The following is a 57671-nucleotide window of genomic DNA, read 5'->3' as shown; positions in this document are numbered from 1 at the left end:
AGTGATCCAAGAAATGCTAATAAATATGGGAACCACAGTTCTGCGATATTATCATCGGAAAGGAAATCAGACAAACTCAGAACGGTCCCGCCTAAACTTACCGGAATAAATAACAGGAATGAGTAACGAAGTGCCGTTTCCTGATGAATACCTCTGGCCATCGCCGCGACAATAGTCGCCCCGCTTCGGCTAATCCCGGGAATCAGCGCTACCGCCTGTGCAAAACCGATAATGACAGCATCCTTCATGGTCATCCCGTTTTCCCCGCGTTTTCCGCGAAGGTTACGAATTAAAAATAGGGCAATCCCTGTAACCATCAGCGTGATTGCAACGGTTTGAGGGCTTGATAAACGTGAGATGTCATCATCGAAAAGAACACCGATCAAACCGGCAGGAATCGTACCGACAATAAGGAAAATAATAAAGTTGAACTCTGTTTTATCTTCCGGATTTTTTGTTTTGATATACCCGAGGCCTCTTACAATCAGTCTTGCAATGTCATTGCGGTAAATAATCAATACAGCAATTAAGGAAGCTGAATTGACCAGCAATTCAAAAGTAAATGAGTTTCCCTCGATCTCAACACCAAGAAAATACTGAGCGAGTAGAAGATGTCCACTCGAAGAAATCGGAATCGGTTCTGTTAACCCTTGAAACAGACCTAAAAATAGAAATTTTAAGATGATCCACAACTGTTCAATATCCATAAAATCCTCCACATTCTTTCGTCACATGGTATTTATTTAACCACCGAAAACACCTGATGTAAAGCGAATCTTCTTTACAATTTAATGAAAAACATGCTACGATACAGTAAAGGTCAAAAAAGGTCAAAGGAGTGTCGGGATGAAACTTGAACAGATGACATACAGCGTTCAGGAAGCGTTTGTCGGTGCAAAAGAAATAGCTGAAAACCGTCGTCATTCTTCTGTTGAAATAGAGCATGTTTTAACTGCAATGCTGAACAACAATGATTTTGCCAATCAGATTTTAGAAAAATCGGGGCTGGATACTGCAGAATTCAATCTTTTTCTTCAACAAAGAATTGATTCATTCTCGACGATCCATGCAGATCAGTACAACCCTGTTATCTCAAATGATATTGCGAAATGGCTGAAGCACTCAGAAGAGTTTATGAAAGGATTTCAGGATGAATTCCTTTCTATAGAACATCTGTTACTGGGTCTAATGAAACTTTCGAGCCAGCCAGCCGTATCTTATTTATCAAAACAAAACGTTAAAGAGACAGAACTTAAAACGGTTATAGATGAAATAAGAGGAGGGAGACGCGTGACAACACAAAATCCTGAGCTTCAATACGAAGCGCTTACCAAATATGGACGGGATCTGGTGGAAGAAGTGAAGAAAGGGAAAATGGATCCGGTCATCGGACGGGATGCTGAAATCAGACATGTCATCCGGATCCTTTCGAGAAAAACAAAAAACAACCCGGTTTTAATCGGAGAGCCTGGTGTTGGAAAGACAGCGATTGTCGAAGGGCTTGCTCAGCGGATCGTCAGAAAAGATGTTCCGGAAGGCTTAAAAGACAAGATTGTATTTGAACTTGATATGAGCGCGCTGGTTGCCGGTGCCAAGTTCCGCGGCGAATTCGAAGAAAGACTGAAAGCGGTCCTTGCTGAGGTAAAGAAAAGTAATGGTCAAATCATCTTATTTATCGATGAACTTCACACCATCGTTGGTGCCGGAAAAACAGAAGGTGCAATGGACGCTGGAAATATGCTGAAGCCAATGCTAGCAAGAGGTGAAATTCACTGTATCGGTGCCACAACGTTAAATGAGCACCGTCAGTATATTGAAAAGGACCCTGCACTTGAAAGAAGATTTCAGCAGGTGCTTGTCCAGGAGCCGGATGAAGAGGATACAATCTCTATTTTAAGAGGATTGAAAGAGCGTTTTGAACTTCATCATGGTGTGACGATTCACGACAGAGCACTTGTAGCTGCTGCGAAATTATCAGAGCGTTACATTACAGACCGTTTTCTTCCGGATAAAGCGATCGATCTGATTGATGAAGCATGTGCCATGATCCGTACAGAAATCGACTCCATGCCACAGGAACTGGATGAAGCATTACGCCGGATCATGCAGCTTGAAATTGAGGAAGCGGCACTTGATAAAGAAGAGGATCTGGCAAGTATGGAAAGACTCAATATTCTCAGACGCGAACTCGCTGATTTACGGGAAAAAGCGGACGGTATGAGAACGAGATGGGAGCGGGAGAAACAGTCACTCCTTGTCATTCAGCAGAAAAAAGAAGAGCTTGATAAACTTCGCCGCGAGCTTGAAGATGCTGAAAACAACTATGATTTATCAAAAGCTGCGGAATTAAAGCATGGACACATTCCGGAGCTGATGAAAGAAATTAAACAGCTTGAAGAAGAGAACGAAAATACCCGTGATGAAAACCGCCTGCTGCGTGAAGAAGTATTAGAAGAGGAAATCGCTTCAATCATAGCGAGATGGACAGGTATACCTGTAAACAGACTAATGGAAGCGGAGCGGCAGAAGCTTCTCAGACTCGAAGATACATTGTCAGAGCGCGTGATCGGTCAGAAAGAAGCCGTAACGGCAGTCAGTGAAGCCGTTCTCAGGGCGAGAGCAGGAATTAAAGACCCGAATCGTCCAATCGGTTCATTTATTTTCCTTGGACCAACCGGTGTCGGAAAGACAGAGCTCGCCAAGACACTTGCCTTTACTCTTTTTGACAGTGAAGACCAGATGATCAGAATTGATATGTCAGAGTACATGGAAAAACATGCGGTAGCCAGACTCATCGGTGCGCCTCCCGGTTACATCGGATATGAAGAGGGCGGACAGCTCACTGAAGCGGTAAGACGCAAGCCATACTCCGTCATTTTGCTTGATGAGATAGAAAAAGCGCACCCGGAAGTGTTCAACATCCTGCTTCAAATGCTCGATGACGGTAGAATTACCGATTCTAAAGGAAGAACCGTAGACTTCAAAAACACCATTATCATCATGACGTCCAATATCGGTTCAAACCATTTACTTGATCAGGCACTTCCTCCTGAACAGGCAAAAGAGAGAGTCATGGGAGAACTTCATCGTCATTTCAGACCGGAGCTATTAAACCGTTTAGATGACATCGTGCTGTTTAGTCCATTAACAGAAAAGCATATGAAGGGAATTGTTCAGAAGATCATCAGTGAGCTTCAGCACAGACTTAACGATCAGCATATCAAGCTGTCCCTGACAGATGACACCATCTCATTTATCGCGAAAACCGCGTATAACCCTGCATTTGGCGCACGCCCTTTAAAGCGTTTCATTCAAAAAGAGATCGAAACACTATTGGCGAAAGAACTGCTTCAGGGAACCATTCACCCTCACAGTGAAGTCACGATTGACCGTATGGATGACAGATTTGTCTTTAACAGCCAAAGAACGTAAAAAAAAGCATGATCCCAATGACCGGGATCATGCTTTTTAATGGTGTTCTGAAGGCTGTGGTTTTGGAATAACCGCACCAAGCGCAAAAATAAGTACTGTAACAATGACAGAAATAATCATCGCCGTTGTGAACTCATAAGGTGTCGAGTTCATGGATCCAACTACATAAGCAGTCATATTAACAAGTAAAGCAGTCCAGAAAAAAGTCATAAAATATGCCAACCGATTCACCCCGTTTCAAACAATACATCGCTTACATTTTACCATAGTGTAGCGCAAAAGAAATGTCGAATCCATGAAATGTTCATAAATTTGCGGTAAGATGATACCGTTGAGTATTTCAAATTGAAGGAGAGAATAACATGGCACAGGACAAAACAATGGAATTTATGCAAATCGCAATGAAATATCTGCCTGAAGCAAAAGCAAAAATGGAGGAAGCGGGCATCGAAGTATCAATCGAAGCGCTTCAGCCATTCATGTCCATCTTCGCAAAAGCAATGAACGACGCCTACGAGCTTGGCAAACAGGACGCATCCAATCAATAACCCCCACAAACAGGACCAATGCCCACCAGCGTTGGTCCTTGTTTTATTTGTAATAAAATCTTATTAAAAACCGGACAGGACTCATCCTTCGCTTTCTTTTGTCTAGCTGCGGCGGGCAGGGACTAGCAAACTTCCCGACCCCTCGTCCGATAAGTCAACATCAGCTCACTGCGTTCGCTGTGTTTCCTTTATCTCCGTCGGGGTCAGTCCAGTTTGTACGTCCCTAAACGCCCACCTCCACTTTTCCAAGGTCGCGCGGTGAGCCAGCTAGTGCTCCGCACTACGCTGTCTCACCTGTCGCTTCTCTGCCGCAGGAGTCTACGGATGAGTCCTGTCCTCTTGTTATAAATGCTGTAATCGTATTTTTAATGAAGAATTGATGCGAAACTTTGATCATTGAAACAGTCGAAATAGCAAAATCCAAATTCTATTTAGTATTATCCGATTTTCGCAGGAATCCATTTAGATAAGGAGCAAAACTCCTCTGAAATGTTTTATGCGTTCACTCTAAATCTACATAGAATCGATAAAGTAATACCTAAGGACAGGAAGCCCCCGAAGACTCCTGTGGCGGAAAGGGACAGGTGAAACCGACTGTGCGAAGCGCAGGCGGGTTCACCGCCCGGCCACGGAAAGCGCAGGGGGCTTCCTGTCCGTCTGTTTTAAATATTTTACATGGATCATAAAACAACTCCACGACTCTCCAGTTGAAAAAAGTAAAAACATCCGATAAAATTAGTACCAAGTCATAATAATTGATCATATAATTTTACCAGCATGAAAATAGACCACAGAAAGAAGGAAGATATATGCGTGCAGGAGTATGGGGGATCGGCAGATATTTACCAGAGCAGATCGTAACCAATGCAGACCTTGAAAAAAGAATGGATACATCAGATGAATGGATCCGCACCCGCACTGGAATTGAAGAGAGAAGAGTCGCAGGTGACGATATTGATACTTCTGACATGGCATTAAGGGCAGCGGAAAAAGCGCTAGAGGATGCAGGAGTGAAGGCTGAAGAGCTCGATATGATCCTTGTTGCAACCGTGACGCCGGATCGTCCGTTTCCATCAGTAGCCACAATCATTCAGCATAAACTGGGTGCTGTAAAGGCTTCAGCGATGGATTTATCTGCAGCATGTGCGGGCTTTATGTACGGCATGGTGACAGCCAAACAGTTTATTGAAAATGCCGGATATCAGAGAGTTTTGGTTGTAGGGGTTGAAAAGCTCTCAAAAATCACAAACTGGGAAGACCGGAATACGGCGGTGCTGTTTGGTGACGGCGCAGGTGCCATGGTACTTGGACCTGTTGATGATTCTAAAGGGATTTTATCTTTTGAACTTGGTGCTGACGGTTCAGGCGGATCACACCTTTACCAGGCTGATGACGGAATTTTCATGAATGGCCGGGAAGTATTTAAGTTTGCGGTTCGTCAGATGGGTGAATCAAGTATCAATGTATTGGAGAAAGCCGGGATGACGAAAGAGGACGTGGATTATCTGATTCCGCATCAGGCTAATATCCGGATTATGGAAGCGTCAAGACAAAGACTTGAGCTTCCGATTGAAAAAATGTCAATGACGGTTAATAAATACGGAAATACATCTGCCGCCTCGATTCCGATCTCATTAGTAGAAGATCTGGAAAGCGGAAAAGTGAAGGATGGAGACTTACTGGTCATGGTTGGATTTGGCGGTGGCCTTACTTGGGGCGCGATTGCCATGCGCTGGGGTAAATAAAACATACAGGTAACGGGGAGATGACAGTATGACAAAGCGACGAGTAGTAGTAACAGGTCTTGGAATGGTTTCGCCTGTTGGGAATGATGTGGAAACTTCATGGAATAATATCGTAAATGGTCAATCAGGGATTGGAGAGCTGACAAGGCTTAATCAGGAGGAGTTTCCTGCAAGAGCGGTTGCTGAACTGAAAGACTTTAATATTGAAGATTATATGGAGAAAAAAGATGCGCGTAAAATGGACCGGTTTACGCAGTATGCAGTTGTTGCCTCTGAAATGGCTGTAAAAGATTCAGGGCTTGATATCAGTAAAAATGCAGAACGTGTCGGTGTCTGGATCGGCTCAGGAATCGGTGGTATGGAGACGTTTGAAAAGCAGTTTGAAACATTCCAAAAAAGAGGATATAAGCGTGTAAGTCCATTTTTTGTCCCGATGATGATCCCGGATATGGCAGCTGGACAGGTTTCGATTTCTCTTGGTGCAAAAGGGATGAACTCATGTACCGTTACTGCCTGTGCGAGTGGAACCAATTCAATTGGTGACGCGTTCAAGGTCATTCAACGCGGTGATGCAGATGCCATGATCACCGGTGGGACGGAAGCGCCTATTTCACAAATGGCGATGGCAGGGTTTGTTGCCAATACAGCTCTCACATTGAATGAGGATATTGCAAAGGCAAGCCGTCCTTTTGATAAAAACCGCGATGGATTTGTGATGGGAGAAGGTGCAGGAATTCTGGTTCTTGAAGAACTCGAGCATGCTTTAGCGAGAAATGCGACAATCTACGCTGAGATTGTGGGTTACGGTTCAACAGGAGATGCGTATCATATTACAGCGCCGGCTCCTGGTGGTGAAGGCGGAGTACGTGCGATGAAACAGTCTCTTGAGGATGCCGGTCTTGATCCATCAACAGTCGGTTACATTAATGCACATGGAACAAGTACACCTTATAATGATAAATACGAGACGATGGCGATTAAAGAAGTATTTGGTGAACATGCTTATAAACTTGCTGTCAGTTCGACAAAATCCATGACGGGACACCTGCTCGGCGCAGCTGGTGGAGTAGAAGCGATCTTTACCGTATTATCCCTTAAAGATCAGGTGCTTCCTCCAACGATTAACCTTGAAACACCGGATCCTGAATGTGATCTTGATTATGTTGCAAATCAATCAAGGAAATCAGATTTAGAGGTTGCGATGAGTAATTCGTTGGGATTTGGCGGTCATAATGCAACCATAGTATTCAAAACGTATAAAGCTTAATCATGAGTCTATAGACGCGATACCTATGCAGGGTGTGCAGCCGCACACCCTGTTATTTTTTATCCAAATGAATGAATATTCATGCACCTTATTGTAATATAATTCATTTTACCCACTTGTATAACGTAAATATAAAAAAATTGTAAATTTACTTGTCGAAAATAACAATTTCAGAAAGAATTTGAGATTTTTTTATCAGAGAGAATCCTTGTGTATCAAGGGATTGCGAGTAAATGAAAAGAAAAAATTAAAGAAATTAGAAAAAACAAGTTGAAAATGTAATCTATTTGTAATAGTATTTTATACAAATAATATAAATTGATTGAAAATAAGAAATATTAGAGGTGTTCAAATGGTTAGACAATCATCAGGACAAAATGACACACCGCTTCTCGAAATAAATGAACTCCAGACGGGATTTAAAATCGGAAAAGATTACTATAATGCCGTTGAGAAAGTTTCATTTAAAGTAGATCGCCGCAAAATTGTCGGAATAGTCGGAGAATCCGGATGTGGAAAAAGTGTAATGTCGTTGTCCGTTATGCAACTCCTGCCGAAAGGGATCGGAAAAGTACGCGGAGGAGAAATTAAATTTGAGGGAAGGAACCTGGAAAAGCTTTCTGAACGGGAAATGAACAAAATTCGCGGAAAAGAAATCTCAATGATTTTCCAGGAGCCAATGACAGCCCTTAACCCTGTATTTACAATCGGGTATCAGCTTGAAGAAGTCCTGCTGAACCATGAGAATATTAATAAAAAAGAAGCAAGACAAAAGAGTATTGCTCTTTTAAAGAGTGTTGGTATTCCAAGACCTGAGAAAATCGTTGAAGAATATCCTCACCAGCTTTCAGGAGGAATGAGACAGCGTATCATGATCGCAATGGCGATTGCCTGTCAACCGAAGCTTCTGATTGCCGATGAGCCGACCACAGCACTCGATGTGACTGTACAGGCCCAAATCCTTGAGCTTTTGAAGGATATTCAGGAAGTTAATGATATGTCCATCATCATGATTACACACGATTTAGGCGTCGTCGCTGAAATTTGTGACGAGGTCATTGTTATGTATGCAGGTAAAATTGTCGAGCGAACTGATGTGGAAGAGCTGTTTGAAAGCCCTAAACATCCTTATACGCAGCTGTTGATGGGTGCTATTCCAAAAATGGATGAGAAAGTTGAAACGCTCGCAACAATTGATGGTCTTGTTCCATCCATTCAGAAAATGCCTCAGGTTGGCTGCCGATTTGCAAACCGCTGCCCGCAGGCAATGCCTGAATGCTTTACAGTGACACCTGAGCTTGCTGAGGATGCTCCACAGCACGAAGTGGCATGTCTCCTTTATGAGAACAGCAAGCCGAAAGAAAGGGTGGGAGACAGATGACGATGACACAATCAAGAGAAACAGCCGTTGACCAGCCAAAGACTGAAAAAGAGGTCCTTCTGGATATTCAGAATCTAAAAACCTATTACCCTGTAAAAGGAGGATTCTTTAAGCGGACTGTCGGTTATGTAAAGGCTGTTGATGATATCAATATTAAGCTGAAAAAAGGTGAAACGTTTGGGCTTGTAGGAGAGTCTGGCTGTGGTAAATCCACAACGGGCCGTACGATCCTCAGACTGCTGACACCTACTGACGGAAAAATTCTGTTTGACGGTAAAGATATTACGAACATTAAAGGCTCAGCATTAAGAAAAGCACGTCAGGATTTCCAGATGGTGTTTCAGGATCCTTATGCTTCACTTAATCCAACTCAGAGTGTTGGAGATATTATCTCTGAACCGATTCGTAATTTCAGAAAAGTCAGTAAAAAAGAACTGAAAAGTGAAGTACTTGAGCTGCTTCGCAGAGTAGGTTTGCCACCTGAAGCGTATGACAAATACGCGCATGAATTTTCAGGCGGTCAGCGTCAGCGTATCGGTATTGCGCGAGCGCTTGCACTTAAACCGAAGCTGATCATTGCAGATGAGCCGGTCTCCGCACTGGACGTATCTGTACAATCTCAGGTTTTAAATCTTTTAAAAGAGCTGCAGAACGAATTCGATCTCACATACTTATTTATTGCCCATGATTTAAGTGTTGTTAAACATATGAGTGATCGAATTGGTGTGATGTACTTAGGAAACATGGTGGAAGTTGCGACAAATGACAGTCTGTATGCTGAACCATTGCATCCATATACTCAGGCCTTGATCTCTGCCATTCCTGAAACGGATCCGAAGAAACGAAAAGAAAGAATCGTTCTACAGGGGGATGTACCATCACCTCAAAATCCACCATCAGGCTGCCCGTTCCATACGCGCTGTCCAATGGCGAAAGAGGAATGTTCGCAGATCAAGCCTACTTTAAAGGAGGTGAAACCTGGTCATCACGTAGCTTGCATTCTTTATTAACAAACAAACATTTTTGGGGGGAACAGAATGAAAAAGAAGTCCTTATTGCTAATGCTTGCAATGCTGTTAATTCTATCAGCATTCCTTGCAGCATGTAGCTCAGACAATGCAGCAGAGCCTGCAGAAAACGGTAACGATACAGAAGATACAGACACTGATACAGAAGGTACTTCTGGTGAAGCACAAGCCGGCGGTACACTAACATACGGATTTGAAACTGCACCTGAAGGTCTTTTCAACCCGGCATTTTACGGAATCGCAACAGATGCAGAAGTACTTTCATTATTTGATGAAGCATTATTTACTTACGATGAAAACCTTCAGCCTGAGCCTGGTATTGCTAGCTGGGAAACTGAAGATAACAAAGTATTTACATTCACTTTCCAGGAAGGTGTAATGTGGCACGATGGTGTTGAATTAACAGTTAATGACTGGGTATTCGCACTTGAAACAATTGCAAACCCAGATTATGACGGATCTCGTTACGCAAATGTACAGACAATTGAAGGAGCAGAAGCTTTCCGTAACGGAGAAGCTGATACAATTGCTGGACTTAATGTAATCGATGATTACACAATCGAAATCACTTTTGACCAGGCTCGTGTTAACAACCTTGTTAACGTTTGGTCTTATCCAATGTCACGTGCACAGTTCGAAGGCATTCCAGTTGCAGAAATGTCTGCATCTGAGCAGGTTCGTACGAAGCCGGTTGGTCTTGGACCATTCAAGGTTGAAAACGTAATTCCTGGTGAAGCTGTAGAAATGGTGAAGTTCGAAGACTACTGGAGAGGCGAGCCTAAGCTGGACGGAATCAATATCCGAGTTCTTGACAGCTCTACAATTGTAGGAGCACTAGGACAGGGAGATATCGATATGGTTTACCTTGCTCCTGTTAATGCACCTGAAGTTGAAGAACTTGATAATGTAGAAGTTGTCCGTTACCCGGGTCTTTCTTACTACTATATTGGATTCAAACTTGGTACATTTAACAACGAAACAAAAGAAATCACAGAAGATAAAGATAAGTACGCTGATCTGAACCTGCGTAAGGCAATGGCACACGCGATTGACCGTCAGGCTTGGGTAGACGCTTTCTTCTTCGGTTATGGTAAGCCGATTGATGGACCAGTTCCATCTAACCACTGGATCGCAGCAGACTCTGCTGATCTTGAAACATATGATTACGATCCAGAAAGAGCAAAAGAGCTTCTTGAAGAAGCTGGTTATGTTGATGTAGATGGTGACGGATTTGTTGAAGATCCAAACGGAGAGCCTTTCGTAGCGAAGTTCTCTCACTATGCAACTGGTAACCCGACATTTGAAACACGTGCTCAGGCAATCGTTCAGTACTGGCAGGAAGTTGGTATTAATGCTGAGCTTGAAATGACTGAAGTTAACCTTTACTACGAAATGATCGAAAAAGATGATCCTGCAATGGAAACATTCTTCGGCGGTTGGGGAACTGGAGCAGATCCGGATCCAACAGCTCTTTGGGGATCTGACCAGCTTTGGAACTACCCACGTTTCAAGAACGAAGAGTCTGACAAGCTTCTTGCTGACGCTCTAAACGTTGATATTGTTGGTACTGATGAGCAGGCACGTAAAGATCTTTATGTTCAGTGGCAGCAACTTGTAGCTTCTGAAGTACCAATGATCTTTATCGCTGAGCTTGATGAAATCGTAGCACTTAACGAGCGTGTAGAAAACGTTACATTCGATGTATCTGGCTACAACAGCCCACACGAGTGGTCGATCGCTCAATAAGACTTAATCTAGTAATGCTTGATAAGGAGAGTATCTATGTTAAAGTATACAATTCGCCGTTTACTCGGCATGATTCCAATGCTTCTCCTTATCTCCTTTGTAGTGTTTCTCCTGGCGAAAGCAATGCCGGGAGATTCACTTAGCGGGGAGATTGATCCACTGAATACAGATCCTCAATACATTGAAGAAATGCGTGAAAAGCTGGGGTATAATGATCCTCTCCCAGTACAGTATTTCAACTGGGTAAGTGGATTCCTACAAGGCGACTTTGGAAAATCAACACGATATAAAGTACCTGTCTCAACGCTTATTGCGGAGAGATTGCCAAATACTATATTCCTGGGTGTTACATCACTTGTCATTACGTATGTTCTGGCTTTTGCAATGGGGATTTTTGCGGGACGCAGACCTTATACAATAGGTGATAATATTATTGGAGGTCTGAATTATCTTGGACTTGCGATTCCATCATTTATTGCCGGGGTATTTGCGATTTATTTCTTCTCATTTAATCTTGGCTGGATTCCTTATGCTGGATCTGTCGAGGTTGGTCTTGAACGTGGGACCTTTGAATATTATGTAAGCCGTGTACATCACGTGTTAATGCCGGCAATCGTTCTGGGGCTGTTGGGTACAGCGAGTTACACTCAATTCCTGCGAAACGATATTATTGAGAATAGCCGGAAAGACTTTGTCCGAACTGCACGTGCGAAAGGAACGCCAACTTCAAAGATTTATAACGTTCATATTATGAGAAACTCAATTATTCCGCTTATCACCTTCTTAGGCTTTGATATTGCGACATTAATAAGTGGTGCGATCATTACCGAAACGATTTTCACTTATCCTGGAATTGGACAATTGTTCCTGGAATCGGTAGGTAATCGTGATTACCCGACATTAATGGTTATTACAATGATGCTATCAACACTGACATTAGTAGGTAATCTTGTTGCTGATATTTTGTATGGTGTTGTTGATCCAAGAATACGTCTGGATTGATGGAGGAGGAATGTAAATGGTGAACGTAACAGCAGATACAGGAAAGTCACAGGAAAAAACCATTAATATGTCTCCTTGGGCCATTGCCAGACGTAAGTTTCTTCGGAACAAACTGGCTATGATCAGCAGTTTCTTCCTGTTGACTGTTATTATTATTTCGTTTTTAGCCCCGTATATTACGACGGCCGACATCTCAAAGGTAAACATCAGCCAGATGTCACTTGAGCCGAGCGGCGAACACTGGCTGGGAACAGACAAATCAGGCCGTGATATTTTCACCCGTATTTTGTACGGAGGACGGGTATCACTTCTCGTTGGAATGTCGTGTACAGCGCTTGTAATCCTTTTTGGAACAATCGTTGGGGCAATTGCAGGTTTTTATGGCGGATTTGTTGACTCAGCATTAATGAGATTTACAGACTTCGTTCTAAACTTCCCATTCCTTGTGTTCGTAATCGTTATCGGTGCGATCTTCCAGGGACAGATCGACGGTTTAACCATTTTGATTGCCGTCATCAGTTTGCTCAGCTGGGGTGGGGTTGCCCGTATTGTACGGAGTAAAATCCTTGCTGAGAAAGAAAATGAATATATTCTTGCAGCGATTTCAATCGGCTGTAAGCCATCAAAAGTGATTATTAAGCATCTTTTACCGAATGTGCTTTCTACAATCATTGTACAGGCAACGATTCTATTTGCAGGTCTGATTGTCGCTGAGTCGGGATTAAGTTACCTTGGATACGGTGTACCTCAAACGATTCCAAGCTGGGGGAACATGCTGTCTGCTTCGCAGGAGTCAGATGTGTTAGCCAACAAGCCTTGGATCTGGATGCCTCCGGCGATCATCCTGACAATAACGATTCTTTCGATTAACTTCATTGGTGAAGGATTGAAGGATGCGTTTAATCCTAAATCGAATCGATAATATTTTCTCTTGAAAAAGCTGAGACTTTGTCTCGGCTTTTTTGTATATAGAAGCCGGAGCTGGGACATCCTGCGCTTTCCGCGGCCGCGCGGTGAGCCAGGTGTGCTGCGCACATCTGTCTCACCTGTCGCTTCTCTGCCGCAGGAGTCTCCGGATGTCCCAGCTCCTTTGAATGCTTCAAAAATATATTAGATTTAATTAATATTCCATGGCAGGACTAGCAAACTTCCCGTCCTCTCTTTCGATAAGTCAACATCAGCTCACTCGCCAGCAGTAGTTTTCAGATCTTTCTGCTATATTATAAATATAAATCCAATTTGAATTGATATTAAAAGATAAAAATTTCCCGGGGAATTTTAAGTATTATTGCATAGATTGTATTGAGGTGGGGAGGATGCTAAGGGTTATTTTATATTTGATTGGTTTTTGGCTGTTGTGCTTTGGTACGGTACATAGTGCGGTATTTTTGAATTTGATTCCATCGGGGTATACGGAAGAGGAATATGTTACTTATATGTTTTCTCATACTGAGACATATTTTATTCCGGTGGGGTTATTGCTGATTCATTTGTCCACGATTAAAAGAAAAAGCCTGGAGTGATTTCCAGGCTTTTGTTGTGGTTATTTTCTCTTGCGACCGAGTCCCATGGCGTTTTCCATTTTCTTCAGCATTCTCGTAGCTTCAGCATTCGCCTTTTCTGCACCTTTATCAAGGATACGGTCAAGTTCTTCAGAGTTCATTAACTCATTGTAACGATCCTGAATGGGTTTAATGCAGTTGACGACAACTTCTGCTAAATCAGATTTGAAGTCTCCGTATCCTTTCCCTTCATACATTTCTTCAATTTCACTAATGGATTTACCTGATAAAATCGAATAAATAGATAGCAGGTTAGATACGCCTGGTTTGTTTTCTTTATCAAATTTCACGATACCTTCTGAGTCAGTTACAGCACTTTTAATCTTTTTTGTGATTTGTGAAGGCTCATCCAGCATGGAAATGAATGATTTGTTATTTGGATCTGATTTACTCATCTTTTTAAGCGGGTCCTGTAATGACATGATACGGGCCCCTGTTTTCGGGATACGGACTTCAGGAATCGTGAAGATATCATTAAACTTTTTATTGAAACGCTCAGCAAGGTCTCTCGTCAGTTCTAGGTGCTGTTTTTGATCCTCACCAACAGGCACAAGATCCGTTTTGTAAAGCAGGATATCTGCAGCCATTAATGGCGGATACGTGAGAAGGCCAGCTGATACGCCTTCTTTACCATCCGATTTATCTTTGAACTGAGTCATCCGTTCGAGTTCCCCGATATAGGAAACACACTGTAGCATCCATCCTGCCTGAGCGTGTGCAGGAACCTCCGACTGAATAAAGAGAGTTACTTTTTCAGGATCGAGTCCGCTTGCAATGTACATCGCTGCCAGGCTTTTTGTATTTTTTCTGAGCTCTAAACGCTCTTGAGGGACGGTAATTGCATGCTGGTCTACTACACAAAAATAGCAGTTATAATCATGCTGTAAATCGACAAATTGGCTCATTGCTCCAATATAATTTCCAAGGGTGATCGTACCACTGGGTTGAATACCTGAAAAAATTGTTTTCATCGTTATCCTCCTGTTTTAGACAATATAAAAAACCATCCATCCCAACCTATAAAAATAGGAAGGGACGAATGGTTGTTCCGCGGTGCCACCCTTGATTGCAGCGTCATGCTGCCACTTCATTTCCTCATAACGCTGAGGCGCGCCTAAGGCTAATTCCCGACAAGGGGTTCACCGCGGAGCTCAAAAGTCCATTCGCTGTTTCCATGCATCTGCTTTCACCAGCCGCAGACTCTCTTAAGCATTTTCACAGGTACTATTCTTCATCACTGCCGTTACTTTATTTCTTATTATTATAATAGAAGAAGAATTCAATTATCAACTCGATTTCATTTAAATTTAATTTTCATCATTCAAATGAAGGATAACTGATATGAGAAAAATAGGCTGGACTGCCTGTTTTGTGTCAAAAACGAAATTATTGCAAAATAAGCTAAACTGCCGTTTCATTTGGCTTTAATCATTGTTAAAATTAAATAGTACATAAAATCAGATTAGTAGGAGAGATAAGTCGTGTCATTGAAAAAACTAACAGCTGCTGCCGGAATTGCGTTATTGGCCGTATCTTCATTCCAGTCAGCCGTTCAGGCAGAAGATAAAGCAGATCATCAAACAGATCACCAGATCAGGGAGATGTTCCAGACATCCAAAGTATTACCAGAATCAATGCCAAGGTTTATCTATGACTCGGGTTTATCATTTGAGTATCCAGACGCAGTCAGAGGAATTTACGTCACAGGTCACTCTGCAGGAGGAGAGCGCTTCAACTCCCTGCTGGAATTGATGAATACGACAGATTTGAACGCTATGGTGATTGATGTAAAAGAGGATCATGGTTACCTTACTTACGTTCCTGAAGAGGATTCACCGTATTACGATATTGGACAGCCATACATAAAAGATATGAGGGGAGTACTTGAAACCCTCGAAGAGAATAATGTTTATCCAATTGCCAGAGTAGTCGTATTTAAAGACTCTGTGCTTGCACAAAAAAGACCTGATCTGTCTTTTCAGGATAACGGGGAAATTTGGGCGAACGGACGTGGTGAATCGTTTGTAAACCCATTTGAGAAAGAAGTCTGGGATTATAATGTTGAGATTGCCATTGAGGCAGCTAAAATGGGCTTTCAGGAAATCCAGTTTGATTACGTCCGTTTTCCAGAAGGATTTGAGAACCGTGATGACGAGCTTGTTTACGGAACCGGTCAATATGGAGACGATGAAGGAGACAACGTATCAAAGCGAGTTGATGCTGTTTCAGACTTTGTAGCGTATGCTTCAAAACAGCTTGAACCTTATGATGTAGATGTGTCTGTTGATATTTTTGGTTATTCTGCAACTTTACCTGAGGCACCTGGTATCGGTCAAAACTTTACACGCATTTCAGAAAGCGTGGACGTTATTTCTTCCATGATCTATCCAAGTCATTGGACTTCATATTTTGGGATTGAAAAACCTGATTTAGAACCATACAATCTTATTGCTGAATATTCAAAAGTTGAAAACGCCAAGCTGGCTGAACTTAAAGATCCACCAGTATCAAGGCCGTGGCTGCAGGACTTTACGGCCTCTTATCTTGGATCTGGTAATTATCTGGTTTACGGTGCAGCTGAGGTAAGAGCGCAGATTCAGGCGCTTTATGACAATGGGATCAATGAATTCTTATTATGGAATGCCGGCAACAGTTATACTGAAGGTGTGAATTATTTACCTTGATAATAAGTAAACGGGACATAACGCTGATCAGCGGCGTTATGTCCCGTTTTTTTTAGATACAAATAAAAAGATAAGCTTTTAAATATTTTTCATAATCTGGTTTAAAACTTTTCGTAAAGGGTATTTATAAGATGTTAAAGATGACCCCACGACTTTACCCTCAAACCGTTTAAACCCAACAGATAATATCCATGGAAAGGGAGAATGCCCATGCACTGGTATGAAAAATTAAAAGACTATTTTCCGGTTGAAGAAATGAAATCACAAAAACATATGGAAATACTTTTGAAAGATAAGGGCGATATTTATCACAAAGATGAAGGTCCAAAGCATGTGATGATGTACGTGGAGACAGATGAATTTATTTTTATTGATTATTTGTTTGTATCAAGTGAAGCACGAGGCGAAGGACTTGGTGCACAATTAATTCAAAAGCTTAAGGATAAAGGCAAGCCGATCATCCTTGAAGTAGAGCCTGTTGATTACGAAGATACAGATACGGAAAAAAGGTTACGCTTTTATAAAAGAGCCGGCTTTGAACACGCTGTTTCTATTGGATATAACAGACGTTCACTTGCTACAAATGAAGTTAATGCAATGGAGATTCTTTACTGGGCACCTAACGGGGAATCAGAGGATATTATTTATGAATCCATGAAAAAAACATATGAGTCGATCCATACTTACAAAGATGAAGAGTTATATGGTGAACAATATGAACCGGTTGAAAAAGTGCTGAAGAATGACCGTGAGGATGGAAAAGACGTTCTGGAAGGAATATAATATTTTCAATCATTACGTGTAATTGAGAATAGATCATCCTGATTGAAAATTTGTGTTTAAAAAAAAGTATTTCGGGAATATTAGATGTATGCAAGATCATATAAGAACAAACAGCTTTATATCACTTTTATGACAATTTCGTTAACCCCCTGTTCAACTATTGTACACTTGTGTATAATAAAATTAAGATATCTTAGTTAAAACAATTTTAATTTAGGTATCAGAGAATTAAAATGATTTTAAATTTCTTTCATTGAGGGAGTGTGAATGGTTCATGGTAACTTTGTTCACTTCACCTAGCTGTACATCGTGCAGGAAAGCAAAAGCCTGGTTAGAAGAGCATGAGATTCCATATACAGAGCGTAATATTTTTTCTGAACCATTAAGCATTGATGAAATCAAAGAAGTATTGAGAATGACAGAGGATGGAACAGACGAAATCATCTCAACGCGTTCTAAAATTTTTCAAAAGCTTAATGTGGATTTAGAATCTCTACCGCTGCAGGATCTGTTTGAATTAATTCAGGCAAATCCAGGGCTGCTTCGCAGACCGATTATTATGGACGAAAAGCGTCTTCAGGTTGGATATAATGAAGATGAAATCCGTCGATTCCTGCCACGGAAAGTTAGAACTTTCCAGCTTCTTGAAGCTCAAAAAATGGTTAATTAATGATTGATACTGAGACTTGTCCCGTTTTTTTGCCGGACAAGTCTTTTTCATTGTTTATTACTTTATTATTTTTATGATTTTAAAAAGCTTGTCCCCTGGTCTTACTGTTTTCGTTGCCGGCTGCTGTATAAGGATGGAGCGTACACGGTGAATTCAGAATGCTTGAAATTAACCGCTAAATAGTCTACACTCAAGTGACAATCATTAAAAAGATTAGACGTTTATAATTTCCCTTTGAGGCGTAATTATCATACAATAACAGTATAGAAAGATCACCCTATTCTCACAAGTAATGGAAGGTATTATCACCTATGACTTAGGGGGGAGATTCCCTTCATCCAACACATAGGAAGGGAGAGTTGAAAGATGGAAATAGAACGCATTAACGATCATACCGTAAAGTTTTACATTTCGTATGGCGATATTGAAGATAGAGGGTTCGACCGTGAAGAAATCTGGTACAACCGGGACAAAAGTGAAGAGCTCTTCTGGGAAATGATGGATGAAGTTCATCAGGAAGAGGACTTTGCTGTTGAAGGTCCGCTTTGGATTCAGGTTCAGGCACTTGAAAAAGGTCTAGAGATCCTTGTTACAAAAGCGCAGGTAACAAAAGATGGAGAGAAATTTGAGCTGCCAATGCCGGATGATAAAAATCAGAGTGGATCGATTACCAATCAAATTGAGGACTATCTAGGTGATCATTTTGATATGGATGATGATTCTTCACCTGATCAGGAAATGAACATTACCCTGAGATTCAAGGATTTTGAAGATGTTATTTCACTATCCAAACGTTTTGACCATGAAGACTTACATTCAAAGCTTTTTGTATATGAAGAGATTTATTACCTGTTTGTCGAATTTCCTGAGGAATATTTTGATGAAGGCGATCTTGAAAACATTTCAAGCATCCTTCTGGAATATGGCCAGGAAACACAGCTCACGATTCACCGACTTGAAGAATATGGTAAGGTTGTCATGAGTGACAATGTCTTTAAAAATGTACAACAGTATTTTGCATAAATAATTTTGTCTGCACGGCTTTATTGAATTCAGTAAGGCTGTGCAGATTTTTTTGAGGTGAAAAAATGCTGACTGCACTAAATGAGAAAAACGAACTTGTTTCCCTGTTCCAATTTAACTCGAGAGATCAACTGACTAAAATCCACGCTAATTCCTCTTTCATCTGCTCTTCATGTAAAGCCCCTGTTATCCTGAAAATAGGAAGAATTAAAATTCCTCATTTTGCTCATCATGCCAAAAAAAACTGTTCATCTGCTTCAGAAGGAGAAACAGACAACCACTTAAATGGAAAAAAATCTTTGTATAGCTGGTTACATAGTCTTGGATTGAACCCTGAGCTGGAAAAGGTATATGAGGAAATCGGCAGGAGAGCGGATATTGGTGTGAAATCGGGTAATCTGGAATATGCGATTGAATATCAATGTTCAGCAATCGCTCCTTACATCAAGTCTGAGCGTACAAAGGATTACCGCTCATTAAACATTATCCCGTTTTGGATTCTTTCGTATGAGACCCTGCAACTTTCCGAAAGCAGGATTGTTAAACTGACCGAGTTCCATCAGCAGTTTCTACGATATTCAGAAGCCCTCAAGCAGTATTTTCTTCTTTTATATTCCTCTGAAATGACAACGTTTATGATCATTTATCTCATTGCCCCACTTTCAAAATATTCATTTATTGTGAGGCTAGAGCGATTGCCTCAAGAATGTGTTCCGTTCCCTCACATCCCAGTGAAGTTCAGCAGCCTGGATGCTGAACTTTTCTCCTCATATCTAATCCACCGTGAAAAGTGGATTATTAACCGCTATAAATATAATGTCGGCATAAAAGATCAATTTCTCAGAATGCTGTATGAAGGCAAAGAAACAATCTTGCTTAATCCCCCATGGAATGGTCTTCCTATGCGTTCAAACCTCAATTTCACCACATATGCCTGTGAGTGGCAGACTTATCTATATTTATACATGAAAAAGGGAGGGATTATGACTGAGAAGAAACTAATTATCTATATGGAGAAGCTCATAAAACAAGGGGTTATTGCCCTAAGAAGGAATCAAGCTGATACCAGCTGTCGTTTTGTAGCTGAATCCGTAAATGAATGGCTCGAAATGATGGAAGCTTGCCATATCGTAATAAAAATAGGGGACCAATATTCTTTAAACCCTGACCATATTGTTTTCAAAATTGATTGTGTTGAGAATAGAAATAAAGTCGTCGAACATTTTATGAATAATTATATGCATAAAATCATAGAATTATATAATGCCAGATAGTTGCAAGAAGCATTAAAAAAAGAGAAAATAAAGAAAGTTCTAGAAAATGATAGGGGGACGAAATAAATGGCAGAACAGGCAGTACAAACATTGAAGGAACGACGTGAGGTACCCGTAGAATTAACTTGGGATTTAGAAGCTATTTTTTCCACAGATGAAAAATGGGACGAGGAATACAAGGCAGTTCTTGAAGATTCAAAAAAAGCTCATGATTTAAAAGGCACGCTATCAAAAGGTGCGGATTCTTTTTATCAGGCGCTGGATTTCCAGAGTCAGATCATGCAGAGACTTGAAAGACTTTATACATATTCTCATATGCGGTTTGATCAGGAAACAACCAACTCGTTTTATCAGGGTATGGATGACCGTGCTAAAAACCTGGTTTCACAGGTAAGCAGCTCATTCGCCTTTTTAGTACCGGAAATTCTTTCGATTGAGGAAGAAAAAATTAATCAGTTTATTGAAGAGAAGGAAGAATTGCAGTCTTACAAGCATTCGATTGAAGTGATCAATGCACAGCGTCCGCACGTGTTATCAGCCGAAATGGAAGGTCTGCTTGCAGAAGCGTCAGAGGTTCTGAATGCTTCTTCAAACACGTTTGGTACACTGAACAATGCAGATTTGACATTTCCAACGATTAAAAACGAAAAAGGTGAAGAAGTCGAGGTGACACATGGGCGCTTTGTGAATTTCCTCGAAAGCAGTGACCCGCGTGTCAGAAGAGATGCGTTTAAAGCTGTTTATGAAACGTATGGGAAGTATCGCAATACTTTTGCTTCAACACTTGGCGGTCAGGTGAAAAAAGACAATTTCTCTGCGCGGGTAAGAAATTATGATTCTGCGCGTCATGCTGCTTTATCTGTGAACAGTATTCCTGAGGACGTGTATGAGAACCTTGTTAATACTGTAAATAAAAACCTTCCACTGCTGCATCGCTACGTGAAGCTGCGTAAAAAGGTGCTTGGTTTGAACGAACTTCATATGTACGATCTGTATACGCCACTTGTGAAGGATGTAGACATGAAGGTCCCTTATGAAGAGGCAAAACAAATGATGGTTGAAGGCCTCAAACCGCTCGGAGAGGAATATCAGGCCATTGTTAATGAAGGACTTGAAAACCGTTGGGTCGATGTCGAAGAAAACAAAGGCAAACGCAGCGGTGCATATTCATCCGGTGCTTTTGGAACAAACCCTTATATTCTTATGAACTGGCAGGATAATGTGAATAATCTCTTCACATTGGCTCATGAATTTGGACACAGTGTGCACAGCTATTATTCAAGAAATAATCAGCCATATCATGACAGCGGTTATTCAATTTTCGTTGCAGAGGTTGCCTCAACTTGTAATGAAGCACTTTTAAATGACTATCTGTTGAATACGATCACGGATGAGAAGAAGCGCTTATATATTTTAAACCATTTCCTTGAAGGATTTAGAGGGACAGTTTTCCGCCAGACGATGTTCGCTGAATTCGAGCATATTATTCACCAAAAGGCTCAAAATGGTGAAGCACTTACAGCTGAATCGCTTACTGAGGAATACTACCAGCTGAATAAAAAGTATTTCGGTGAAGATGTGATTGTAGACGAGGAAATCGGGCTGGAATGGGCGAGAATTCCACACTTCTACTATAACTATTACGTTTATCAATATGCGACAGGCTACAGTGCTGCAACAGCATTAAGCAAAAAAATTCTGCAGGAAGGGCAGCCTGCAGTAGAGCAGTACATTAACGAATTTCTAAAGGCCGGCAGCTCTGATTATCCAATCGAAGTATTAAAGAAAGCCGGTGTAGATATGACTACGGCGGAACCGATTGAAGCTGCATGTAAAGTGTTTGAAGAAAAACTGAAGGAAATGGAAGAGCTCCTGTCTTAAATTTCTATTATCTCCGGGAATTTGAATGTTATAAGGATCGTTTGATGTTTTAGACTCTCAACAGATTTCAAAAGAAGCCGGTTCGATCCGGCTTCTTTTTTGTACCCAAAATCAACTTATTAATCAACTTATTGTCTTCTCGAAAAAACTCCTGAACGTTTAAATATTCTGCCATAGTGGAATGTCCAGATGAAAAAAAGAATAGATAAAAATAAAAAAACTGATGAAATAAAAACACTGTAGATCTCGAGCAGTGCAAGAAGGTGAAAAATAAAAGCAACAGGAATCACAAAAATACACAAAATCAGACGAATCCATTTCATCGCAGTTCCTCCCAATTCAATGTATGAAAAGGAAAACAAATTTATTCAGCTAAATGACTTGTCACACTTGTAAATACATGATAAGCTAGACGTGTGAAATTGATCACATGCAAACATATACCCCTTTGTTTGACCGTGAAAAATTTCTCCCATCCCCTTTGTTCGTAATGAAAAGCCTTCATCTGTTGATGAAGGCTTTTCGCTTTATTTCATGATTATTTAATTTAGAAATCGTGCCAGGCCATTCCTTCGCTTTCCATTGTCTAGCTTTGGCGGGCAGGGACTAGCAAACTTCCCGTCCTCTCGTTCGATAAGTCAACATCGGTTCACTTCGTTCACCGTGTTTCCTTTATCTTCGTCGAGGCCGGTCCAGTTTGTACGTCCCTAAACGCCAGCCTCCGCTTTTCTATGGCCACGCGGTGAGCCAGCTGTGCTCCGCACATCTGTCTCACCTGTCGCTCCTCTGCCGTAGGAGTCTACGGAATGAACTGGCACTTTTTAAAAAAACATTTATATCTTTTCCCTTTTAATCATGATGTTTTAAATGTGAAATGTAAATTGAATCTTATAATGGAATCGCAGATGAATTTCAATACTCCAGCTTTTAATTGTATTAATAAAGATAACGCCAAAATGTTCCTTGTTTTGCTTCGATTTTTTCTATTTTGTTTTTGAACATCAGTTTCTTTAAGGATTTTTCAGCTTCAGCGGTTGTAAGTCCATAAACTTCGGCCACTTCCGGAGTTGCTGCGAGCCGGTAGCGTTTAATAAAATCCTCAATTGAAGGGAGTTCTTTTTTCTCCACTTTTCTTTCAAGCATTTCCTCAACAATTTGCGCATAAATCTCATAAGGGTACAGACCGTCTACTTTAATTCCTTCATCCTCGATATTTTCATTAAAGAATACAAGTGTCGGTGTACTTTCAACGTCCATTTCACCGGCAATTTTAACGTCACATTGAAAGGCTTTTGATGCCGTTGCAGAATTGATATCATGTATAAATTCTTCTGTATCCAGCTGCGCTTTTTCTGCACACTCTATCAGAACGTCAAATGTTGAGATGTTCTGTTTTTCCATAAACAGTTGTTCCTGAACCGCTCTGAGAAAGCGGCTGCCTGCTTTTTTTCCTTGAAGTTCTGCTGCTTTAACAGCAATGGAGGCGATAAATGGAGACTCTACAGGATTTTCAATCCATAATGAGCCATCACATGGCATATCGGAATATTCTGCTGTTGATTTCCATGCATTTGCTAATTCTTTTCGCTTTTTTGATGTGCAGCAGTTAAGAGTGGAAAGGTCACTGCTTAAAATATATTTGATCCGGATATACGGTTCGTATTCGATCATCAGCTTTTTCAGTTTCGGTTCCAATGCCCAACATTTGGAGCAGAGCGGATCAGTGAATAGATAGATCTCCAGTGGCTTTTGGTCCTGGGTATACCAATTGGCCTCAGTCCATTTTTTTGCAGTCAATCCAAATCACCCTCATCAGCTGGAAACGTATTCACCATGTGGTTGGCAGTTAACGTAAGCCTGGAGAATAGAAAGTCTCTGAATTCTCCTTCCACACCTGTCTCATTCATTGCTTCATCCATACAGGTGAGCCAGGCTTTCGCACGTTCCGGCGTAATTTCATGTGGCAGATGTCTTGCTCTCAGCATTGGATGTCCGTGCTCTTCTGTGTAATAGGCTGGTCCGCCTAGATATTGAGTTAGAAATTGCTTTTGTTTTCGAATGGTTTCAGTCAGATCATCCGGGAAAATAGGAATAAGCAGCGGATGGTTCCCGACTTTTTCGTAAAAAGCATGTACAAGCTCAGTCAGCTTCGCTTCCCCGATCATCTCGTATGGTGTTTCTGTCTGTTCAGCCATGATACATAACCCCTTTACGCTCGATTTCTTGTCGATTGTAAGTATATTGTAGCAACCGGGGATTGTTTTCTCAAATAACTCGCTTTGGGAGAATCAGACAGGTGTGTATATATAAGAAGTTTTTGGAGTAGTTGATGCTTAATATAAACAGAAGAATCGGGCCGGTGTCATCCTTCGCTTTCCATTGTCTAGCTAATGCGGGCAGGGACTAGCAAACTTCCCGTCCCCTCGTCCGATAAGTCAACATCAGCTCACTGCGTTCGCTGTGTTTCCTTTATCTCCGTCGGGGCCAGTCCAGTTTGTACGTCCCTTAACGCCCGCTTCCGCTTTTCTAAGGCCAGGCGGTGAACCCGCCTGTGCTTCGCACATTCGGTTTCACCTGACCCTTTCCGCCATAGGAGTCTACGGATCACACCGCCCCTAGAATTGTAGTTAACCGTCTTACAAATGAGATAAAAAAGTTCTTAAATAAAGAAAAAAAGATATTTTTTGGTTGTGAGTATATTTTTGGTGGTGTCCTTGCCCATAATTTTTTCTGCCAAAGTAGCCTACGGTTGACACCAGCCCTTTGTAGAAGACAGCAGGCTTTTAATTGTACAGTTAAGAAATTAAAAAACCTTGCTGCATGTTTGGCAAGGTTTTTTGGTGTTTGTTTGTGATTTTACTTGAATGTAAATTATGCCAGGTAGGAATCCATTACTTTTCTTACATAGTTGGTTGTTTCTTTGAATGGCGGGATGCCATTGTATTTGTCAACGTTTCCTGGTCCTGCGTTGTAGGCGGCCAGGGCAAGTTTTGGATCCTGGTTGTAGCGGTTCAGCATGTCGCGCAGGTATTTAACGCCGCCTGTGACGTTTTCCTGCGGGTCAAAAATGTTTTTGACACCGAGCCATTTGGCTGTTCCGGGCATCAGCTGCATTAAGCCGGATGCACCTGCGTGGCTGACAGCGGTCGGGTTGAAGTTGGATTCATGTTTGATGACGGATCTGACCAATTTTTCAGGGACGCCGTAACGTGCGGAAGCCTCAGCAATAATCCGGTCGATTGAGTTTCCTGACTTAGGTATGTCACTTACAGGCGTTTCTACTGCTGGAGGCTGTAATAAAGAAGCCTGTGAAATCAGCGGCATCATGGATTCTTTCTGCTCAAGCAGGCCTGCTACGGAACCGAGCTGGTTTGGATTCATTTCAGCCTGCTGAATGAGCTGGCTGAATGAGCCTAAGCCGAAATCCATCGTATCCGATTGGGAAGACTGCTGGGAGCCAAGCGTCCGCATTGCCTGAAGCTGCAGCATTTTGTTAAGGGATTGAATGTCCATTTATAGCATCTCCTTCAGATGACAGGGGGTTCCTGTCGTCGTTGTGGATTATCGTCCTGATTGAATAAGGCGAACTTTTTCCTTATAAAACCTCTTTATTTTACTATCGGTTTCACGGACAGGAATTTCATAGGAAGATAGTAATGACATGAATTTCTTTTCCCCGTCCTGCCTGTCACTGACTTCATATTCAACTTCAAAATCTTCTTTATTTAAATAAAAGCTGTGGTCAAGCACGAGCAGACCACCTTCGTATTCAGTTTCAATCCGTTCAGTGGTGAGGCTTCCGAAATGAATAATATCACTTACAGGGATATTAAGAAGCTCAAGCAGGTCTGATATTTCGCCGCTCTTCAGTCCCCCGCCATTCATCATATCTTCTGAATCAAGTGAGGTAATGACCTGGTGGGTTTCAAGTACTCCTTCTTCAACCGGCTGTTTTAAGGTCAGCACTGCTCTTTTGTCTTTTTCCCTGATTCTCAGTGCGGCTCCAGCTTGTTTTAAATGAAAAAGAGGAGTATCGAAATAATGGTTGACCTGCTTAACAGGAGATGTATGCCCGTATGTATTCAGCAGTCGCTGATATTCATCTTCTGTCAGGAGATTCTTAAATTCAATTTCAAGTTCTTGTGACATTGTTATACGCTCCCTTTTAATGATATCTTCAATTATGGATGGTTTTGTGAGAAACTGCAATGCCGGGATGAAAACCCTGAGCCGGCTGTGCTAAAATAAATAAGCAGGAAGGAGTCATGTCATTATGATAAAAAAAGTATGGCTTACAAGCCTTGAGTTAAAAGAAAATGAATGTATTCTTACGGGAGAATCAAATGATACATTTGATGCGCTGTCACCAGCAGGGAAAATGATCGTTGATTCAGATGAAAGGGCCTTTGTTTACCTGGCTGATGAAGAAAATTCAGCTCATTATACATATCTATACATCCCCGATTTTCTATGGACGGATCTCAAACGTTCCCTCAGTGTCCATCCGGTATACGTTTCTCTTCAAGGGCAAAAGCTTGAATTAAAGGATCTTGAGGAAGAAATTGAGTATTTAATTTCCAATATTGAGGGTAACAGTAACTATGGAGAAGAAATGGTCAAACAGGTTGAGGACATTTTTCTTGAAAAGAAAGTGGAGGAATAATTCTGCAGCATACAAATTGAAGAGGTGATGCGGATGAAGAATTGGGAGGCTTTTTTAGAACCATACAAACAGGCCGTTGATGAACTTAAGATCAAATTAAAAGGGATGAGAAACCAGTTTCAACTGGAGCAAACCCATTCTCCAATAGAGTTTGTGACAGGAAGAGTAAAGCCTGTAGCAAGTATTAAAGATAAAGCCCGTGAGAAGAATATCAGAATGGACCGCATTGCGGAAGAGATGCAGGATATTGCCGGCGTCAGAATGATGTGTCAGTTCGTTGATGATATTGAACGTGTTGTGAAGCTGCTCAGGCTGAGAAAAGATTTTGTCATTGTGGAAGAAAAAGATTATATTTCAAACAAAAAAATAAGCGGATACCGTTCCTATCATGTGGTGATTGAATATCCGGTTCAGACCATTAATGGTGAAAAGAAGATTCTTGCAGAGATTCAGATCAGAACGCTTGCGATGAATTTCTGGGCAACGATAGAACATTCACTGAATTATAAGTATCAGGGACAATTCCCGGAAGATATTCAGAACCGTCTTCAGCGCGCAGCGGAAGCCGCTTTCCGTCTTGATGAGGAAATGTCTGAGATCAGAGAGGAAATTCAGGAGGCTCAGGCGTTTTTTCAGAAAAAGAAGGATGACAGCAATGAAAAATCCATTCGAAAACATGATCAGAATCGCTGGAGAGAAGGGGGGCGCTATATATGAAATTTGCCATTACATCAAAAGGGGATGCCAAATCCAATGCCCTGATGCATAAAATGAGGACATATTTAAAAGATTTTAACCTCGAATATGATGAAAATGAACCTGAGATTGTTATTTCTGTCGGTGGAGACGGAACCCTTTTGTATGCTTTTCACCGTTACAGCTCCCGACTTTCCAAAACAGCCTTTGTTGGGGTTCATACGGGTCATCTCGGGTTTTATGCGGACTGGGTACCTGATGATATTGAAAAGCTTGTGATTGCGATCGCCAAAACGCCTTATCAGATTATTGAGTATCCACTTCTGGAAGCGATTATCCGTTATAAGAGCGGTGGACGTGAAACGCGCTATCTGGCATTAAACGAGTCAACCGTTAAAAGTGTGGATGGAACACTGGTAATGGATGTTGAAATTCGCGGCCAGCATTTTGAGGTGTTCCGTGGCGACGGTTTGTGTCTTTCCACGCCGTCCGGTTCAACGGCCTACAACAAAGCGCTCGGCGGGGCGATTATTCACCCTTCTTTACCGTCCATTCAGCTTGCAGAGATGGCTTCGATTAATAACAGGGTGTTCAGAACCGTCGGATCTCCGCTCATTATGCCTGCCCATCATACGTGTATGCTGAAGCCTGTGAACCGTTCTGATTTCATGATTACCATTGATCATCTTACCCTGGTACATAAAGATGTGAAGTCGATTCAGTATCGCGTTGCTGATGAAAAAATCAGATTTGCAAGGTTCCGTCCGTTTCCATTCTGGAAGCGGGTGCACGATTCATTTATCGATGGATAAGCAGTTTTCGCTCGAATGGACGGTTCATCAGCAGGAAGATCAACTGCTGCTGAGAGATTTTCTGGGGGGAAAAGGCGTTTCAAAAAGAGCACTCACCTCAATCAAATATGATGGCGGCCTGATTACAGTCAATCAAAACGAGGTTACGGTCCGTTATGTACTGAAGCAGGATGACCATGTGAAAATCTGGTTTCCTGTAGAGCAGATCAGTGAACAGCTTAAACCGGAAGAGGTTCCGCTGGATATTGTGTATGAGGATGACTATGTCCTTGTAATCAATAAACCGCCTGTCATGAATACAATCCCTTCGAGGGAGCATCCATCAGGATCGGTTGCCAATCTGCTTGCCGGATACTACCTGAAAAACGGTATTCATTCCGGCATTCATATTGTCACGAGGCTGGATCGTGATACTTCAGGAGCCATGCTCATCGCCAAGCATTCGCATATCCATCATCTTTTGAGTGAAATGCAGAAGCAAAAGAAAATTAATAGAATGTATGAAGCGATTGCAGAAGGTGAGATCACCCAAATGTCCGGTACCATTGATTTACCTATTGCTAGAAAAGGCAGCAGCATTATCGAGCGGGAAGTGAACAGTTCCGGAAAACGTGCGATTACACATTATGAGGTTCAGAGTACCGGACATCAGTTCACACACCTTTTTATCAGACTTGAAACGGGGAGGACCCATCAAATCCGTGTCCACTTTTCTTACTTAGGGCACCCGCTTGCAGGCGATGATCTTTACGGTGGTGGCAGAACAGAGATCTCCAGACAGTCACTTCACTGCCGATCAGTGGCATTTGAACACCCTGTGACTGGAGAAAACCTTCAGATACTTGTTCCTGTTCCTTCTGACATGCAGCAGGTTTTATCAAAAATAAACAGTCCTGATGAAACGTTGTAACGTTTCATCAGGACTGTTTTAATTTTTTTCAGCTCAGCAAACCCTAAAGAAGCAGCTTTATGACTTTATTCTTCAAACTCTTCATCTCTGAACTTTTCAGGCACGTAAGGCATGGAGGACGGAACTGAAACAATGTCCATCTCCGGATACCTTAATGCAGTAAGTTTATTGCCGAATACACAACCGGTATCAATGTTCACCGTTTTGTTTTTGAATCGTGGTGAATGAACAGGAGTATGACCATATACAACAAATGAGCTGCCTTTATAATGCTTTGCCCAGTCGCGTCTGACTGGCATGCCTTTTTCGTTTTTCTCACCCGTGATATCCCCATATAACACAAAGGTCGCGATCCGTTTATTCGATTGTCCGATATCATGCTCCCTGATCCCGGCATGAGCGATCACGAGCTTTTTTCGATCAATTATATGATAAAGAGGTGCATTTTCGTAAAGGGACATAAATTTGTTTTTTATGTCTGCATAATCTTCAGGATTGAGTTGATTTAATTCCTCTACTGTTGTCTCCAAACCGTGAACAATTTTCACATTATTTCCTGAGAAATAACGGTAAAGCTTATTGCAGTGATTTCCGGGTACGTAATAACCGCCAAGGTGTTCCACAATTCCAGATACATCCCGGATGACACCAAGTGAGTCAGGCCCCCTGTCTGTCAGATCGCCAACAAATGCAAGCTTTCTATTTTCTGGATGAACAGGAAGACCGCTGGACCAGTCGTAACCCAGCTCCTTTGTTAACTGGATCCATTCTTCCCTGCAACCGTGAATATCTCCAATAATATCAATTTTCATCTTACAGCCTCCAATTAAAATTCATAACGGTGAACCTGAAAAGACCATCAATGAAATCATCTGATCAGGCAAATGGACACTTTTCATACAGTTTACCACCATATGCGGTGAAAAATAAGCAAACTCCTGCTATGATTATGTTTGGATGGAAAGGAGTGTAGATAAAATGGCTGAACAGCAAATGGATAATGAACAAAAAGTATTTGATGAAGAGCTGCTGATAAGTTTACTGGAAGAAAATGATTTTGATACGTTCAGGGAAGAATATTTTGATCTGCACCCTTATGATCGTGCACAATTTTATTTCCGCCTGGAACCTGCACAACGAGTAAAAATATATGAGTACCTGTCTCCCGAAGAAATGGGAGAAATCATGGAAAACATCGATGCAGATGATGAAGACTATGAACCGCTTTTTGCAGAGATGAATCCTCAATATGCTGCTGACCTGCTCTCTCACATGTATACCGATGATGCGGTTGACGTGCTGAATGAGCTCGATAAAGAACAGGTTGCAAGCTACTTAACGATCATGGATAAGGAATCGGCAGAAGAAATCAAAAACCTCCTGCATTACGAGGAATACACCGCCGGTTCGATTATGACTACGGAGTTTGTCTCGATTCCTGAGCATTCCACTGTGAGATCTGCCATGGCCATCTTAAGAAACAAAGCGCCTGGCGCAGAGACAATCTATTATACATTTGTCATAAATGAAGATAGAAAGCTTGTAGGCGTTGTCTCTCTGAGAGACCTGATAACATCTGATGAAGATGTACTAATTAAGGACATCATGTCAGAGCGGGTTGTATCGGTATCGGTCGGAGATGACCAGGAAGATGTTGCCCGTACCATGAAGGATTACGATTTTCTTGCCCTTCCTGTAGTGGATTTTCAAAACCATCTACTTGGTATTATCACGGTTGATGATATCATCGACGTTCTTGAAGAGGAGGCTTCAGATGACTACTCCAAGCTTGCCGGGGTATCAGATATGGATTCACGGGACCGTACCCCGTTACGTGCAGCGAGGAAACGTTTGCCCTGGCTAATTGCCTTATTATTTTTAGGAATGATGACAGCTAATCTTATTGGCCGTTTTGAAGACACCCTTGAACAGGTGGCGATCCTGGCTGTATTTATTCCACTCATTGCCGGAATGGCAGGAAATACAGGAACCCAGGCGCTTGCCGTTGCAGTCAGAAGTATCGCAACCGGTGATATTAAAGACGAAAGTAAAATGAAGCTGATTTTAAGAGAAGCAGGAACAGGCTTCATTACAGGCAGCATCTGTGGTGTCATCGTAATCGGCATCGTCTACGTCTGGCAGGATTCACTATTTCTTGGTGTCCTGGTCGGCATATCAATCTTCGCCTCACTGATCGTAGCAACACTTGCGGGATCACTCGTCCCACTCGTCATGCACCGTTTCAACATCGATCCGGCCGTTGCATCCGGCCCATTTATCACAACAATTAACGATATTATCAGTATTCTCATTTACTTCGGAATCGCAACTTCGTTTATGAGTTATTTATAAGTTGTAATAAATCACTTTAGAGAAGCATTTATAAATAAAGAAAACGGACCAGCCACACCCTACGCTGTCTCACCTGTCGCTCCTCCGCCGCAGGAGTCTCCGGGTGTGGCTGGTCCTTTATGTGAAGAAGTTTGATTTATATAAAATAAAAATTCGTGTTATTTTCACATGAATAAATGTGCCCGGAGATCCTTAGGCTGATAGGAAAAGAGGAACCTTTGAGAGAAGTATATGGGATTCTCAGTAATTAAATGGGATTTTTCACCTTAATTATTTTGAATATTTTATTTAATACGGAATGGAAGTTCACAAATTTAAGGGCCTGGTCGCATCCGAAGACTCCTGTGGCGGAAAGGGACAGGTGAAACCGACTGTGCGAAGCGCAGACGGGTTCACCGCCCGGCCACGGAAAGCGTAGGATGCGACCAGGCCCGGTTTCTAATTTAATATTTTTTAAAATAGGGTTGATGATCCAAGAAAGTTACAAGCGCCGATTCAAAAAATAAATACATATCATTGATAAAATCATCATGAATATGCTAAATTAGTATCAGGTACTAATAACTTGTTCTAAAACAGGAGGCCAACAATGAGCTTATCATTAAAAGGAAAAACGATCGTCGTCATGGGTGTGGCAAATAAGCGCAGCATTGCATGGGGCATCGCTAAGTCACTTGATCAGGCAGGAGCCAATCTGATTTTTACATATGCAGGGGAAAGATTTGAAAAACCTGTTCGCGATCTTGTCAGCACGCTTGAAGGAAACCACGAGCTGATTCTTCCTTGTGACATCACAAATGATGAAGAAATTAAGGAATGCTTTAACATTATTAAAGAAAAAGCAGGCGTGATCCACGGATTCGCTCACTGTATTGCTTTCGCTGAAAAAGAGGATCTTCAGGGTGAATACTTAAGCACGAACCGTGACAACTTCTTACTTGCGCACAACATCAGCTCCTATTCACTGACAGCTGTTGCAAAAGAAGCACGTCCGTTAATGACTGAAGGTGGAAGTATTGTTACACTTACTTATCTTGGGGGAGAGCGCATCCTTCCAAATTACAATGTAATGGGTGTGGCAAAAGCATCTCTTGAAGCAAGTGTCCGTTATCTTGCTGGAGATCTTGGTAAAGACCAGATCCGTGTTAACTCGATTTCAGCCGGTCCGATCCGTACACTTTCTGCAAAAGGAATCAGCGATTTTAATTCAATTCTAAAAGAAATTGAAGAAAAAGCACCGCTTAGAAGAAACACGACTCCGGAAGAAGTTGGGGATACTGCTGCATTTTTGTTCAGCGATTACTCAAGAGGATTAACGGGAGAAAATCTTCATGTGGACTCCGGCTATCATATCGTAGGATAATCAAAAGCTGTCTGACCCATCGTGTCAGGCGGCTTTTTTAAAAAAAATGGGTCGGTAATTGAAGGGCTGAATAGATTTCTGAAAATCTGCATATCGTGTACCATACAAGGAGGGATCTTGATGGATCAGAAGAGTCAATCAGGAAAACCGTTGCTGTATGTAAATCAGCCTGATTTCAAGTCAGTAAAGCCGGTGATGCAGCACGTTTATCAGTCATCAGCAGACGTGCAAAAGCCCGTCCCAAAAAAGAAAGTTCCATTACCTCCACTTGAATTTGTAGAAAAAGAACCTGAACATAAAAAGCCGTTTGAAGAGCCCGTTGCCGAGAAAAAAGAAACAAAGGCAAAAGCACTTCCCTTCTTTACAGAATTAAAACCGTTTCGCAAAATGACACTGACAGAAAAAATGGATTACCTTCATTCCTTCGCGGGAAGAAGAGCACCTTACAGCTGTATTTTTACTTTCAACGAAGGAGAACCAGTAAACGGCTATCTTCATTCAATAAAAGGAGAACTATTCGAAATCAAAACACTCTCAGGAGATGTCTCCGAATATAAAAAGAAGGATCTTCAAGCTATCATGATTCAATAATCAGCTGTGATACTTTTTTTATAAAAAACTTTTTGTTGCGTTTTGTCTTAGTTGTCATGACGTTTAATTTTGAAAGGTAACTGATATTCAGAGGGCCGGATTACCCCGAAGACTCCTACGGCAGTGAAGGGACAGGTGAAACCATTGTGCGAAGCACAAGGGGTTCACCGCCCGGCCGTGGAAAGCGAAGGGGGAATCCGGCCCGGTTTACATATCAACAAAATTGAAAAAACCGAAATCCAAAAGGATTCCGGTTTTTTTAGAAAGATCAGGGAGTTCCCTTCGTTAGTCGCAAATACCGAGATATACGTCCTTGATACACTGCACTGCGCAGAAGCAGCTCAAATCAACCGTAATACAGCTGTCAGTTGATTCGAAATCATAAACCTTACATAACTTTCCAAGCTTGATTTTCGTTCCGCACTCATTCAGAAGGTCCACTTCTTTCCCTTCCTTATCCTTCGGCTCAAGCACTCGTAAAGTCGCACAGCAGCCATCGAAAATACTTTCCACTCTGAAAAACACAGAGATACAGTCATGATCGTAACGGTCTCCATCTCTGTAAAACGCGTGGAATGGTGAACCATCCTTCGTTTTTAAGACAAATACACGCGTGTCTGCACGACGGCGTCTTGACGGGGCAACAAGATCACCCAGCGGCTCAAGAAAACAGTTTGTTAAACAAGGCTGGCATTCTACATCAACTGCGTTATCCTGGATGTCCTTAATCGCGCGAACAACTTCACATACACAATTGCGATCAAAGCGCTCACCGGCTACATCATTATTCTTACCACAGCAACCCATTTTTTCTCCTCCTTTTATTGGATTCTCTATACGTTATTCATTTCTGAATAACATGGAGTGGTCATTCGCCGTTATTTTAAAAATTGGGCATGAAAAGTTCGATTGTGATGCAAACTAAAGCTATTCAAATGATAAAGAGGCGATGGTATGAAAAAAAGTCTAATAATCGTCATGATGATTAGTTCTATATTATCCGGATGTGTTTTGTTTGAAGAAAAAGGAGCTTCTCATGCAGTCATTCATTCTTCACAGGAGGAGACCATTAAACAAATTGGTGAACGGCTGGAGAGTACAAAAGAATTATATGATACGGTTGTCATTGCGGCGGATTCTTCCCTTTTGATCAGCTATAAAGTGAAGCACTTATACCGTTTTGATATGAAAGGGATCGAAAAAGATCTTGAGGCCTGGCTGAAAGATCAATACCCTGATCATGAAATTACACTGTCGAGTGATTATAAAATTTTCCTTGAATCTTTTCAGCTTTTTGAAAAGTGGTCAGAAAAAAATATGAGTGAAAAAGAGGCTTTAAGTGAGATGAAAAAAATCATTTCTCTGAAGAAAGAGCTGACATAGGGAGCTGCATAACGATGAGTCAACAGAATAAACCGCTTTTTAAGTCTGAAACAGACCGGCATGATAAAAAAAGACCCATACTTAAAAACTGCATCAAGGCTTTTGTTATCGGTGGACTTATTTGTACAATTGGTCAACTGATCACAGTACTGCTTATTATTTATTTTCCATTTACTGAACAGACAGCGGGCAATCCAACCGTTTCAATTATGGTTTTTCTATCAATGCTTCTGACCGGATTTGGATTATATAACAAATTAGGTCAATTTGCAGGAGCGGGAAGTGCCGTTCCGGTTACAGGGTTCGGAAATGCAGTAGTAAGTGCTGCTATTGAGCACCGGAGTGAAGGGCTCGTGCTTGGGGTTGGTGGAAACATTTTTAAGCTTGCTGGCTCAGTAATTGTATTTGGCGTTGTTTCAGCTTTCTTTTTAGCGCTAATTAAAACCCTCCTGATTCAATGGGGGTTCATCTCATGACAAAAACATGGATATTTACATCTAAGCCTGCGATCTTATCCGCCGGTATTTCTGCAGGTCCGTTTGAAAAGGAAAGCCCTTTTGCGCAGTATTTCGATTACTTTTCAGATGATCTGTATGATGAGGAGAAAAGCTTCGAAAAAGCTCAGAGAAGTCTGATTGAAAAATCCATCAAAGTTACTTTAGAAAAAGGGCTGACTGCTGAATCAGATGTGGATGCTTTATTAATGGGGGATTTAATTAATCAGCTTACTCCATCAGGATTCGCTGCCAGACAATTCGATATTCCATATCTTGGGCTATTCAGTGCATGTGCAACGTCCATGCAGGGACTCGCACTATCAGCTGCATTAATTGATGGAGGATATTGTGAAAAAGTGCTGACGGGTGCATCAAGCCATAATGCTGCCGTTGAAAAACAGTTTCGTTATCCAACAGAGTACGGAGGTCAGAAACCGCCAACTGCACAATGGACGGTTACAGGAGCTGGCGTCGTACTTGTTGGTAAAGAGGCAGGTCGGGGAGCACTGGCTTATATCGAAAAAGCAACGATTGGACGGGTCAGGGATATTAATGTATCAGATCCATTTAATATGGGAGCTGCCATGTCACTTGCTGCTGCAGATGTGATTGAACGGCACTTTAATCAGTCCGGGGATACGGTTGAGGACTACGACTACATCATTACAGGTGATCTTGCAGAGATTGGCCATGGAATCACGATGGATATCCTGAATGAACGGGGAGTATGCATTCCGGAGGAAAAGTTTCTTGATTGCGGAAGAATGATTTATGGAGATCGTCCGGAAGTTCTTGCAGGAGCCAGTGGTCCAGCGTGTTCAGCACTGATGATTTATGGCCACTTTCTGAATGAATTAAAAGCAGGACATATCAAGAGAATATTGTCAGTTGCCACAGGGGCACTTTTATCCCCACTGAGCTTTCAGCAAAAAGAAACGATTCCGTGTATAGCGCATGCGGTTGCCATTACAGGCGAGAGGGGGGGCGTTTCCTGATGTGGATGATGTTTTTGTGGGCATTTATTGTAGGAGGATTTATATGTGTAATTGGCCAGATTATGATGGATGCCTTTAAACTGACACCTGCCCATACACTGAGTACATTAGTCGTTGCGGGAGCTTTATTAGAGGCGTTTGGCCTTTATGAACCTTTAATCGATTTTGCGGGAGCAGGGGCAACTGTTCCGATCACTTCATTTGGCAATGCCCTGCTTCACGGTGCAATGGCTGAAGCGGAAAAGCATGGCATTATCGGTGTGATGACCGGAATGTTTGAAGTTACCAGCTCGGGTATATCAGCAGCTATTATTTTTGGTTTTATTGGTGCACTTGTGTTTAAACCGAGAGCAAAGTAAAAGTGCCCACTCTTCTTTACTCCTGCTACATATGATGTAGATAGCAGGGAGGTGAGGAGATGGGCTACGGATATGGTTATGGCGGCTGTGGATATGGCTACGGTGGAGGATATTCAACATTTATCCTGATTGTGGTTTTATTTATTCTGCTAATTATTGTTGGTGCGAGCTTCGTTTAAGAGAACTAGGCGGAATCGGGTTTGACGATTCCGCTTTTTATCCTTTGAATATCAGATAAGATTAAAGGAGGAACCCCTTATGAACGATGCTTTTTTTAAAAAAATGGAGAATAAAACAGGCGTTAGTATGGAAAAAATGTTTGCTCTTGCAAATGCGTTTCAAAACGCGGATTTCCGTGATGAAAAAACCGTAAGAAAACTGATTCGCCAGGTATCAGAAGCGGCAAATAAACCCGTTGCAAAGGATATGGAAGACAAAATTGTTCAAACGATTACTGCAAAAGGAAAATCAATTGATTTTAATACGTTATCAAATATGATGAATAAAAAATAACCCACAGAAAAAAACCTTTACTCCCGTAATATGTATTATCAAGTTTGAAGGATATTTTTAACGGTAATATTATTACTAAACAGGGGGTGAGAAGAATGGGTTATATCGCACCGGTTAACAATTATCAGTATCAGCAGTATGCTGAAAGGGTCAACATGAAGGATTACGATCCATACCAGTTAACGCCTGTATACAGAGTACAGCCCTACAGAAGAGCGAACAGGGATTTTGAAGACCAGCTCGAAAGACAAATGAACAGATCAGAACAGTCAGAAGAAATGACCAGAAGAAAAGAACTGCCACTATATCATTCCGCACCGATTCCACCTCACTTAATTCCGAAATACACTGGAAAAGGCCAACACTTCAATGAATCCATCTAATAAGAAAAGCCCTTTGCGTATCTGCAAAGGGCTTTCAAGCTGTATGAAACTATCAAAGACTTTTCTCCATTGAAACATGAGGGATTCCCGCATCCAGAAACTCTTCGGAAGTAACTGAATAGCCAAGCTTCTCATAAAATCCTACAGCATGAGTCTGAGCATTAAGAATAAGGGACAGCACGGTTCGTTCTCTTGCATAGAGTTCCATAGCATTCATCACGATTACACCGGCATTCTTTCCCCGGTATTCAGATAAAATGCAGACACGCTCGATTTTTCCTTTCCCATCCTTTACCCGGAACCTTCCTGCTCCAGCAGGAAGGTTTTCATCATACAGGACAAAATGTGTGGCAGTTTGATCGAATTGATCGATTTCTTCTTCCTCCGGAACCTGCTGCTCTTCAACAAATACTTTTTTTCTGACAGCAAACGCATGCTGTTTTTCCTGTTCTGTTTCGGCTACCTTTACAATCATCAGACTTCAGCACCACCAAGACGGTAAGTTTCATATACGGTCCAGGATCCATTTTCAAGCTGGTATAACAAATGAAAACGGTCCACTGTTTCTTCGTGATCCACACCAGCCATCCGGAGAGAGCCGTATACATCAGAGTGTTCGTCATTAGAAAGCTTTTGTGCAATGGTAATATGCGGAACAAAAGCATATTCAGGCTTTCCGCCAAGATCTTCAGTATGGAGCTCCTCATGAAGCTGTAAAAGTTCCGGTGTAGCATCCACTTTAAAATAAATTACGTTATTAACGGGTTGGAAGGAACTGATTTTATAGGCTCTAAGTGTAAAAGGACGTGTTTTCTTAGCTGTTTCGGAAAGCTTTTGTGCTATTTCATTAATTTCTTCCTCGGATGCCTCGAATGGGTTTTTCAAGGTCAGGTGAGGCGGAATAAGCGAGTAATGCGGATCGTAACGCTTTCTATAAGAATTAGCAAGGTCCTGTAATTTTTTTGAAGGGAATACAGCAATTCCAAATTTCATTTTTTCAGCCTCCTTAGTCAGATCTGTCATCATCAGTATTATTATAGCAAAAAAATCAGCACTTACGCTGTTTAATCACCAGAATCATAAACGCCATCATTCTCCGGTTAATCTGCGTTTAATAGTTCGTTTTCCTGAACATGACTTCCATTACCCTCTCAAGATCCGGTTGCCAGTACTTCCAGGTGTGTCCTCCATCAAATTCATCATAAAATACAGTACATCCTTTTTCACTCATCAGCTCGTGAAGCTTTCTATTAGGTGTCAGAAAGTCTTCTTCAGAACCCCTCGTTGTTTTAACGGAAGTTTCCTGTTTGCCGATAATATGGTAGAAATTAATCAGATGTTTATCTTTAAAGTCTGAAGCGGCTTCCAGAACCTGATTGTTCACAAGAGGTGATTGCATAATGACCCTGCCAAATGTATTCGGATATTTTAAGGCTGTCATAAATGACACTGTTCCGGCCAGCGAATCTCCTATTAAGGCTCTGCCGAGTCCCATCTGATACGTAGGGAAATGCTCATCAATATATGGAGTCAGCTCTCTTGCAAGAAACCGGATGTATGCTTCATGCTGAGTACCTTCCGGATGATATTTTTCATAACGGTCCTTAACATTCTGATAAGGCACTCCAATAAAGATCATGTTTTCTATTTTTTCTTCAGCCTGCAGGCGGTCCAGAAGACGGGGAACCCTGCCAAGCTGAAAATAATCTTTACCATCCTGAGCCACTACAACGGTATACTTATACAGAGGGGAGTAATTTGAGGGCAGATAGACAAGAAATGAGATCTCTTCCTGCAAGGCCTCACTGTAGATTGTATGTTCATTCACTGTGCCTGTATTCGCCATAACGAGTCCTCCTGTTTCGACAAAAAAATTTGAAGCGTTTACACATAGATTGTATCATATCATGCTAGAGAGGACGCTTTTTAATCCGATATATACAGAAAAGGGGTAATCATTAATGAATCAAAATCGAGTTCATTCACATGAAGTAACTAAAGCCGCTCATGAATCGCTGATCGAAAGAGGTGTCAGCATTGAGGACATTGCTGATATTGTGTTTGAAATGCAGTCACCCTATAACGGGAAGCTTAAAATGGATGAGTGTATAGACAGTGTAGAAAAAGTATTGCTGAAAAGAGAGATGCAGCATGCCATTCTCGTGGCTGTTGAGCTTGACCGTCTTGCAGAACAAAAGAAGCTTACTGAACCTCTGCAATCAATTGTGGAATCAGACGAAGGTCTTTTTGGTGTAGATGAGACGATAGCCTTAGGGGCATCACTTGGATATGGCAGTATAGCTGTGACAACGTTCGGCCATCTGGATAAAAATAAGATCGGCATCATTCAAAAGCTTGATACCAAAAGAGGCGGAGGCGTCCACACTTTTCTTGACGATATGGTCGCTGCGATTGCCGCTAATGCTTCCTCCAGACTTGCACACAAATTAAGAGATATAGAAGAAAATCTCCCTGAAAATGAAAGAAGAATTATTGAAGACGAATGATTTCATGCAAAATCTATGCAAAATTGTGCAGAGTGTATTGTAAATGAAATATAAAATAAGGATATAATACGAAAAAAATGAATGCGTTTAACCCTTATCATATCAAGGTTTAAACGCATTTGTATTTTTGTTCCTGTGGCATGATATTTGACATAAATGTAACATTGCATGATAAAATGGTATACGTAGTTTTGTAAATTTATAAGAGGGGGAAACAATATGAACAAGAAAAAGATTTTTGGTACAGTTGCGCCTATTCTTGCTGCGTCTATGATTCTTGCTGCGTGCGGCGGTGAAGAAAGCAGTGGCGGTGACGAAGGAGGATCTGATCAGCCGGAATTCCTTAATGTCGCAACTGGTGGTACAGGTGGAACGTATTATCCACTTGGAGGAACATTTGCTTCGCTAATCGAAGATGAAACCGGTATCGATACAACAGCCATTACATCTAATGCATCTGCAGAGAACATGGCCCTTATCAATGACGGAGAAGCGGAAATCGCATTCGTGCAAACGGATATTGCTTCATACGCTGTCGAAGGAACACAAATGTTTGACGGCCCGATTGAAACGATCCAGGGACTTGCAACGCTATACCCTGAAACCATTCAAATCGTAACGACGGCTGATTCAGGAATTGAGTCTGTTGAAGATTTAGCAGGCAAAACAGTTTCAGTTGGTGAATCAGGTTCAGGAACGCGTCTGAATGCAGAGCAGATTCTAGAAGTACACGGCATGTCATTTGAGGATATGGACGTACAGAATCTCTCATTTGATGATTCTACAACAGGTATTCAGGATGGGTCCATTGATGCGGCATTTATTACAGGTGGTACGCCAACAGGTGCCGTTGAGGGTCTTGCAGCACAGGTTGATGTTGTCATCGTTCCTGTCGCAGCTGATATGGCTGAAGCATTAATGGAAGAGTATCCATACTACTCTGTAGATGAGGTAGCTTCAGGAACTTACGGACTTGAAGAAGCGGTCCCAACAGTAGCCGTTCAGGCAATGCTTGCTGTATCTTCAGAGCTTTCGGAAGATGTCGTGTATGATATTACAAAAGCGATTTTCGAAAATACAGATTCAATCACTCACCCTAAAGGTGAATTTATTACAGCTGATACAGCCCTTGAAGGAATCGGCATTGATGTTCATCCTGGTGCCCAGCGCTACTTTGACGAACAGTAATCAATAAGCTTTAAAATGGCAAACAGGTCCGAGGGGACCTGTTTGCCCATTCTTATGGAGTTGTACTGAAGATGAAAACCAAAAACATAAAATGGGCTTTAATGATAATCATTTCCGGCATCATCCTGGCAGTGTTTTTTCTGCCTTTTCAACACGTTATTGCTTTTCATCATCAGCGGACAAACGAATTGTTGGCTTATATCCCCGTAAATGAAAATGCTGCTTTTCAGCTGGAATACACTCATTCTATTCACCGGTCTCCTGTCATTGATTATTATGAAATGACAGAAGATAACCAGATCAGGCAAACTGCGCTGGAATATGAAGATACAGCGATCGGAATGCCATCCAATTCCTTATTTGAAGGAGAAACCTTTGTACAGGAAGACGGGAAATACAGAATTGAAAATATGAACAGGCTATTTCCTGAAATTAATTTGTATACAAGCCAGGTCGTGGTCAGTCATGTATTCAGATATAATCAGGATGCACACGCTCTGGATGATTATATAGAACCGGGGACTGCGATTTCTATTTCAGTGGAAGATTTTACATTATGGGAAGTGTTGAGAGGAGTGAAGATGAATGTCAGATCATAAGAACCCTGAACTGGAAAATAAAAATAATGAACAGTTCAGTGAACAGGATCAAAAAGATTTACTGGCTAAATATGACCCGGATGCCAGGACGAAACAATATAAAGGGATTTTGAACTGGGTTGTTTTTATTGGCCTAATTGCTTTTTCAGTCTTTCAGATATATGCGTCAATTACTCAATCTATTCCGCGTCAAACCTTGTTATCTATTCATTTAGGTTTTGCGTTATCATTGGTATTCCTTTTGTTTCCCGCATCCAAAAAGAAGATCGGTCACAATAAACTGGCATGGTATGATGGAGTGCTTGCCCTTGTATCAATTTGGGTAGGAGCTTATTATCCATTAAATGAAGATCGAATCGTTAATACGATTGGGTCCATATCTCCGATGGACTTCTGGACTGGTCTGATCGCTATTCTGCTGGTGCTTGAAGCCACTAGACGTGCAGTAGGATTACCAATTATGATTATCGCTATGTCATTTATTGGATATGCGTATTTTGGACCTTATATGCCAGGCTTTCTTCGTCACCGCGGTCAGGATCTGGAATCAATTGTGAATACCCTATTTATATCATCCGAAGGTATTTTCGGAACACCGTTATACGTATCCGCAACATTTATCTTCCTGTTTCTGCTGTTTGGAGCGTTCCTCGTTAAAACAGGGATCGGTCAGTATTTTAACGATCTGGCTGTTGCATTTGCAGGAAAAGCCGTTGGAGGCCCTGCGAAGGTTGCGATCTTCTCAAGTGCCATGCAGGGGACAATCAGCGGAAGTTCTGTAGCAAACGTTGTTACTTCTGGGTCTTTTACGATTCCGATGATGAAACGTCTCGGATATCGTAAAGAGTTTGCCGGTGGAGTTGAGGCAGCTGCATCAACAGGTGGTCAGCTCATGCCCCCAATCATGGGAGCAGCGGCCTTCCTGATGGTCGAATTCATCGGAGGCGTGACGTATTGGGAAATTGCTAAAGCAGCAGCGATTCCTGCAGTGTTATATTTTGCAGGCATCTGGATTATTACTCACTTTGAAGCAAAAAGAATCGGTCTAACCGGACTTCCGGACAGTGAGATTCCAAAGAAGTCTGTTGTACTTAAGAAAATTTATCTGTTAACACCAATTTTTGCGGTTATCTTCCTGCTGCTTGACGGTAACTCGATTATCCGAGCGGCACTATATTCAATTGTCATTACGATCCTTGTCAGTATGATTCGTAAAGATACTCGAATCAACATCAGAAAGTTCTTTGATGGATTGGCTGACGGGGCAAGAACCGCACTATCCGTAGCAGTTGCGACTGCATGTGCGGGTATTATTGTAGGAGTGGTAACACGAACAGGTCTGGGATTAAAGCTTGCAAATGGGATTGTGGAACTGTCCGGCGGAATTCTGCTATTGACGTTATTCTTTACCATGTTTGCAGCGATCATTCTTGGAATGGGTTCACCTACTACTGCCAACTATGTCATTACAGCAACGATTGCTGCCCCGGCACTGATTCTTCTTGATGTACCGCCGCTTGCAGCTCACCTGTTTGTATTTTACTTCGGAATTGTGGCTGATATTACGCCTCCTGTAGCACTTGCTGCTTTTGCGGCCTCAGGGGTGTCTGGAGGAGAACCGATACGAACCGGGGTCAATGCCGCCAAGCTTGCCATAGGGGCATTTATTATCCCGTATATGTTTGTTCTGTCTCCTCAGCTACTATTGATTGACACAAATGTATTTGAGATCTCAATTTCAGTTGTAACAGCACTGGCGGGTATGACTGCTATTGGAGCGGCTGTGATTGGGTACTGGTACAGACCGGTACACCCAATTGAGCGTATTCTTGCGCTGGCTGCGGGTATTATGCTTGTGTATCCTGAAGGAATTACGGATATTCTTGGTGCCGCGTTGTTTGTTGGTTTATTGGTGCTCCAGTTTGTCTGGAAGCGGAAAGATAAGGATAAGCTTCAGACGGCGAGTGCCTGATGATATGATCTTGAGCGAAGCCGGGACGGTGTTGTCCCGGCTTTTTATATTGTGTGGGGTAGAACGGGTAACTTTAATTCGGTCAGGACTCACCCTTCGCTTACCGTGGCTGGTTTCACCTCGGCTTTTCAGACATAGGAGTTTGAGGATGAATCAGGACCTCAGAGTAAAGTCATATTAAAAGCAATTTGGATAGTACAGGTTTAATTATGAACTGATCAGGTATGGGTTTTTTCGTTTGGCGGGAGCGGCTGATAGGATGCAGTCGATTTGAAAGGTGCGGATGGATTTTCTGGTGAAGCAGTATGCCCGTATGGAGTTTGCAGCGACAGTATAAATGACAATTTTACGTCTTGTGAATGTTCCTGTCCGGTCGAGATAAATCATTTCAACAGGTGTCTCATCAGCCATCCATTTTTTTAATTGATTTTGCATTATAATCCCTCCTTAAGTTCATTATATACGAACGTTTGTTCTTTATTCAAGAAATGAGTGTGTGGGAAAATATTCTTGGCATTATACTTTTCGTTGACATTATGGGATGTTGGCGATATTATAAATATTGTCGATTAATATTACATATTATGATTCCGTAGCTCAGTTGGGAGAGCGCCACCTTGACAGGGTGGAGGTCGCTGGTTCGAGACCAGTCGGAATCATTAAGATGAACGCTCTTCTGTCTGTGGAATGAGCGTTTTTTTATTTTTATCGGAGGTTGTCATAAATGAAGAGAATGGTTGTGATTGGTGGAGGCATTTTAGGGGCCTCTACAGCTTATCATTTGTCTGAAAAAGGTTTTAAAGTTACGGTGGTTGACCGAAAAGATAAAGGACAGGCTACCGGGGCTGCTGCAGGCATTATTTGTCCGTGGCTTTCGCAAAGAAGGAATAAAGCGTGGTATGCGATGGTCAAGGAAGGAGCGGCTTATTATCGTGAACTGATTCCCAGGCTGAATAAAGCAGGTGAAGAGGATCATGGTTTTAGACAAACAGGAGCGGTCTGCCTGCATGCAGATTCGGTAAAAAGAGATAAAATGCTAAATCGCGCTATTGAGAAAAGAGAAAATGCTCCTGAGATCGGACAACTGATGCCAATCGGTAAAGCAGAAGTGCAGAAGTATTTTCCATACTTAAATCGTGAATTTGAAGGTCTTTTCGTTGAAGGTGCGGCAAGAGTGGATGGGGCGAAGCTAAGAGATTCTCTCCTGTCAGCAGCTGCTAAATTAGGAGCAAACATCATTTATGATCACGCTGACCTTGCAATAGAGGAGGGAAGTGTGAAAGGTGTAACGGTTTCAGGTGAGTTTTTTCAGGCTGATTGTGTAATTGTTGCAGCGGGAGCATGGGCAAAAGAACTGTTTGCTGAGGAAAATATTGATATTGATGTAACTTATCAAAAAGCACAAATTCTTCATTTGCAGATCGAAGATGAGACAGATGATTGGCCCGTTGTGATTCCACCGGGAGATCAGTATCTTTTGGCGTTTGAAGGGGGCAGGCTGGTTGCGGGCGCTACTCATGAGAATGATGTGCCGATGGATGATCGCTTAACAGTTTCGGGCATCCGTGAAGTATTTGATAAAGCAACTGCTATTGCTCCAGCTCTTGACAGGGCTGAATTTGTAGAAGGCAGAGTTGGCTATCGGCCTTTTACACCGGGATTTTTACCGGTGATCGGAGAATTTCCCGGGATAACAAATTTATTATTTGCGAATGGACTTGGTGCATCAGGCTTGACATCCGGTCCATTTCTAGGGGCGGAGCTGGCAAGACTTGCAGCTGGAGAGGAAACGGTGCTGGATTTATCACCTTATTCACCGGAAGTATTGTTGAAATAAAGAAAAACCCGTTCAATTTAGACGGGTTTTTCTTTATTTATTGCAGTGAATTGTTTTCAACTGGAATCTTTACTGTGAATATCGTTCCTTTACCAGGTTCACTGGATACATCGATATGTCCATTCAGTGCGCGGATAATACTGTATGAAACCATAAGGCCAAGTCCTGTTCCTTTATTTTTAGTTGAAAAATACGGCTCTCCAAGCCTGTTAAGTTCTTCTTTTTTCATACCCAGCCCCTCATCCTGTATGCTGATGACAATACAGTTTGATTCGATTCCGCATCTAATATAAAGGTTTCCGCCATCCGGCATGGCTTCAATTGCATTTTTTATAATGTTGATCATGCACTGTTTGAATTTTTTGGGTTCTGTTTTCACCATCTGATCTGCCGGCAAGTTGAGTACCGGGTGGATCACAACCTTGTTCATATTTGCAAGTGGCTTCATGACGTTGATACTCTGATTGATTTCTTCTATAATCACAAGATCTTTTTGCTGTTCCGGAGCAGGTTTTGCAAATGTCAGATAATCATTAATAATTTCACTGGCATGATCAATTTCCTTTAAGGCAGTAGAAAGGTATTCATCGGTTTTAGGATGGTCTTTTTCCTGCTGAATAGCCATTTGAATAAACCCTTTACTGACTGTTAAAGGATTTCTTACTTCATGTGAGATGCTGGCGGCTAAATGACTGACAACAGCTAATTTTTCAGCTTTTATCAGGTCATTTAGAATAACAAAATTGGTTCTGATGATTTCCCATAAAATAATGGCTAGTAACATCCCTGTGACATTGATGAAAATATATTCCGCCCAGATGAAAAGATCCATTTGGACACCAAAAAGAAGATAAGCCAAAAACGCATTTGATAAAACAAAAGCAGTGACCAGTCCACAGGAAACCATTGCCTTGACAAGAAGAGGTGCGTTTTTGAAAAATTTAATGGAAACGGGTAAAAGAATGGACATTAAAAGCAGTGTATAACTAATGACCAGGACGCCATCCCCGCCAATCATCATACGTGTGATCAGCATGACACCAATGAGAAAAAAAGCCATACGGTAACCGCCGTATAAAGCACCGAGAATGAGAGGAACGCCTCTTAAATCCCAAAGGAAACCCTCATTTACAGAGAAGGGAAAAAGCATACACAAAACAATTGATACTGCCGGAAACAGTGCAGCGAGCCATTCTTTGCTGCTCTCGAGCCGTTGTCTGTATGAATAAAAATAGACGATCTGAATAAACAGTAAAGGTAAAATCATGAGTAAAAAGTTGACGAGTAAATCTTTTGTTAGAACATCCATCATTTAAACTCCAGTACATAATTTGTCTCAAGTATCATAACATATTGTTATGCAGGCTTAACAATTGAACTTTTGAGTAAACTGCGCTATGATTCAATTCAGGCTGCATTGTGCGTAAGTTCTAAGTAAGTTTTAACCTTTGAGCTGTAACAGGGAGTTTTAAATAAAAGCGGGATTGTTATGCCTCTGTCATCTTGACAAGGAGGACGCACATGAAGGCTTTTGCGAACACCCACTTTGAGAAGTGGTGGTTTAAAAACTTTCTTAATTCAACTACGGCAAAAGCGGCTTGAGCAGGCTGTCCAATTTTTTGGACAGCCTATTTTTATTTTTCAGGATATGTGTGGCTTAGGCTATAATTCCGTTCTCAATTCCCATAATTCCGGGAAAAAGGATTGTTCAAGGACGCTTTTTAAATAATTTACACCTGACGATCCCCCGGTCCCCGTTTTAAAACCAATAATCCGTTCCACTGTCTTCATATGACGGAAACGCCACTGCTGAAGGCAGTCCTCAATATCTACGAGTTTTTCAGCCAGCTGATACAGCGTCCAGTGCGCTTCTTTGTTCTTGTACACATTCATCCATGCCTGTTTGACACTTTCATTCGATTCATATGACTGTCTGACATCGCGTGAGAGGACTTGAGGATCAATGGTAAAGCCGGCTTCTGCGAGTTTTTCAATAGCCAGATCGTAAATACTTTTCGTGCTGTGGGCTTGCGTCAGAACCTCAAGCAGCTCCTGATCCTTTTCATAGATTTTTAAAACGTGCGGTGTTTTGTGTCCGAGCAGAAACTCGATTTGCCTGTACTGAAAGGATTGGAATCCGGAGGCTTTACCAAGCGTATCCCGAAATTCAATGTATTCAGATGGAGTCATTGTTGCCAGCACGTCCCAGGCCTGAATAATCTGGTTCTGGATTTTGGACACGCGTGCCAGCTGTTTAAAGGCTGCTTCAAAAGAATTGGTCCCGATCGATTGGCAGGCAGCTCTCAGTTCATGCAGAATCAATTTCATCCAGAGCTCGCTCACCTGATGGATCACGATAAATAGCATTTCATCGTGATGGCTGGACAACCTTTTTTGAGCACCGAGAACCTGATCGAGTGATAAGTACTCAGAATAGGTCATCGAATGCTTGAAATCAGTATAGGCATTTTCTTGCTTCATTTAATCCACTTCCCTCTGTATAGTTGATAACGCTTTCATTTTATCAGAGTAAGCTTCCTGCTAATAAAAAATCTTTCAGACAGGCTGTTTTTTATAAGGTGTGTGGTAAAATAGTTTTATATATATAAAAAGAAACGGGTCTTTCTGCTTTGTTTATGAACATAATGAAGCATTTTACATTAAGAAGGTGAACGTCATGTCCAAAGATTCGAATTCATCCTTTAGTCTTCAGCAGCAAAAGCTATTCCAGCTTGCAAAATCAAAGAAAATTTCTTCCGTTGAATTACAGCATACGATCGAACAGCTATGTGAAGGCATTGCTGAAATGATTCAGTGTGAGCGGATCGGGGTCTGGCTGTTTGATGATGAGCAGCCTTCGTTAACTGCCCTTAATGTATATCAGCAGCATAATGGGATGCATACGAGTGGAGAGCGATTGCACAAGCATCAGTTTCCTGCCTATTTTACTCTTTTGAAAGGAACTAGAGTGATCGCGATTTCAGATGTATCGAACGATGAGCGCGTGAAGGAATTGTATCCTGATTATTTCTCTAAGGCTGGCAATATACAGTCCATGATTGATGCTCCAATCGTTTTAGCCAATGGTGTGGCGGGTGTGGTTTGCTGTGAATCCTCTATAGCCCGCAGCTGGACCAGGCTTGAGGAATCGCTTGCCGGGACGTTTTCAGATCTTGTCGGTTTTCTTCTGGACAGTCTGCAGCAGCAGGAAATGGAGAAAAAGCTGGAATATCTCGCCTACTATGATCAGCTGACTGGACTGCCAAATTTGAATTTGTTTTACAGCGAAGTAAACGGATCGATTCATCGTGCCGAAAACCCTGTCTTATGTTATCTCCAGGTGGATCAGGTGGATCAAATTATTGATGCGTTGGGATACGATGGGGGAGATCAGATTATTAAAGAAATTGCAGGCCGTTTTAACAGGGTGTTAAAAAGCAACGAAACAGTTGCACGGGCAGACCATGATCATTTTGCGCTGTTTCTTGATGAAGCAGACGTGGAAAACAGGCTGAAAAATATTCTTTTTTTGATGAGTCCGCCGTTTCTGGTAACCGGCTATGATGTGACCGCAACATTCAGCGCAGGTGTCAGCCGCCACTTTCATGGTGAAAACCCGGCAAAAGAACTTCTGCAGAGTGCTCAGATTGCCCTTAACAGAGGAAAGATGAGATCGGCCAGGAGCTCTGTGACATGGTTTACGGAAGAGATGAAGGAATCAAGCAAGGATCATTTTGCCATTGAAATGGATTTAAGAAAAGGGCTTGATCTGAACCAGTTTATTTTATATTTTCAGCCTCAGGTTGAAGGGGAAGAAGGGGAGATAACGGGATTTGAATCACTGATCCGGTGGAATCACCCTGAGATTGGTCTGGTGCCACCCGGAGTATTTATCCCTCTGGCGGAATCAACAGGATTTATCATTCCGCTTGGTGAGTGGGTCATAAAAGAGTCGATTAAAGAGTTGAAAAAATTCCATGATAACGGTATGGATCAGGTGACGATGTCGATTAATATATCGCCGAGGCAGTTTCTCCATCAAAGGCTTCCTGCCATTATTAATGAAGGGCTGTTGCAATATCATATTCCGCCTGAAAGACTCTGTCTGGAAATAACAGAATCAGTGGCAATGGAGGAAGAGGACCTTGTGATTGAACGGTTGAAGCTGTTTGATGACATGGGCATTCAGCTATCAGTTGATGATTTTGGCACAGGGTTTTCTGCTTTTGTGTATTTACAGGAATATCCGATAAAAGAAATTAAGATTGATAAAGAGTTTATAAGGCGGTTAACGACGAACCATAAAAGCATGGCCATCGTGAAAACAATCATTGATCTTGCGGAAAACCTTGATATTAGCGTGATTGCTGAAGGGTTGGAAACAATAGAGCAGTGGGCGCTTTTGAACGAGCTTGGCTGTAAGAGGTTTCAGGGGTATCTGCTCAGCAGGCCTTTGCCGCCGGATGAGATTAATGGCTGGATCGATAATTATAAGCGGGCTTCGTTTTATTCGATTACGAGAAGGAAATAAATCGGGCCGTAGCGCATCCTACGCTTTCCGTGGCCGGGCGGTGAACCCGCTGTGCTCTGCACATCGGTTTCACCTGACCCTTTCCGCCACAGGAGTCTTCGGATGCGCTACGGCCCTTTTTGACTTTTTTTATAAATTGGTGAGTTCTGAGAGGTTTCACAGAACTTATTTTTTTCTGATTTAAAGTAAGTACACTTTAATCATAATCAAGATAATTAACAGATCGAATCTTTTGGTTTTGGGTTTTTCAGGCCGAATAGTGGCCGGATGAATAGGGCGAGGCCGGTTCCGAGCATGGCCATGATTGCCCATACCCAGCCGTGAAGGCTGAATGAGGCGATTCCGCCAAAGTAGGCTCCGATGTTACAGCCGAATGCAAGGCGTGAGCCGTAACCCATCAGTAAACCGCCAATAATAGAACTCATTGCGATACCGGGCTTGATTTTTCCCGGTTTGAAAGATCCGGTTGCTGTTGCGGCGATAAAGGCTCCAAGAATAATCCCGAAGTTCATAACGCTTGTTGAATCTGCAAGTATCGGGTTCGCAAGCTGAGCTGCATTTGCCTGCCAGTAGCCCCACTGTGAGACGTCTACACCTACTGCCTCGAGTCCTTTTGATCCCCAAAGTGCAAATGCGGAAGTAATACCCCATGGGTTACCTCGGACTGTTAATGTTAATGCATTTAATACAGCGAGCACGATAGCAGCTGTTAACAGCGGCCATGATCCTCTGAACACTTTCTTTAGGCCTGTCGTTGTTGGTAATGGCTTCATCATAGGTGGATTTTTTTTGCGTGCGATGAGCACGAGTACATAATAAATGATACCAAACAGCGCCATTTGAACAGCCCATGCGCCAAAAAATCCAAGACCTGTTGATTCTGCCAGTGAAATTGGCGGTAATGCCCATGTCTCTTCCATCCAAAAGGTGAAGTGATAGGCACCGAGAACAGATCCTGCGATAAAGCTGATTAGTGTCAGCAGCATGGAGGACTGACCGCCTCCAACTGAGTACAGCGTTCCTGATGCACAGCCGCTACCAAGCTGCATCCCGATTCCAAATATGAATGAACCGAAAATAACACTGATTCCTACAGGGGAAACGTACCCTTGAGGATCAACTCCGGTAAAACTGAATCCGGTACTTAAGATAATGGCAAAAAGTGTGGATGCTACGGCCAGCATCACCATGTGTGCCTGTAATCCCTGCACGTTTCCAACAGCCATCAGACGTCTGAAAGCTGAGGTGAATCCGAATCGTGCGTACAAAAGGGTCAGACCCAGCGCCAATCCGATCATGAACAGCACGCCCTGCGTCATGTTAGTCGTTGTGATAATCCATGTGAATAACGCAACAGCGGCAATAATGCCAAGTATGACCTGAGGTTTCTGTATGGGTGACAAATTGGTAACGACGGTTGTTCGCCCCGGTATCCAGCCCTTAGGTATTTCCTGTGTTTGCTGAGTCATTTGAATCCCTCATTTCCAATTGGTTTTATCGGGAATAAATTTATCACGGGAAAGCGATTCTGTAAACGAATTAAGCTCCGCCAAACTCATTTTTAGAAAGCAAAACGGTTCCAGCTGCGATAGCTGAAACCGTTAATGAATAAGTATTATGATAGCTGTTAAATATTTGTCAGAAATAATAGTATTGCAGTAATCACGCCGGTGCCTGCCAGACCTGTTAAAATATCTGATTTCGTATATACAACATTTTCTTCTCCCATGATTACGACCTCCCTGAATAAAGTAATAGTAATCTATTCCCATTTTAACAAGAGGGAAACCATTTTTTAGAGAAAAAATTACCGCACTGGCATGACTTCAGTGCGGTAATGATTACATTATTCGGTTTTATACTGCATGTAAGCAACATGCGTGATCAGGAAATCCTCCAGACCGTGCTTTCCATCTGCACCGCCTAATCCAGATTTTCTAATCCCCGCATGGTAACCCTGAATGGCTTCAAAGTTTTCACGGTTAACAAATGTTTCACCAAACTTCAAGCCGTTAATGACTCTCATCGCTTCATGGTAGTTCTCTGTGTAAACGGATGAGGAAAGTCCATAGTCAGTATCGTTACCCATTTCAATCGCCTCATCAAGCGTTTTATAAGTGACGATTGGCAGAACGGGACCAAATACTTCTTCCTTAATAATGGAATGATCATGTTTTACATTTGTCAAAAGCGTCGGGGGATAGAAAAATCCTTTATCACGGTCAAGAGGTTTACCACCAGTCAGCACTTGGGCACCTTCTTGAATCGCCTTTTCTACCATCTCATGTACTTCATCCAGTCGGTCTTTGCTGACGAGTGGTCCGAGGTCAAGGTCTGATTCTTCTGCTGGATTACCAGCCTTGGCATTGGCCATGGCTTCCTTCATTTTTGCCGTGAATGCTTCAGCAACGGATTCCTGTACGTAAATACGTTCTGCATTCGTACATGCCTGACCGGAGTTCGTCAGTCTTGATGTGAGGATATGCTTAACTGCAAGATCAAGGTCGGCATTTTCTGTCACAATGGCGGGTGCTTTACCTCCAAGCTCGAGATTGACCTTCGTAATATTTTTCGATGCAGCTTCCATTACTTTTACACCTGCGCCAACGCTGCCTGTCATCGTCACAATACCAACCTTTGGATGGGATGCCATAACGTTTCCAACTGTTGAACCTGTACCGGTTACGTAATTATACACACCCTTCGGAATTTCACTCATTGAATCAACAATTTTTGTGAATTCTGCCGCTGTATTAGGTGTCTGCTGACTCGGTTTTAAAACGATCGTACAGCCTGCAATTAATGCGGTTGCAACCTTTCTGGCAAGAATAAAAACCGGAAAGTTCCAGGGTACGATTCCTGCCACGACACCTATAGGTTTTTTGAAAATCATAATATTTTCGTTTGGACGATCACTTGGAAGAATTTCACCTTCGATTCTTCTGGCCCATTCAGACATGTAGTAGAAGTACTCAACAGCAGTATCGACTTCGTCAGTAGCCTGGTCCTTCGGTTTTCCCTGCTCTTCTATTAAAAGCGAGATGAAGGTTTCTCTTTTTTCTTTTAGCTTATCTCCCAGTTTACGGACAATTTGTCCACGTTCATTAGAAGGCACCTTTTCCCATGTCTTCTGTGCTTCAAAAGCTGCTTCGATGGCTTTGTTAACATCTTCTTCAGTACTTTTGGGAGTTTGTGAAATAACTTCTTCAGTTGCCGGGTTAATAATGTCAATCCATTCGTTGCCTGTTGAATCCATGTATTCACCGTTAATATAAAGCTTATGTTTTTGCATAAAAAAATCCTCCTGTATGTGGAATACTCTCTGTTTTCCACGTACAGGAAGGACAAAACATTTATAAGAACATTCAGCTCTCTATAACGGGTTCTAATTCAATCGTGACATTGCCTTTTAATGCGCGCGAAATCATACAGCTTTCCTCCGATGATTCCATATAGCGCATAATTTTTTTATGAGAAGCCTGATCCGCTTTAACATATGGCCGGTGAATGATCTTTCGATACGTTATGACGCCGTAATCATCCACCTCCACAAGCCCTTCAGACGTTAACGACATTTCTTCGATCTCTACTTTTCCGCGCTCAAGCTTAGCTGCAAGCGTAATAATATAACATGTTGCTGCAGCACCGAGCAGCATTTCATCGGGATTCGTACCTACTCCCGGACCGTTCATCTCAGGAGGGATTGAGATTTTTGTGTGAAGATTTTCAGTCTTAATCATCCCGACACTGTTACGTCCGCCGGGCCAGTCTGCTTTTAAATGAAATGAATGGATTGCCATCAAACATTCTCCTTTACCAAAGACATTCTTGTTTCAGTGTAACACCAGACCGTGTCATATAGGTGTAAAATGCTTTGGCTGTGCTACAATTGAGGAAAAAAACAGGTGATCATCATATGAAAAAAAGAATTTTAATTGTAGAGGATGAAGAGAAAATCGCCCGTGTATTAGAACTTGAATTATCATTTGAAGGATATGAAACAGAAAAAGCGCTCACAGGTTATGAAGGACTTGAAAAATACCGTTCTGAGCAATGGGATTTAATTTTACTTGATGTCATGCTACCTGAAATGACCGGAATCGAACTGTTAAGAAGGATCCGCTCAGGAGACGATAAAACCCCTGTTATCCTGCTGACAGCGAAAGATTCAGTTGAAGATAAAGTAACGGGTCTTGACCTTGGGGCCAATGATTATGTAACAAAGCCTTTCCAGATTGAAGAACTCCTGGCCCGCGTCCGCGCATCCTTAAGAATTAAAAAGGGTAGCGTGTCTGACGGCCTGACTGCAGGGAATCTAAAGCTGGATGAACAGACGAGAGAGGTAAGCAGAGGAGGCAAAGAAATCGAACTGACGCCGCGGGAATTTGATCTGCTTGTGTATTTAATGAAAAACGTCAGACAGGTTTTGAACCGTGAGCAGATTTTAAATGCTGTATGGGGCTATGACTATTATGGAGATACAAATGTAGTGGACGTTTATATCCGCTATTTACGTAAAAAAATAGATCTTCCTGAGGAAACACCTCTTATCCATACAGTGAGAGGTGTAGGATATGTACTGAAGGTGAATGAATGAAGCTTCAAAATAAAATTCATCTATACACTTCTGCTGTTTTTGCCCTTTTATTAGTTATGATCAGCCTGGCTGTCTACTTTACTTTCAGTACACTGACTTATCAGAGCGAACTGCGGTCCTCACAGGCGACTGCAGCTTCTACGGCAGCAGGAATAGCATCCTCTGCTGGAGTCATAGAGGATCAGGCGATACTGAGAGCCTATCCTCCTGCAAACGGTGCTGCTTCAATCATTCTGGAGGATAATACCTCAATCGGCCCTGTGACGTCAGTCGGACAAAATGATCTCAGAAATACAGATGAAGTCTTCTATTCAGAGGAGCGGGCTGAAATCATTGAGTTGAATGGACAACGATATACGTTTGTCTCCATCCCTCTCATTTGGTCAAATGGATCAATCGCTAATCTGCAAATTTACGAAAGTCTTGAAAACGCAGTAAACAATCTGCAAATACTTAGAAACGTGTTAATCGCTGTGACGCTGATTGCCTTTATTCCTGTTATTATTTCAGGGAGACTACTCGGCAATGTGATTACGGTCCCGATTCGATCGATGATTAAAACAATCAAATCTATTCAGCAGAGCGGCGAATTCAAAAGGATTCACCTGGAAGGTAAGTCCCGGGACGAATTATACGAAATGGGTGACTCTTTTAACCATATGATGTCGCTTCTCGAAACAAACTTTGATAAGCAGGAGCAGTTTGTAGCGAATGCGTCACATGAATTAAAAACGCCGCTGACCGTCATTGAAAGCTATGCAAATCTGGTAAAAAGAAGAGGGCTTGATAACAGGGAGGTTGTCGAAGAATCCATCCATGCCATTCATTCAGAAGCCATCAGGATGAAGGAAATGACGCAGCAGCTGCTGTTACTCGCAAAACACGGAGAGCAGTGGAAACTGTCTCCGGAGCCCATTTATGTTCCAGAGCTCCTGGAAGAATCAGTACAAGCTTTTACGAACGCATACGGAAGGGAAATTAAACTGACGATTAAAGAAGGATTGGAAATTGAAGCAGATAAACAGAAATTAAAGCAGCTCATTTATATATTTCTGGATAACGCCCACAAATACAGTGACGACTCTATTGAGATTGTCTCAGGTATTGACGTCGATAGCGGCTACATCAGCATACAGGACAAAGGGATCGGTATTCCTAAAGATGATCTGCCAAAAGTATTTGACCGGTTTTACCGGGTTGATAAAGCAAGAACAAGAAAATCAGGGGGATCCGGACTTGGCTTATCTCTTGCTAAGGAATTGTCAGATGCGCTCGGGCTGAATGTAGAATTGAACAGTATCGAAGGAATGGGAACAGTGGCAACCATCAGAATATCTCTTTCCTAACTCTCATGTTCTTCTCATCTAATTCTCATAATCCGCTGATAAACTGAATGTAATTAAACAGTCAGAGGTGAACAGCATGAAAAAACAGCGAATGATCTGGATGACAGGAGGTGCACTGCTGCTCGTTATCCTTATCGTGATCGTCCAGCAATTTATGACGTCAATGACCTCGGCATCTCCCATAACAGAGGAAGAGGCCAGGGAACTCATTAATGAACGTTACCCGAACAGCGAAGTATTAACGGTTGAAGAAACCGCCGATTTATTTGATTTTACCTTTAAAACAAATGCGGGTGAATATCAGCTTCGCCTGAACCGCGAAGATGGCTCCATCGCTTCCCTGGAACCTGTATCTGTAAACGCACAGGACGATCAGCCAATCGAAGAGCTGCTGACTGAAGAGCAGATCAGAGAAAAGGCAAATGCTGAAAAGAGCGGAGAGATCACAAACGTTGAATTACTCAATGAAGGTGATAGTCCTCAATATAAAGCTACAATTGAGGAAGGAAATACAAGAACCATTTTATATCTGAATGCTGTAACGGGCGAAGTGGATACGACAGAGGGAGAGACGATTGAGGAGGCTCCACCGTCTGAAGCGCCGCCGGCAGAACCGGAGCCGGCTAAAATCATAACAGCTGACGAGGCGGGTAATATCGCGCTGACAGCTGTTGCCGGTGAGATTGATGATATTGAGCAAGGGGAGAGCAACGGTGTGCCGTATTATCTTATTGAAATCGAAACAGAAGAAGATGACGCCACCGTCCAGATAAACGCCATCTCAGGAGAAGTCATCAATATCACATGGGATGATTAATTTTAAAACGCATCAATTAGTGTGACTGTAAAACCGGGCCGTGATGCATCCTTTCCTTGGTCGAGCCAATCTGTCTCATAGGTCGAATACTGCCGCATAGAGTCTTCGAAATGTCCCGTATCAATTGTTAAATCGCTTTTTCGAGATCAGAAGGGGAGATAAAGAAAATACTTAAACAAAAGAGCGTGTCAGGATGAATGACTCGCTCTTTCATAAATGCTAATCGCCAGATAAAGGAAGCACAATCTTTATCGTGGTTCCATGGTTTACTTTACTTTTTACGCGGATTTCTCCGCCGTGGGAGTGAATAATCCGGTCTGAAATGACGAACCCGAGGCCGGTTCCATTTTCTTTTGTTGTAAAAAACGGATCTTTAATTTTCTGAAGCACTTCCGGTTCCATGCCTGTTCCTGTATCCGTAATGCTGATTTCAATTGCAGGATGTTGACGGTAAATGGCCTGTAAGACTTCAATCTTGATATAGCCACCGGCAGGCATCGCATCAGCTGCATTTTTAAAAATGTTGAGCAGTACCTGCTTTAACTGATTTTCATCTCCGTGCAGAAATACCGGAGACGTATCCCAGGTTTGTTCAACCTGAATATTTTTAAGATGGAGCTCTGTTTCAAATAGAGTCAGCGTAGTTGAAATCAATTCTTCAAGTGAAACCTGTTTATAAATGTCTGCCTGAGGTTTGGCGAGGACAAGAAACTCGCTGATAATCAAATTAATGC

General features: G+C 42.0%; 58 protein-coding genes, 1 tRNA gene, 1 other RNA gene and 1 other annotated feature (2 of these 61 only partly in view). Of the genes, 40 read left to right on the top strand and 20 right to left on the bottom strand.

Going from position 1 to position 57671, the window contains the following annotated elements; genetic code table 11:
* Positions 1-707: the 5' portion of an undecaprenyl-diphosphate phosphatase gene (locus H7968_RS08770; RefSeq protein ID WP_227395773.1), read on the bottom strand. 124 nt of this gene lie to the left of the window's left edge; the window shows 707 of its 831 coding nt (coding positions 1-707); it begins with the start codon at positions 705-707; its stop codon lies beyond the left edge, outside the window.
* Between the two features lie 139 nt (positions 708-846).
* Here H7968_RS08770 and clpB point away from each other — a divergent pair, with 139 nt between their 5' ends.
* Entirely contained in the window at positions 847-3432 is a 2586-nt protein-coding gene (gene clpB, locus H7968_RS08765) for an ATP-dependent chaperone ClpB (RefSeq protein ID WP_227395772.1), read from the top strand.
* 36 nt (positions 3433-3468) lie between these two features.
* On the opposite strand, the gene H7968_RS08760 is transcribed toward clpB, so the two are convergent.
* Complete coding sequence (locus tag H7968_RS08760) at positions 3469-3654, bottom strand: YjzD family protein (RefSeq protein WP_227395771.1); 186 nt, start codon at positions 3652-3654, stop codon at positions 3469-3471.
* Between the two features lie 140 nt (positions 3655-3794).
* On the opposite strand from H7968_RS08760, the gene H7968_RS08755 reads away from it, so the two are divergent.
* From H7968_RS08755 to opp4C, 8 genes are all read left to right on the top strand, one after another.
* Positions 3795-3980 (top strand): ComZ family protein, encoded by a 186-nt coding sequence (locus H7968_RS08755; RefSeq protein ID WP_134375236.1) that lies wholly within the window; start codon positions 3795-3797, stop codon positions 3978-3980.
* Between the two features lie 809 nt (positions 3981-4789).
* Complete coding sequence (locus H7968_RS08750; RefSeq protein ID WP_227395770.1) at positions 4790-5725, top strand: beta-ketoacyl-ACP synthase III; 936 nt, start codon at positions 4790-4792, stop codon at positions 5723-5725.
* 28 nt (positions 5726-5753) lie between these two features.
* Positions 5754-6992 carry a beta-ketoacyl-ACP synthase II gene (fabF, locus tag H7968_RS08745; RefSeq protein WP_227395769.1) on the top strand — a complete coding sequence of 413 codons (1239 nt, stop codon included), beginning with the start codon at positions 5754-5756 and terminating at the stop codon, positions 6990-6992.
* A gap of 352 nt (positions 6993-7344) precedes the next feature.
* The gene (locus H7968_RS08740) at positions 7345-8373 is read left to right on the top strand and encodes an ABC transporter ATP-binding protein (RefSeq protein ID WP_227395768.1); all 1029 of its coding nucleotides are present in this window, start codon (positions 7345-7347) and stop codon (positions 8371-8373) included.
* Between the two features lie 2 nt (positions 8374-8375).
* Positions 8376-9383, top strand: coding sequence for an ABC transporter ATP-binding protein (locus H7968_RS08735; protein WP_227395912.1), 1008 nt, complete (start codon positions 8376-8378; stop codon positions 9381-9383).
* Between the two features lie 27 nt (positions 9384-9410).
* Positions 9411-11147 (top strand): oligopeptide ABC transporter substrate-binding protein, encoded by a 1737-nt coding sequence (gene opp4A, locus H7968_RS08730; RefSeq protein ID WP_227395767.1) that lies wholly within the window; start codon positions 9411-9413, stop codon positions 11145-11147.
* A gap of 36 nt (positions 11148-11183) precedes the next feature.
* Positions 11184-12149 (top strand): oligopeptide ABC transporter permease, encoded by a 966-nt coding sequence (gene opp4B, locus H7968_RS08725; protein ID WP_227395766.1) that lies wholly within the window; start codon positions 11184-11186, stop codon positions 12147-12149.
* Positions 12150-12165: 16 nt separating this feature from the next.
* Complete coding sequence (gene opp4C, locus H7968_RS08720; protein ID WP_227395765.1) at positions 12166-13071, top strand: oligopeptide ABC transporter permease; 906 nt, start codon at positions 12166-12168, stop codon at positions 13069-13071.
* Positions 13072-13692: 621 nt separating this feature from the next.
* Here opp4C and trpS read toward each other — a convergent pair.
* The gene (trpS, locus tag H7968_RS08715; protein WP_227395764.1) at positions 13693-14682 is read right to left on the bottom strand and encodes a tryptophan--tRNA ligase; all 990 of its coding nucleotides are present in this window, start codon (positions 14680-14682) and stop codon (positions 13693-13695) included.
* A 57-nt stretch (positions 14683-14739) separates the two neighbouring features.
* Positions 14740-14958: a binding site (T-box leader), on the bottom strand.
* 240 nt (positions 14959-15198) lie between these two features.
* Here trpS and H7968_RS08710 point away from each other — a divergent pair.
* From H7968_RS08710 to pepF, 6 genes are all read left to right on the top strand, one after another.
* The gene (locus H7968_RS08710) at positions 15199-16395 is read left to right on the top strand and encodes a putative glycoside hydrolase (protein WP_264476686.1); all 1197 of its coding nucleotides are present in this window, start codon (positions 15199-15201) and stop codon (positions 16393-16395) included.
* Between the two features lie 210 nt (positions 16396-16605).
* On the top strand, positions 16606-17178 hold the full coding sequence (locus H7968_RS08705) for a GNAT family N-acetyltransferase (RefSeq protein WP_227395762.1): 573 nt from the start codon (positions 16606-16608) through the stop codon (positions 17176-17178).
* A 274-nt stretch (positions 17179-17452) separates the two neighbouring features.
* Positions 17453-17848 carry a transcriptional regulator SpxA gene (spxA, locus tag H7968_RS08700; RefSeq protein WP_134375218.1) on the top strand — a complete coding sequence of 132 codons (396 nt, stop codon included), beginning with the start codon at positions 17453-17455 and terminating at the stop codon, positions 17846-17848.
* A 366-nt stretch (positions 17849-18214) separates the two neighbouring features.
* Positions 18215-18871 (top strand): adaptor protein MecA, encoded by a 657-nt coding sequence (gene mecA, locus H7968_RS08695; RefSeq protein WP_227395761.1) that lies wholly within the window; start codon positions 18215-18217, stop codon positions 18869-18871.
* A gap of 65 nt (positions 18872-18936) precedes the next feature.
* The gene (locus H7968_RS08690; RefSeq protein WP_227395760.1) at positions 18937-20145 is read left to right on the top strand and encodes a competence protein CoiA; all 1209 of its coding nucleotides are present in this window, start codon (positions 18937-18939) and stop codon (positions 20143-20145) included.
* A 66-nt stretch (positions 20146-20211) separates the two neighbouring features.
* On the top strand, positions 20212-22026 hold the full coding sequence (gene pepF / locus H7968_RS08685; RefSeq protein ID WP_227395759.1) for an oligoendopeptidase F: 1815 nt from the start codon (positions 20212-20214) through the stop codon (positions 22024-22026).
* Between the two features lie 128 nt (positions 22027-22154).
* Here pepF and H7968_RS08680 read toward each other — a convergent pair whose 3' ends face one another.
* The 5 genes from H7968_RS08680 to H7968_RS08660 form a co-directional block, all read right to left on the bottom strand.
* Entirely contained in the window at positions 22155-22349 is a 195-nt protein-coding gene (locus H7968_RS08680; RefSeq protein WP_227395758.1) for a hypothetical protein, read from the bottom strand.
* A 613-nt stretch (positions 22350-22962) separates the two neighbouring features.
* Entirely contained in the window at positions 22963-23823 is an 861-nt protein-coding gene (locus tag H7968_RS08675; RefSeq protein WP_227395757.1) for a ClpXP adapter SpxH family protein, read from the bottom strand.
* The gene (locus H7968_RS08670; protein ID WP_227395756.1) at positions 23820-24221 is read right to left on the bottom strand and encodes a globin domain-containing protein; all 402 of its coding nucleotides are present in this window, start codon (positions 24219-24221) and stop codon (positions 23820-23822) included. Before H7968_RS08670 ends, H7968_RS08675 begins: the two co-directional genes overlap by 4 nt.
* Before the next feature lie 676 nt (positions 24222-24897).
* Complete coding sequence (locus tag H7968_RS08665) at positions 24898-25539, bottom strand: lytic transglycosylase domain-containing protein (RefSeq protein WP_227395755.1); 642 nt, start codon at positions 25537-25539, stop codon at positions 24898-24900.
* A gap of 48 nt (positions 25540-25587) precedes the next feature.
* Complete coding sequence (locus tag H7968_RS08660; RefSeq protein WP_227395754.1) at positions 25588-26175, bottom strand: CYTH domain-containing protein; 588 nt, start codon at positions 26173-26175, stop codon at positions 25588-25590.
* Between the two features lie 124 nt (positions 26176-26299).
* Here H7968_RS08660 and H7968_RS08655 point away from each other — a divergent pair, with 124 nt between their 5' ends.
* The 4 genes from H7968_RS08655 to H7968_RS08640 are packed head-to-tail and all read left to right on the top strand — an operon-like array spanning position 26300 to position 29107.
* Positions 26300-26689, top strand: coding sequence for a UPF0738 family protein (locus tag H7968_RS08655; protein ID WP_227395753.1), 390 nt, complete (start codon positions 26300-26302; stop codon positions 26687-26689).
* Between the two features lie 33 nt (positions 26690-26722).
* Entirely contained in the window at positions 26723-27406 is a 684-nt protein-coding gene (locus H7968_RS08650; protein ID WP_227395752.1) for a GTP pyrophosphokinase, read from the top strand.
* A complete protein-coding gene (locus H7968_RS08645; protein ID WP_227395751.1) occupies positions 27403-28197 on the top strand; it encodes an NAD kinase in 795 nt (264 codons plus the stop codon). The genes H7968_RS08650 and H7968_RS08645 overlap by 4 nt, the downstream gene beginning before the upstream one ends.
* Positions 28190-29107, top strand: coding sequence for an RluA family pseudouridine synthase (locus tag H7968_RS08640; RefSeq protein ID WP_227395750.1), 918 nt, complete (start codon positions 28190-28192; stop codon positions 29105-29107). Before H7968_RS08645 ends, H7968_RS08640 begins: the two co-directional genes overlap by 8 nt.
* A gap of 65 nt (positions 29108-29172) precedes the next feature.
* Here H7968_RS08640 and prpE read toward each other — a convergent pair whose 3' ends face one another.
* Entirely contained in the window at positions 29173-29919 is a 747-nt protein-coding gene (prpE, locus tag H7968_RS08635; RefSeq protein WP_227395749.1) for a bis(5'-nucleosyl)-tetraphosphatase PrpE, read from the bottom strand.
* Positions 29920-30085: 166 nt separating this feature from the next.
* Between prpE and mgtE the strand changes: the two genes are divergently transcribed.
* The 3 genes from mgtE to H7968_RS08620 all read left to right on the top strand — a co-directional run bounded on the left by mgtE (position 30086) and on the right by H7968_RS08620 (position 33413).
* Positions 30086-31459, top strand: a complete 1374-nt coding sequence (gene mgtE / locus H7968_RS08630) for a magnesium transporter (RefSeq protein WP_227395748.1) — start codon at positions 30086-30088, stop codon at positions 31457-31459.
* Positions 31460-32048: 589 nt separating this feature from the next.
* Entirely contained in the window at positions 32049-32822 is a 774-nt protein-coding gene (gene fabI / locus H7968_RS08625) for an enoyl-ACP reductase FabI (RefSeq protein ID WP_134375188.1), read from the top strand.
* A 120-nt stretch (positions 32823-32942) separates the two neighbouring features.
* Positions 32943-33413, top strand: coding sequence for a spore coat CotO family protein (locus H7968_RS08620; protein ID WP_227395747.1), 471 nt, complete (start codon positions 32943-32945; stop codon positions 33411-33413).
* Between the two features lie 285 nt (positions 33414-33698).
* Here the strand turns inward: H7968_RS08620 and H7968_RS08615 are convergent, their stop codons facing one another.
* Entirely contained in the window at positions 33699-34220 is a 522-nt protein-coding gene (locus tag H7968_RS08615; protein WP_227395746.1) for a CotY/CotZ family spore coat protein, read from the bottom strand.
* 147 nt (positions 34221-34367) lie between these two features.
* On the opposite strand from H7968_RS08615, the gene H7968_RS08610 reads away from it, so the two are divergent.
* The 7 genes from H7968_RS08610 to H7968_RS08580 all read left to right on the top strand — a co-directional run bounded on the left by H7968_RS08610 (position 34368) and on the right by H7968_RS08580 (position 37543).
* On the top strand, positions 34368-34796 hold the full coding sequence (locus H7968_RS08610; protein WP_227395745.1) for a sporulation protein: 429 nt from the start codon (positions 34368-34370) through the stop codon (positions 34794-34796).
* Positions 34797-34810: 14 nt separating this feature from the next.
* On the top strand, positions 34811-35272 hold the full coding sequence (gene spoVAC, locus H7968_RS08605; RefSeq protein ID WP_227395744.1) for a stage V sporulation protein AC: 462 nt from the start codon (positions 34811-34813) through the stop codon (positions 35270-35272).
* Entirely contained in the window at positions 35269-36288 is a 1020-nt protein-coding gene (spoVAD, locus tag H7968_RS08600) for a stage V sporulation protein AD (protein ID WP_227395743.1), read from the top strand. The genes spoVAC and spoVAD overlap by 4 nt, the downstream gene beginning before the upstream one ends.
* Complete coding sequence (spoVAE, locus tag H7968_RS08595; RefSeq protein ID WP_227395742.1) at positions 36288-36647, top strand: stage V sporulation protein AE; 360 nt, start codon at positions 36288-36290, stop codon at positions 36645-36647. The genes spoVAD and spoVAE overlap by 1 nt, the downstream gene beginning before the upstream one ends.
* A gap of 59 nt (positions 36648-36706) precedes the next feature.
* A complete protein-coding gene (locus H7968_RS08590) occupies positions 36707-36826 on the top strand; it encodes a YjcZ family sporulation protein (RefSeq protein WP_134375174.1) in 120 nt (39 codons plus the stop codon).
* A 79-nt stretch (positions 36827-36905) separates the two neighbouring features.
* Positions 36906-37160, top strand: a complete 255-nt coding sequence (locus H7968_RS08585; RefSeq protein ID WP_227395741.1) for a stage VI sporulation protein F — start codon at positions 36906-36908, stop codon at positions 37158-37160.
* A gap of 95 nt (positions 37161-37255) precedes the next feature.
* Entirely contained in the window at positions 37256-37543 is a 288-nt protein-coding gene (locus tag H7968_RS08580) for a hypothetical protein (RefSeq protein WP_227395740.1), read from the top strand.
* Positions 37544-37595: 52 nt separating this feature from the next.
* On the opposite strand, the gene H7968_RS08575 is transcribed toward H7968_RS08580, so the two are convergent.
* From H7968_RS08575 to H7968_RS08565, 3 genes are all read right to left on the bottom strand, one after another.
* Positions 37596-38018 (bottom strand): GNAT family N-acetyltransferase, encoded by a 423-nt coding sequence (locus tag H7968_RS08575; protein ID WP_227395739.1) that lies wholly within the window; start codon positions 38016-38018, stop codon positions 37596-37598.
* Positions 38018-38536 (bottom strand): YjcG family protein, encoded by a 519-nt coding sequence (locus H7968_RS08570; protein WP_227395738.1) that lies wholly within the window; start codon positions 38534-38536, stop codon positions 38018-38020. Before H7968_RS08570 ends, H7968_RS08575 begins: the two co-directional genes overlap by 1 nt.
* Positions 38537-38654: 118 nt before the next feature.
* Positions 38655-39389 carry an alpha/beta hydrolase gene (locus tag H7968_RS08565; RefSeq protein ID WP_227395737.1) on the bottom strand — a complete coding sequence of 245 codons (735 nt, stop codon included), beginning with the start codon at positions 39387-39389 and terminating at the stop codon, positions 38655-38657.
* Positions 39390-39504: 115 nt separating this feature from the next.
* Here H7968_RS08565 and H7968_RS08560 point away from each other — a divergent pair, with 115 nt between their 5' ends.
* The 4 genes from H7968_RS08560 (at position 39505) to H7968_RS08545 (ending at position 43809) form a co-directional block, all read left to right on the top strand.
* On the top strand, positions 39505-40050 hold the full coding sequence (locus H7968_RS08560) for a phosphatidylglycerophosphatase A family protein (RefSeq protein WP_227395736.1): 546 nt from the start codon (positions 39505-39507) through the stop codon (positions 40048-40050).
* 219 nt (positions 40051-40269) lie between these two features.
* The gene (locus H7968_RS08555; protein ID WP_227395735.1) at positions 40270-41238 is read left to right on the top strand and encodes a TAXI family TRAP transporter solute-binding subunit; all 969 of its coding nucleotides are present in this window, start codon (positions 40270-40272) and stop codon (positions 41236-41238) included.
* A 71-nt stretch (positions 41239-41309) separates the two neighbouring features.
* Positions 41310-41837 carry a DUF1850 domain-containing protein gene (locus H7968_RS08550; RefSeq protein ID WP_227395734.1) on the top strand — a complete coding sequence of 176 codons (528 nt, stop codon included), beginning with the start codon at positions 41310-41312 and terminating at the stop codon, positions 41835-41837.
* Positions 41824-43809, top strand: coding sequence for a TRAP transporter permease (locus H7968_RS08545; RefSeq protein ID WP_227395733.1), 1986 nt, complete (start codon positions 41824-41826; stop codon positions 43807-43809). Before H7968_RS08550 ends, H7968_RS08545 begins: the two co-directional genes overlap by 14 nt.
* A gap of 207 nt (positions 43810-44016) precedes the next feature.
* Here H7968_RS08545 and H7968_RS08540 read toward each other — a convergent pair whose 3' ends face one another.
* Positions 44017-44244, bottom strand: coding sequence for a hypothetical protein (locus H7968_RS08540; RefSeq protein ID WP_227395732.1), 228 nt, complete (start codon positions 44242-44244; stop codon positions 44017-44019).
* A 151-nt stretch (positions 44245-44395) separates the two neighbouring features.
* Between H7968_RS08540 and H7968_RS08535 the strand changes: the two genes are divergently transcribed.
* Both H7968_RS08535 and H7968_RS08530 read left to right on the top strand, forming a co-directional pair.
* Positions 44396-44468 (top strand) — tRNA-Val (locus H7968_RS08535).
* 65 nt (positions 44469-44533) lie between these two features.
* Entirely contained in the window at positions 44534-45646 is a 1113-nt protein-coding gene (locus tag H7968_RS08530; RefSeq protein ID WP_227395731.1) for an NAD(P)/FAD-dependent oxidoreductase, read from the top strand.
* A gap of 37 nt (positions 45647-45683) precedes the next feature.
* On the opposite strand, the gene H7968_RS08525 is transcribed toward H7968_RS08530, so the two are convergent.
* A complete protein-coding gene (locus H7968_RS08525; RefSeq protein ID WP_227395730.1) occupies positions 45684-46955 on the bottom strand; it encodes an ATP-binding protein in 1272 nt (423 codons plus the stop codon).
* Positions 46956-47052: 97 nt separating this feature from the next.
* Here H7968_RS08525 and ssrS point away from each other — a divergent pair.
* A non-coding RNA gene (gene ssrS / locus H7968_RS08520) (6S RNA) lies at positions 47053-47250 on the top strand.
* Between the two features lie 58 nt (positions 47251-47308).
* On the opposite strand, the gene kynA is transcribed toward ssrS, so the two are convergent.
* A complete protein-coding gene (kynA, locus tag H7968_RS08515; RefSeq protein ID WP_227395729.1) occupies positions 47309-48127 on the bottom strand; it encodes a tryptophan 2,3-dioxygenase in 819 nt (272 codons plus the stop codon).
* 196 nt (positions 48128-48323) lie between these two features.
* Here kynA and H7968_RS08510 point away from each other — a divergent pair, with 196 nt between their 5' ends.
* The gene (locus H7968_RS08510) at positions 48324-50177 is read left to right on the top strand and encodes a sensor domain-containing phosphodiesterase (protein WP_227395728.1); all 1854 of its coding nucleotides are present in this window, start codon (positions 48324-48326) and stop codon (positions 50175-50177) included.
* Positions 50178-50392: 215 nt separating this feature from the next.
* On the opposite strand, the gene H7968_RS08505 is transcribed toward H7968_RS08510, so the two are convergent.
* The 3 genes from H7968_RS08505 to H7968_RS08495 form a co-directional block, all read right to left on the bottom strand.
* Positions 50393-51646, bottom strand: coding sequence for a YeeE/YedE family protein (locus tag H7968_RS08505; protein ID WP_227395727.1), 1254 nt, complete (start codon positions 51644-51646; stop codon positions 50393-50395).
* 377 nt (positions 51647-52023) lie between these two features.
* The gene (gene aldA / locus H7968_RS08500) at positions 52024-53469 is read right to left on the bottom strand and encodes an aldehyde dehydrogenase (RefSeq protein WP_227395726.1); all 1446 of its coding nucleotides are present in this window, start codon (positions 53467-53469) and stop codon (positions 52024-52026) included.
* Positions 53470-53542: 73 nt separating this feature from the next.
* On the bottom strand, positions 53543-53977 hold the full coding sequence (locus tag H7968_RS08495) for an SACOL1771 family peroxiredoxin (protein WP_227395725.1): 435 nt from the start codon (positions 53975-53977) through the stop codon (positions 53543-53545).
* Positions 53978-54093: 116 nt separating this feature from the next.
* Between H7968_RS08495 and H7968_RS08490 the strand changes: the two genes are divergently transcribed.
* From H7968_RS08490 to H7968_RS08480, 3 genes are all read left to right on the top strand, one after another.
* Positions 54094-54774: a response regulator transcription factor gene (locus H7968_RS08490; protein ID WP_227395724.1), complete on the top strand. Its 681-nt coding sequence runs from the start codon at positions 54094-54096 to the stop codon at positions 54772-54774.
* On the top strand, positions 54771-56120 hold the full coding sequence (locus H7968_RS08485; protein ID WP_227395723.1) for a sensor histidine kinase: 1350 nt from the start codon (positions 54771-54773) through the stop codon (positions 56118-56120). Before H7968_RS08490 ends, H7968_RS08485 begins: the two co-directional genes overlap by 4 nt.
* A 76-nt stretch (positions 56121-56196) precedes the next feature.
* Positions 56197-56937 (top strand): PepSY domain-containing protein, encoded by a 741-nt coding sequence (locus tag H7968_RS08480; RefSeq protein WP_227395722.1) that lies wholly within the window; start codon positions 56197-56199, stop codon positions 56935-56937.
* A gap of 219 nt (positions 56938-57156) precedes the next feature.
* Here H7968_RS08480 and H7968_RS08475 read toward each other — a convergent pair whose 3' ends face one another.
* On the bottom strand, positions 57157-57671 hold the end of the coding sequence (locus H7968_RS08475; protein ID WP_227395721.1) for a two-component system sensor histidine kinase NtrB. 1072 nt of this gene lie beyond the right edge of the window; only the last 515 of its 1587 coding nucleotides appear in the window; its start codon lies off the right edge, out of view; the stop codon is at positions 57157-57159.

The organism is Jeotgalibacillus aurantiacus, assembly GCF_020595125.1.
GTDB classification, from domain to species: Bacteria; Bacillota; Bacilli; order Bacillales; family Jeotgalibacillaceae; genus Jeotgalibacillus; species Jeotgalibacillus aurantiacus.
This window is presented reverse-complemented; position numbering and strand designations above follow the sequence as displayed.

Bases quoted from the DNA above. Each gene is read 5' to 3' on its own strand.
- H7968_RS08740 (WP_227395768.1), top strand. From the start codon at position 7,345: ATGGTTAGACAATCATCAGGACAAAATGACACACCGCTTCTCGAAATA.
- prpE (WP_227395749.1), bottom strand. From the start codon at position 29,919: ATGAAAATTGATATTATTGGAGATATTCACGGTTGCAGGGAAGAATGG.
- H7968_RS08530 (WP_227395731.1), top strand. From the start codon at position 44,534: ATGAAGAGAATGGTTGTGATTGGTGGAGGCATTTTAGGGGCCTCTACA.
- H7968_RS08755 (WP_134375236.1), top strand. From the start codon at position 3,795: ATGGCACAGGACAAAACAATGGAATTTATGCAAATCGCAATGAAATAT.
- trpS (WP_227395764.1), bottom strand. From the start codon at position 14,682: ATGAAAACAATTTTTTCAGGTATTCAACCCAGTGGTACGATCACCCTT.
- H7968_RS08480 (WP_227395722.1), top strand. From the start codon at position 56,197: ATGAAAAAACAGCGAATGATCTGGATGACAGGAGGTGCACTGCTGCTC.
- clpB (WP_227395772.1), top strand. From the start codon at position 847: ATGAAACTTGAACAGATGACATACAGCGTTCAGGAAGCGTTTGTCGGT.
- kynA (WP_227395729.1), bottom strand. From the start codon at position 48,127: ATGAAGCAAGAAAATGCCTATACTGATTTCAAGCATTCGATGACCTAT.
- aldA (WP_227395726.1), bottom strand. From the start codon at position 53,469: ATGCAAAAACATAAGCTTTATATTAACGGTGAATACATGGATTCAACA.
- H7968_RS08565 (WP_227395737.1), bottom strand. From the start codon at position 39,389: ATGGCGAATACAGGCACAGTGAATGAACATACAATCTACAGTGAGGCC.
- H7968_RS08560 (WP_227395736.1), top strand. From the start codon at position 39,505: ATGAATCAAAATCGAGTTCATTCACATGAAGTAACTAAAGCCGCTCAT.
- H7968_RS08545 (WP_227395733.1), top strand. From the start codon at position 41,824: ATGTCAGATCATAAGAACCCTGAACTGGAAAATAAAAATAATGAACAG.
- opp4A (WP_227395767.1), top strand. From the start codon at position 9,411: ATGAAAAAGAAGTCCTTATTGCTAATGCTTGCAATGCTGTTAATTCTA.
- H7968_RS08575 (WP_227395739.1), bottom strand. From the start codon at position 38,018: ATGATTGTAAAGGTAGCCGAAACAGAACAGGAAAAACAGCATGCGTTT.
- H7968_RS08735 (WP_227395912.1), top strand. From the start codon at position 8,376: ATGACACAATCAAGAGAAACAGCCGTTGACCAGCCAAAGACTGAAAAA.
- H7968_RS08495 (WP_227395725.1), bottom strand. From the start codon at position 53,977: ATGGCAATCCATTCATTTCATTTAAAAGCAGACTGGCCCGGCGGACGT.
- H7968_RS08690 (WP_227395760.1), top strand. From the start codon at position 18,937: ATGCTGACTGCACTAAATGAGAAAAACGAACTTGTTTCCCTGTTCCAA.
- pepF (WP_227395759.1), top strand. From the start codon at position 20,212: ATGGCAGAACAGGCAGTACAAACATTGAAGGAACGACGTGAGGTACCC.
- H7968_RS08660 (WP_227395754.1), bottom strand. From the start codon at position 26,175: ATGTCACAAGAACTTGAAATTGAATTTAAGAATCTCCTGACAGAAGAT.
- H7968_RS08615 (WP_227395746.1), bottom strand. From the start codon at position 34,220: ATGGGTTGCTGTGGTAAGAATAATGATGTAGCCGGTGAGCGCTTTGAT.
- spxA (WP_134375218.1), top strand. From the start codon at position 17,453: ATGGTAACTTTGTTCACTTCACCTAGCTGTACATCGTGCAGGAAAGCA.
- spoVAC (WP_227395744.1), top strand. From the start codon at position 34,811: ATGAGTCAACAGAATAAACCGCTTTTTAAGTCTGAAACAGACCGGCAT.
- H7968_RS08705 (WP_227395762.1), top strand. From the start codon at position 16,606: ATGCACTGGTATGAAAAATTAAAAGACTATTTTCCGGTTGAAGAAATG.
- H7968_RS08525 (WP_227395730.1), bottom strand. From the start codon at position 46,955: ATGGATGTTCTAACAAAAGATTTACTCGTCAACTTTTTACTCATGATT.
- H7968_RS08510 (WP_227395728.1), top strand. From the start codon at position 48,324: ATGTCCAAAGATTCGAATTCATCCTTTAGTCTTCAGCAGCAAAAGCTA.
- H7968_RS08650 (WP_227395752.1), top strand. From the start codon at position 26,723: ATGAAGAATTGGGAGGCTTTTTTAGAACCATACAAACAGGCCGTTGAT.
- H7968_RS08590 (WP_134375174.1), top strand. From the start codon at position 36,707: ATGGGCTACGGATATGGTTATGGCGGCTGTGGATATGGCTACGGTGGA.
- H7968_RS08585 (WP_227395741.1), top strand. From the start codon at position 36,906: ATGAACGATGCTTTTTTTAAAAAAATGGAGAATAAAACAGGCGTTAGT.
- H7968_RS08505 (WP_227395727.1), bottom strand. From the start codon at position 51,646: ATGACTCAGCAAACACAGGAAATACCTAAGGGCTGGATACCGGGGCGA.
- H7968_RS08555 (WP_227395735.1), top strand. From the start codon at position 40,270: ATGAACAAGAAAAAGATTTTTGGTACAGTTGCGCCTATTCTTGCTGCG.
- spoVAD (WP_227395743.1), top strand. From the start codon at position 35,269: ATGACAAAAACATGGATATTTACATCTAAGCCTGCGATCTTATCCGCC.
- mgtE (WP_227395748.1), top strand. From the start codon at position 30,086: ATGGCTGAACAGCAAATGGATAATGAACAAAAAGTATTTGATGAAGAG.
- H7968_RS08580 (WP_227395740.1), top strand. From the start codon at position 37,256: ATGGGTTATATCGCACCGGTTAACAATTATCAGTATCAGCAGTATGCT.
- fabI (WP_134375188.1), top strand. From the start codon at position 32,049: ATGAGCTTATCATTAAAAGGAAAAACGATCGTCGTCATGGGTGTGGCA.
- opp4B (WP_227395766.1), top strand. From the start codon at position 11,184: ATGTTAAAGTATACAATTCGCCGTTTACTCGGCATGATTCCAATGCTT.
- H7968_RS08680 (WP_227395758.1), bottom strand. From the start codon at position 22,349: ATGAAATGGATTCGTCTGATTTTGTGTATTTTTGTGATTCCTGTTGCT.
- H7968_RS08610 (WP_227395745.1), top strand. From the start codon at position 34,368: ATGAAAAAAAGTCTAATAATCGTCATGATGATTAGTTCTATATTATCC.
- spoVAE (WP_227395742.1), top strand. From the start codon at position 36,288: ATGTGGATGATGTTTTTGTGGGCATTTATTGTAGGAGGATTTATATGT.
- H7968_RS08570 (WP_227395738.1), bottom strand. From the start codon at position 38,536: ATGAAATTTGGAATTGCTGTATTCCCTTCAAAAAAATTACAGGACCTT.
- H7968_RS08670 (WP_227395756.1), bottom strand. From the start codon at position 24,221: ATGGCTGAACAGACAGAAACACCATACGAGATGATCGGGGAAGCGAAG.
- H7968_RS08540 (WP_227395732.1), bottom strand. From the start codon at position 44,244: ATGCAAAATCAATTAAAAAAATGGATGGCTGATGAGACACCTGTTGAA.
- H7968_RS08485 (WP_227395723.1), top strand. From the start codon at position 54,771: ATGAAGCTTCAAAATAAAATTCATCTATACACTTCTGCTGTTTTTGCC.
- H7968_RS08640 (WP_227395750.1), top strand. From the start codon at position 28,190: ATGGATAAGCAGTTTTCGCTCGAATGGACGGTTCATCAGCAGGAAGAT.
- fabF (WP_227395769.1), top strand. From the start codon at position 5,754: ATGACAAAGCGACGAGTAGTAGTAACAGGTCTTGGAATGGTTTCGCCT.
- H7968_RS08750 (WP_227395770.1), top strand. From the start codon at position 4,790: ATGCGTGCAGGAGTATGGGGGATCGGCAGATATTTACCAGAGCAGATC.
- H7968_RS08665 (WP_227395755.1), bottom strand. From the start codon at position 25,539: ATGGACATTCAATCCCTTAACAAAATGCTGCAGCTTCAGGCAATGCGG.
- H7968_RS08645 (WP_227395751.1), top strand. From the start codon at position 27,403: ATGAAATTTGCCATTACATCAAAAGGGGATGCCAAATCCAATGCCCTG.
- opp4C (WP_227395765.1), top strand. From the start codon at position 12,166: ATGGTGAACGTAACAGCAGATACAGGAAAGTCACAGGAAAAAACCATT.
- mecA (WP_227395761.1), top strand. From the start codon at position 18,215: ATGGAAATAGAACGCATTAACGATCATACCGTAAAGTTTTACATTTCG.
- H7968_RS08620 (WP_227395747.1), top strand. From the start codon at position 32,943: ATGGATCAGAAGAGTCAATCAGGAAAACCGTTGCTGTATGTAAATCAG.
- H7968_RS08490 (WP_227395724.1), top strand. From the start codon at position 54,094: ATGAAAAAAAGAATTTTAATTGTAGAGGATGAAGAGAAAATCGCCCGT.
- H7968_RS08655 (WP_227395753.1), top strand. From the start codon at position 26,300: ATGATAAAAAAAGTATGGCTTACAAGCCTTGAGTTAAAAGAAAATGAA.
- H7968_RS08550 (WP_227395734.1), top strand. From the start codon at position 41,310: ATGAAAACCAAAAACATAAAATGGGCTTTAATGATAATCATTTCCGGC.